Genomic DNA, 55,130 nt, shown 5'->3' on the forward strand with positions numbered 1-55,130 from the left:
CCTCGGCGGTCCCGGCGGTCCCGGTGCGGGCAGCCCCACCGGCTCCGGCGGTCCCGGTGCGTCCGGCGGCGACGAGGGTCGCTCGCGTCCCGACCTGCCCTACTTCTCGGACGCCCCGCAGTCCGGCGGCGCTCCGGGCGGTCCCGGCCGCAGCGCGCTCGACGCCTACGGAGCCGAGCCCTCCGGCCCCGGCGGAGGCCCGCGTTCCACCCCCGGCCCCGGGGTGCGTACGCCCGGTCCGTCCGGCCCCACCACGGGACCGGTCACCGGCACCTCCTCGCTTACCCCGAACCTCGACGGCGTCCCGGGCCTCGGCGGCCCCGGCCCGATGGTCCCGGGCGTCCCCGGCGGCGTACCGCCCCGGATGTCCGACGACACCGCGATCCTCACGCCGCAGGCCCCGGCGCCCGAGCCCGGCCCCGGCGGCCATGTCTCGGGCGACACGCTGACCAGCGGCATCCCCGTGGTGCCCAGCGAGCCCCGCACCCCGTTCCCGGGCGGTCCGGGCACCCCCGGCGGCCCGGTGACGGGCGGGCCCGGTGGCCCCGGCGGTCCGGGCGGACCCGGTGTTCCCACGCCCGGTCCCGCCGCCACGCGTCCGGCCCAGCAGTCCGCGGCGGCCCCGGCCCCCGCGAAGAAGGGCCGCTCCAAGCTGGTCCTGCTCGGGGTGGCCGCGGTCGTGCTGCTCGGCATCGCGTACGGAGCGGGCCTCCTGCTGAACCACGCCGAGGTCCCCAAGGGCACCACGGTGCTCGGCGTCGACATCGGCGGCGGCACGAAGGAGGAGGCGGTCGCCAAGCTCGACGCCGCCCTCGGCGAGCGGGCCAAGAAGCCGCTCCAGCTGTCGGTGGACGGCAAGGAGGAGCAGCTCGACCCGGCAAAGGCCGGTCTCACCCTGGACAGCCAGGAGACCGTGCGCGGCGCGGCGGGCAGCGACTACAACCCCGTCTCGGTGATCGGCTCGCTGTTCGGCGGGGAGCGCCCCGCCGACCCGGTGATCCCGGTCGACGAGGAGAAGCTCGGCGTGGCGCTGACCGACCTGGCGGGCGCCTCCGGCTCCGCCAGCGACGGCACGATCCGCTTCGAGCCGAACAAGGCCGTGGCGGTGCCGGGCAAGCCGGGCAAGACGCTGGACGCCGGCCAGTCCCTGATCTCGGTCCGGGACGCCTACCGCGCCCAGGTGCAGACCGGGCAGGACCGGCTGGTCGAACTCCCCGTCACCACCAGCGAACCCACCATCACCAAGGCCGAACTGGACCGGGCGATGAGGGAGTTCGCCGAGCCCGCGATGTCCGGTCTGATCACCATCAAGGCCGGACCCAAGCAGATCCAGTTCGGCCCGGCCCGGTCGCTGCCGCAGATCCTCTCCATGAAGGCCGTGGACGGCCGGCTGGTCGACGTCTACGACAAGAAGGCGATCGACACGCTCCTGGACGGCGTCTTCGACGGCATCATGGCCGTCAAGGGCGACGGCAAGAAGCACCAGGTCGGCCCGGACGACGTGGCCCAGGCGATGAAGACCGCCCTGGCCGGGAAGACCCCGGCCGAGCGCACGGTCACCATCGACCTGACCGGCCAGGGCTGACGCCCCGGCACGGACACCCGCGCTTCACCCGCTCCACCCCTCCGCCCCCGCCCGGGAACGTCTCCGGCCGGGGGCGGAGTCGTCGGCGGCCGGCCGGGATCCGGGCCGGCCTCCCCGACTTCCCCACCTCGTAAGAACTTTCAGAAACAATCTGGAAACCGTTGCATGCACCTTGACGTGTCCATCGCCGGACGGGCAGGCTCCGAACTCCCCCCACGGCAGCCAGGCGCGTGGCTGCCCACGCCGGGTCCGGGCGAACGCCCCGTACCCGCGACCGAAGGAGCCGCAATTGAGTTCCCGCGCCGCACGCGCAACCCTGGCGGGCCTGCTCGCCGCCGGTGGCCTCGCGGTCCTCGCCCCCTGGTCCTCCCAGGCGACCCCACCGGGCGAGAAGACCGTCACCGCCACCCTCTTCGAGTGGAAGTACGACGCGGTCGCCGCCGCCTGCACCGACACCCTGGGCCCGGCCGGCTACGGCTATGTCGAGGTCTCGCCCGCCACCGAGCACATCCAGGGCGATCAGTGGTGGACCTCGTACCAGCCCGTCAGCTACAAGATCGCCGGACGCCTCGGTGACCGGGACTCCTTCGCCGCGATGGTGGAGAGCTGTCACACCGCCGGGGTCAAGGTGGTCGCGGACGCCGTGATCAACCACATGGCCGCCGGGTCCGGCACCGGGACGGGCGGCACGTCGTACACCAAGTACGACTACCCCGGCACCTTCCAGGACCAGGACTTCCACGGCTGCCGCAAGGACATCGCGAACTACGGCGACCGCGACGACGTCCAGAACTGCGAACTGGTCGGCCTCGCCGACCTGGACACCGGCAGCGACGCCGTACGCACGACGATCGCCGGCTATCTCTCCGACCTCCGCTCGCTGGGCGTCGACGGCTTCCGCGTCGACGCCGCCAAGCACATGTCCGCCGACGACGTCGCCGCGATCAAGGGCAAGATGGACGACCCCGGCTTCTGGGTCACCGAGGTCATCCACGGCGGGGGAGAGGCGGTCCAGCCGGAGGAGTACACCTCGATCGGCGACGTCGACGAGTTCCGTTACGGCGGCCACCTCAAGTCCGCCTTCCAGGGCGGCGGCCTGTCCGGCCTGAAGTCGATCGCCGACGGCAAACTGCCCGGAGCCTCGGCCCGTACGTTCGTCGACAACTGGGACACCGAGCGCAACGGCTCCACCCTCACCTACAAGGACGGCGCGGCCTACACCCTGGCCAACGTCTTCATGCTCGCCTCGCCCTACGGATCGCCGAACGTCTTCTCCGGCTACACCTGGTCCGACAAGGACGCGGGCCCGCCGAACGGCGGTGCTGCGGACTGCGGTTCCGACGCCTGGACCTGCGTCCACGCCCAGCAGGAGGTCACCGGCATGGTCGGCTTCCACAACGCCACGGCGGGCGCGGAGCTGACCGACTGGTGGGACGACGGCTCCTCCGCCCTCGCCTTCGCCCGTGCGGGCAAGGGCTTCGTCGCCATCAACAACGGCGACGCGGAACTGACCCGCACCTTCACGACGACGCTGCCGGCGGGCACGTACTGCAACGTGGTCGCCGCCGCCCCGGACGCCTGCGACGGCAACGAGGTCACGGTCGCCGACGACGGCACGGCGACGGCCACGGTCCCGGCGCGCGGGGCGGTGGCGCTGCACGGCTAGCCGGCGAACGCGCGGGCCCGGGCCGTCGGCAGGCGGTCCGGGCCCGCGCGTTCCATCATGGAAGGAGGGGCGGAGGCAGACGGGGACCGTCGACAGCTGGGCTGGGCCGGATCATGGCCGTGTGGCATGTGCGGGACTTCGTGCCGGAGGACCTCGAAGCCGTCGTGCGGCTCGACGGGGAGAGCGGGACCACCGGGCAGCCCGCCGTGTTCCGGCTGTCGGAGGTCGTCGCCGCGCTCCAGGGCCAGAACCCCGGGGTGGTGGCCGTGGCGGACGGGCATCTCGTCGGGGCCGCCGTGGGGCGGGTCGACGGCGAGCGGGCGTGGGTGCTGCGGATCGCCCTGCATCCCGCCTGGCGGAATCTGGGGCTGGGCACCGCGTTGCTGTCCGCGCTGGAGCACCGGTTGCAGGGGGCCGGGGCGGTGCTCGTGGCCGCGGTGCTGCCCGAGGACGAGACCGGCGCCACCGCGCTCGGGAACTCCGGGTTCCGGGTGCACCGGGGGCTCACGTACTTCGAGAAGGTCCAGTCGGTGACGGCCGAGGGGTCCGCGGTGCTGGCCTCGCTCGGCGCGACCGTACCGCCCGCCGGGCTCTGGGAGCGGCTCGCCGGGATGGCGGAGGAGAAGGGGCTCGTCGAGCGGCGGATCGTGCTGCCGCTGGCCCATCCCGAGATCGCCGACGAGCACGGGGTGGAGCCGCCGCAGGCCGTCGTGCTGTTCGGCCCGCCCGGCACCGGCAAGAGCACCTTCGCGCAGGCCGTCGCCAGCCGGCTCGGCTGGCCGTTCGTCGAGCTGTTCCCCTCCCGGCTCGCCCTGGAGGACGGCCTGGCCAACGGGCTCGGCCGCCGCTTCGAGGAGATCGCCCAGCTCGACCATGTCCTGGTGTTCATCGACGAGGTCGAGGAGGTCGCGGGGGCGCGCAATCTCGCCGATCCGGTGTCCGTGGGCGTGGTCAACGAGCTGCTCAAGTCCATCGTGCGGTTCCGTGACCGCGACGGGCGGCTGCTGATCTGCGCCACCAACACCGTCGCCGCGCTGGACCCCGCGTTCCTGCGCCACGGCCGGTTCGACTACGTCCTGCCCGTCGGGCCGCCCGACCACGAGGCCCGCACCGCGCTCTGGGCCAGCTATCTCGCCCGTACCGGCGCGGAGGCGGACACCGCCCTGCTCGCCGACGCCAGCGAGGGGTTCACGCCCGCCGACATCAAGCAGGCCGCCCGGACCGTCGCCCAGGCCGTCTTCGAGCGCACCCTGGACACGGGCACCCGCGTGTACCCCACGACCGAGGACTTCCTGCGCACCATCAGCCGCACCCGGCCCACGGTCACCACCGAGATGGCGCTGGAGTTCGCCGACCACACCATCCGGTACGGGCGCACCTGAGGGCCCGCCGCCGGACAGCGGAGCGGGGCCCGGCGCTCACCAGCAGCCGGGCCCCGCTCCCGTACCTCTCCCGTACGTCTCCGGGTCCGGGACTACGGGAAGTTCACGACCTGCGAGGGGATCGTGTCCGGGCCGGATGTGGGGGATCCGACGTCGTTGATCACGTGCTCGTACTGGCCGTTGCCGCCGAGCGAGACGACGATCAGGCTGTGGAACTTCACGCCGGGCTTCACCGGGGCCTTGAAGCCATGGCCCTGGATGATCGTCGGGTCGACGTTGTAGTAGCAGTAGCTGCCCATGCCCCAGCCCTCGTGCTGTTCCACCGAGTCGTCGACGCGGTAGGCGGCATAGCCCTTGGTGTCGCCGTTCTGGATCGCCTCCTGGTTCGGGGCGTCGTAGGCCTTCTCGTTCTGGAAGAAGATCGTCCGGCCGCGCTCGCCGTACCACTCCACGTCGTACTTGTTGAAGTGCTCCACGAACAGCCCGGTCGCCAGGACGTCGTCGCCGTTGACGCGGACGCCGTAATCGGCCCGGTTGGTCTCCCAGCCCCAGCCCTCACCGTGGTCCGCACGCCACACCCAGGTGTGGTCGATGATCGTGTCGTCGCTGTTCACCACGATGCTCGTGGTCGCCTTGCCGGGGCCCGCGCCGCCGATCCGCACGAACACGTCCTGCAGCGACGTCGGGTTCGCCGAGTGGTCCGCCGAGGCGTTCTCCGGGCCGACCTCGATCAGCGTCTCGGAGTTCACCGGGCCCGCGTCGACCAGGAGGCCCGCGAGCTTCACGCCGTCCACGTCACCGACCTTGATCGCGGTCACCCCGTTGTCCGGGATGATCGTGGCCAGGCCGAGGCCGAGGGCCACGGTGTCCGCGCGGTTGATGTTGATCGTCTCGTCGACGTGGTAGACGCCGGGCGTGAAGAGCAGATGCAGGCCCTGCTCCACGGCCGCGTTGATGGTGGCCGCGTCAGCGCCCTCCTTCACGACGTAGAACTGGTCCAGCGGGATCGACTCGCCGGCCGGTGTGCCGTCGGCCCACGAGACGCCGCGCGCGTTCTCACGCTTCTCCGGCACGAAGACCTTGTAGTCGTCGCCGTCGAGGTAGAGGAACGGCTTCTCGCGCGAGATCGGGGTGGTGTCGAGGGTGGTGTACGGAGGCTCCGGGAAGCTGTTGGCCGGTGCGCCCTCGACGCCCGAGAACGTCATGTTCCAGACGCCGTTGCCCCAGCCGCCCACGGAGCTGTCGCGGGTGTACCACTGCTGCTGCGAGTACGGTCCGACCTCGCCGTCGATCTTGCTGTCGGCGATGTAGCCGCCGCTGGCCCAGCCGTATCCGTCGGGCGCGAGGTTGAGCCCGCCCTTGACGTGCATCCGGCGGAACGGAGCCGCCTGCGAGACCGCCCAGCGGTTGGTGCCGGAGACCGGGTTCAGCGTCAGGTTCTCCGCCGAACGCCAGAAGTTCTGCGTGGCGTTGCCGTCGAACCAGCCCGCGTCCACGGTGACATCACCGTTGAACGTGGTGTCGTTCGGGTTGAGCCCGAGACCGGCGATCTGCGTGTAGAAACCGATCTGCGCGTTGATGTTGTCGTACGTGCCCGGCTTGAACATCAGCGCGTAGCGGTCGCTGCCGAACTGCGCCGACTCCTGCTTCTTGAAGATCTCGTCGACCTTGCCCTGGATGTCGGGCGTGGACGGGTCGAAGACATGGACGTTGGGGCCGAGGTCGCCGCCGCCCGGCACCGCCTGGGCCTCCTCGCCGAAGGCGGTCTGCGCGGTGGGTACGGACATGAGCATCGCCACGGCGAGCGCGGCGAATCCGAGGGCCCGGGTGCGGCGGCGGGTGCGTGGTGCGGTGGGGGGAGCATGCATGGGGAACGTCTCCTGGGTCGTGGTACGTGTGCACGACGAACGGACGAGAGAGCCTTGGGGGGAGGCGCTGGGAGAGCGCTCTCTCGTTACGGTGATGTTTCCCCGGTAGGCCTGTACGCGTCAAGAGGTGTGCATCAGGAGCCTCAGAAGATGCCGCTGGATCCAACAACTGGCGTTGTGTGTCGGCAAATTGACCGTTCCGGCGCGGCGGCTGCGCCCCTTGGCTTCAGAAGCTGATGTCGTGCCTGGTCGTCGTGGTGCGCGTCGCGGTGATCGTCGTCGTGGACAGGCGGGCGCGCCGCACGCGGGGGACCATGGGGCCATGAGTTCCCCCGCCGGTCCGCAGCGCCCTCCTCGCGAAGCCGAGCAGATCAAGGTCTGGTTCCGCTGCGTCCCGCGCGAGGGCCGGCCGCCGTACGACACCGAGGGGTTGTGGGCGACGCGGCTCGGCCCGGACACCGCGCGGGTGGACAATGTGCCCTTCCTCCAGGACGGGGTCGCCGAGGGCGAGACCGTACGGTTCCGGACGGACGACGACGGGGTGCACTGGGCCGCCGGCCGGGTGGCGGAGTCGGGCAACTGCACGGTGCGGGTGCTGCCGGTGCCGGACGGCCCGCTCGGGCGCGACGCACGGGCCGTGCACGAGCGGCTCGCCGCCTTCGGGCTCACGGGCGAGGTGTTCAGCGCCGAGTTCCCGCTGGTCGCCCTGACCGTGCCCGGCGGTGCGGATCTGCGCGGGCTCAAGGCGCTGCTGGCCCGCGGCCGGGACGAGGGCTGGTGGCACTTCGAGGTCTCGTGCGTCACGGACGCCTGGCGGGCGGCGTGACGCACGAGGGGTCACGGGTGTGCGGAGCGCCGAGGGGTCACGCCTCCGGCTCGCCGATCTTCCGGATCACCCGGGCCGGGTTGCCGACCGCCACCACGTTCGCGGGCAGGTCCTTCGTCACGACCGCCCCCGCGCCGACCACCGTGTTCTCGCCGATGGTCACCCCGGGGCAGACGATCACACCGCCGCCCAGCCACACGTTGTCGCCGATGGTGATCGGCTGCGCGGCCTCCCACTTGGCGCGGCGCGGCTCCGGGTCGACGGGGTGGGTCGGGGTGAGCAGCTGGACGTTCGGGCCCATCTGGACGTCCGCGCCGATGGTGATGCGGGCGACGTCCAGGAGGACCGCGCCGAAGTTGATGAACGTCCGGGGGCCGATGGTGGTCTGGTAGCCGTAGTCGACCCGCAGCGGCGGCCGTACCTCCACGCCCTCGCCCACCTCGCCGAGGAGTTCGGCCAGGACGGCGCGCCGGGCCTCGGGGTCGGCGGCCGAGGTGGCGTTGTAGCGCTCGCTCAGTACGGCCGCGTGCAGTGCCTCCGCCGCCAGCTCGGGGTCGTCGGCGATGTACAGCTCGCCGGAGAGCATGGCTTCCTTCTGGCTGGGCCTGGCGTTGTCGCTCATGTGGTCTCTTCCGGTGCGGGGTGTGCGGTGCGGGGTGTACGGGAAGCTCGCGGTGATCCGTTCGCTCCGAGCAGTCTGCCCCCGTCGGCGTCGGTACGATCACGCAGCCCCGGGGCCAGCGCCAGCGTCACCGCCACCGAGAGCCCCGCGACCGCCGCCATGCCCGTCGCGGGGGAGGTCAGCTGGGCGATGCCGCCCGCCACGGCCGCCCCCACCCCCTGCATCGCGAGCATGCCCGAGCTGCTCAGCCCGAGCGCCTGGCCGCTGAGCTCCTGTGGGGTGAGGGCCATCAGCCGTTCCTGGAGCAGCAGACTCGCGGCGAAGCCCACGCTCGCCAGGACCACCACCGCCAGCGCGAGGGGCAGCCCCGGCCGCAGCGCGAAGAGGAGGTAGGGCGCGGCCAGCAGCAGCCTGAGCGGAGCCCCCAGCCGGGCCCGCCATCGTGCCGCGACGAACCGCCCGACCAGCGTGTCCCCGGCCAGCATCCCCAGGGCCCCGCCGGCGAAGAGGAGCCCGGCGTGCCCGGGCGCGTACGCCACGTACAGCGACTCGCAGCCGACGACGAGCCCGTTGGGCACCCACAGCGCCAGGAACACGTACCGGCGCGGTGTGGACGACCAGAGCAACGCGTTCGTCCGGTGGGTCTCCCGGATCGAGGGGTGGCCGGTGGCCCGGGGCGGCCGGGCGGTCAGCCCGAACCGGGTCACGGCCGCCGCGACCGCGTACAGGGCCGCCCCGATCAGCAGGGTGCCGCGCGCCGAGAACACCGCCACCAGCAGCCCGCCCACCGCGAACCCGCAGATCTGCATCGCGCCGCCCGTCATGTTGAGCACGGAGCGGCCGAGCAGGAATCCCTCGCGCGGAACGATCTCGTTGAGCAGCCCGTACCGTACGCCGCCGCCCGGTGACGCGACCGCGCCCACCACCAGCAGGACGGCGAACGCGGCCCACAACGGCAGTCCGGGCGCGGCCTGGACGCAGGTGGCCACCGCGGAGAGCAGGGCCAGCGCGGTCAGCGCGGCGCGCGGCGGCAGCCGGTCCGCCGCCGACAGCAGGGTGAGCGCCCCGGCGACGTGGGCCAGCGACGGGCCGAACATCGCCAGCGCCGACAGCAGCGGCGAGCCGGTCCGCGCGTAGACGAGGGTGCCCAGCGCCAGGCCGGTCGCGGTCTGGGCGGCCGTCTGCACGGAGACGGCCGCGAAGAAGGGGGTGAACTCCGGGGTCCGGAACAGTTCGCGGTAGGTGCGCATGATGCGGAGTCTCCGGAGGCCGCCGCCGGGACCGTTACTGTTTCGCGCGGACGCGAAAGCGCGGGGCGGGCGGCAGGCGGCGAACGACGGGGCGGTGGGGCGTGTGGGCTGGTGGCAGGTGGGTGCGGACACGCTCGCGAACAGCCGGTTCGTCGTCTCGCCGCTCGCGGAGACCGTCGCGAGCCTGATGGTCCTGGAGCGGGCCACCGCCGCGCACCCGGGGGAGCGCGCCTGGCTGGAGACCCATCTGCCCGCGTACCGGCGGCGGACAGCCGAAGAGCCGGTCTCCGCGCTGGTGATCCGCTCCGCCCTCGCGCCCCGCTGGACCGCCGACTTCCTCGTCCCCGCGCCCGTCCCCGCCCCGCCCGGCCAGGCCCCGCCCTCCTTCGCCGAGGAGGTCGCGCGGATCCGGGCCACCCCGCCCGACCGGGCCCGCGCCGAGCTGGCCGAGGCGCTGCGCGGGCCGCTGCCCGCCGCGCTGGACCGGAACGACCTGGCCGAGCGCGCCGCCGACGTCGTGGAGTGGGTCTGGACGCACACCGTGCTGCCCGACTGGCCGAGGCGGCGGCGGATCCTGGAGGCCGATGTGATCGCCCGCGCCGCACAGTTGGGGAGCGGCGGGTGGGCCGAGGCGTTGAACGGCATGCGGCCCGGCGTCCGTTGGCTGGGCGACAGTCGGCTCCAGATCAACACCTACGACAACCCGCCCCGTGAACTGGGCCGCGCACAACTGCTGTTCATCCCCGTCACCCCCTACCAGTGCTGGGTCTGCTGGGACATTCCGTACCGGTACGGGCTGGTGTACCCGTGCTCCGGCGCGCTCGCCGAGACCGGGCGCGTTCCCGCGCCCGCGGCCCTGGGCGCGCTGATCGGCCCGGCGCGGGCGGCCGTCCTGGTGCTGCTGGCCTCCCCGCTCAGCACGACGCAGCTCGTCGCGCTGACCGGCCAGGGGCTGGGCTCGGTCGGCCGCCATCTGCGGATCCTGCTGGACGCCGGGCTGGTGCGCCGCCGCCGGGCGGGCCGCTCCGTGCTCTATTTCCGTACGGAGTCGGGGGACGTGCTGGTGCACGGAGCGGGCTGAGGGCGAGGCGGGAGCGCCCCGCGCGCGCCCTCGTACGCCCCCGGCCCGTACCCGTCCACAGCTGGGCGGCCGGCCAAAGCGCATCGGTACACGGTGCGCTCCGCATGCCCGGTGCGCATGTGTGCGCATGTACGAGTCGTGACAACCGTGACTATGGGCACCCCTCGTCGTTGTGACAATTTCTCTCTCGCCGCGAAAGAACCGAGCGAGGGGACCGTGCGTGAATCCGGAGTACGCCGCGTACTGCCAGGCGGACCGCCGCTTCTACGACGCGCCCCACCGCTCCCTCGGACCGGACGGAGCCGTCGACGAGGAGAGCTCGTTCTACGCGGCCGTCCGTGGCTCCGCACCCCGGGGGTGGACCCGCTCCCGGCGCGGCGACTGGCTCTCGTACAGCCCCGACGGGCTGCGCCTGCCGCCCCAGGGCTGGAAGATCCATGTCTCGGCCGCCCTCGACAACGCGGCCTGTGTGCTCGACCGGGTCCTCGCTCACTGCCTGGAACACCGGCTGGCCTTCAAGTGCATACCGAACCCGGGGCTGTTGGCCCTGCGGAACGCCAAGTACGCGGACCGGGCGGGCAGCGGGAAGTTCATCACCGTCTACCCGCCGTCCGACGAGGCGTTCCCCGAGGTGTGCACCGCCCTGATGGGGCTCCTCGACGGCGAGCACGGCCCGTACATCCTGAGCGACCTGCGGTGCGGGAACGGTCCCGTGCACACCCGGTACGGAGCGTTCGCCGCCCGCTTCTGCTCCGGTCCGGACGGGCGGCCCGTGCCCGCCGTCGCCGATCCGCGGGGCCGGCTCGTCCCCGACGACCGGGGCCCGGCCTTCCGTGTGCCCTCCTGGGTGACCCCGCCCGGCTTCCTCATGCCGCACCTGGAGGCCCGCGCCGCCGTGGGCCTCGCGGACCTCCCGTACACCGTCGAGAAGGCGCTGCACTTCTCCAACGGCGGCGGGGTCTACCTCGGCCGCGACACCCGTACCGGCGAGCAGGTCGTCCTCAAGGAGGCCCGGCCGTACGCCGGTCTGGCCGCCGACGGGGCGGACGCCGTGGCCCGGCTGGAGCGGGAGAGGGCCGCGCTGGAGCAACTGGCCGGGCTGGACTGCGTACCGGCCGTCCGGGACGTGTTCGAGGTCGGCGACCATCACTTCCTGGTCCTCCAGTACATCCCCGGCACCACCCTCAACACCGTCTTCGCCCGCCGCTTCCCGCTCGCCCGGCAGCACCCGTCGGCCGAACTGCTCGCCGAACACGCCGCCTGGGCCGAGGAGTTGTACGGGCAGGTCGAGCGCGCCGTCGAGGCCGTGCACGCCCGGGGCATCGTCATCAGCGATCTGCACATGAGCAATGTCATGGTCGACGAGGAGGCCTCGCGGATCGTCCTCCTCGACTTCGAGGCCGCCTCCCCGGCCGCCGAACGCCGCCGCCAGATCGTCGCCAACCCGGCCTTCGTCGCCCCGCCCGACCGGCGCGGCGCCGACATCGACCGCTACGCACTCGCCTGTCTGCGGCTCGCCCTGTACCTGCCGCTCACCACGCTGTTCGGCATCGACCGCACAAAGGCCGCCGGGCTCGCGCGGGACATCGCCCGCGTCTTCCCGGTCACCGAGGAGGCGCTGCGGCCGGCGGTCGCGGAGATCCTGCGCGACATGGGGGCGGGTCGTGACCCGGGGGCTGGCCGTGGCGCAGGGGAGCCCGCCGCCCGGGCTTCGGTTCGCGCTTCCGCCCCCGCATCCGCTTCCGAACCTGCACCTGCACCTGGTCCTGTACGTGCTCCCGGCCCCGGCCCCGTCTCCGCTTCCGTTCCCGACCTCGGTGACTGGCCGCGCAGCCGTGACGCGATGGTCCGGGCCATCGCCGCCTCCTGCACACCGGAGCGCGAGGACCGATGTTTCCCCGGGGACATCGCCCAGTTCGCCACGGCCACCGGCGGCCAGTCCTTCGCGTACGGCGCGGCCGGCGTGCTCTACGCCCTCCACGAGACGGGCGCCCCGCCGTGCGGACCGGCCGAGGACTGGCTCCTGCGGCACGCCAAGGACCCGGCGTCCGGCAGCCCGCTCGGCTTCTACGACGGACTCACCGGCATCGCCTGGACCCTGCACCGGATCGGCCGCACCGACGAGGCCGCCGACCTCCTCCGGATCATCCTCGACCAGCCCCTGGAGGGCCTCGCGCCCGGCCTCCACAACGGGTACGCGGGCATCGGCCTCGCCCTCGACGACCTGGCCCGCTCCGCCCGCGCCGCCGACGCCCCGGCACTGTCCGCCGCCGCGGCCCGCTGCACCGCCCTCGCCGTCCGCGCGCTCGTCGACGGTCCGCCGTCACCGCGCACCGGACTGCTGCACGGCGCGAGCGGCATCGCCCTGCTGCTGATACGGCGGTACGCGACCACCGGCGACGCCGCCCTGCTCGGCCTGGCGGCCACCGCCCTGCGCCGCGACGTGGAGCGGTGCCGGGCCGGGGACGAGGGCGAACTCCTCGTCGTCGAGGGCAAGCGGCTGATGCCGTACCTCGGTTCGGGCAGCGCCGGCATCGCGGCCGTCATCGACGCCTACCTCGCCCACCGCCCGGACCCCGCGCTCGAAGCGGCGGGCCGCGCCCTCCTGCCGGCCGCCCGCTCCGCCTTCTACGTCCAGCCCGGACTGCTCCGCGGCTCGGCCGGACTCCTGCTGCACCTCGCGGCCACCCCGCTGTGCGACGCGCCCGACCGGGAGCGCGCGGTCGCCCGCCACACCGAGCTGCTGGGCAGCCACGCCGTGGCGTACGGAGACGGAATCGCGTTCCCCGGCGAGCAGTTGATGCGCCTGTCGATGGACCTGGCCACCGGGACCGCAGGCGCGCTCCTCGCCCTGGGCGCCGCGTCCGGGCGGTCCACCGGACTGCCCTTCCTGCCCGCCGGACTTCCTGTCCCGCCCGCCGCTCCGGCGGCGCACCCCGGCCGCGCGAGCGGCCCCAAGAACCGGCCCCTCCAGGGGTCGTCGGACCGGCCCCACCCGGGGTCGTTCTAGCACCACCGCCCAAGCACCACCAAACGTCCCCGAAAGGACACATCATGGCGCTTCTCGACCTTCAGGCGATGGACACCCCGGCCGAGGACTCCTTCGGCGAGCTCGCCACGGGCAGCCAGGTCTCGCTGCTGGTCTGTGAGTACAGCTCGCTCAGCGTGGTCCTCTGCACCCCGTGACCCGCACCGGCCGGCCCGTCGGTGATCCTCACCGGCGGGCCGGCCGGCCACGTGCCCGCAGGAACAGGAAAGGCGACCACGTGCGTCTGCACCCACGCCCGGGCACGGCGTCCGCCGCCGGCGCCCGGCGGCTCTCACGGCTCCACCCGGCCGCCCTCCTCGGGCTCCTCCTCTGCTCCACCGGCGGGGCGCTCGCCGCCCTCGCCCTGCCCGCCGCCCTCGGCCACACCGTCGACCGGCTCGTCTCCGGCGGCCCCGTGCCCTGGTCCTGGCTGCTGCTCTGCGCCGCCCTGACCCTCGCCGAGACGGGGTTCGACGCGGCGGCCGCCGTGACCGGCACGACCACCACCGCCCGGCTCACCGCATCGCTGCGCACCCGCACCGCCGCCCGGCTCCTGGCCGCCGAACCCCGCCGCGCCCTCGCGCTGCCCACCGGCGACCTCACCGCCCGGCTCACCGCCCGCACCGCCGACGCCGCCTCCGCGCCCGTCACCGCCGCCGGAGCCGTCGCGGGCGTCCTGCTCCCGCTCGGCGCGATCGTCGGCCTCCTCCTCATCGACGTGTGGACGGCCGCCGCGCTCCTCCTGGGCGCACCCCTCCTCGTCGCGCTGCTGCGCACCTTCACCCGCCGGACCGCCGACGCCGGGGCCGACTACCAGCGCGCCCAGTCGCTCATCGCCCACCAGCTCACCGAGGCCCTGGACGGAGCCGACACCATCCGCGCCGCCCGCACCGGCGCCCGCGAACACCGCCGCGTCCTGGAACCCCTGACCGCCCTCGCCGAACACGGCAGACGTACCTGGGCGGTGTACGGGCGGGCCGTCGGCCGCAGCGGACTCCTGCTGCCCCTGCTCATGCTGCTGGTCCTCGCGGTCGCCGGACTCCGGCTCGACGCGGGCGCGATCGGCGTCGGCGACCTGGTCGCCGCCTCCCGCTACGCGAGCCTCGCCGTCGGCATCGGCGCCCTCACCGGCGCGCTCGGCTCCCTGGCCCGCAGCCGCGCCGCCGCCCGGAGCCTCGACCCCCTCCTCACCCTCGCCCCGCTGCCGCACCGCGGCCTGGGCCCGGCGCCCGACGCCCCCGGACACCTCGAACTCCGGGACGTCGGCGTCGAACAGGACGGCGGCCCGCTGCTGACCGGCGTCCACCTCACCGTCCCCGGCGGCACGTCCCTGGCCGTCGTCGGGCGCTCCGGCTCCGGCAAGTCGGTGCTCGCCGCGGTCGCCGGACGGCTGCTCGACCCGGACACCGGCAGCGTGCTGCTGGACGGCGTGCCGATGGACGCCATGGAACCGGCCCGGCTGCGCCGCGAGGTGGCGTACGCCTTCGCCCGCCCCGCCCTTCCCGGGGTCACCGTCGAGGACACGATCGCCTACGGGCCGTGGACCGCGTCGCCCGAAGCCGTACGCGAAGCCGCCCGCGCGGCCCGCGCCGACGGGTTCCTCGCGCTGCTCCCGTACGGCTACGCGACCCCGGTCGCCGACGCCCCGCTCTCCGGCGGCGAACGCCAACGCCTCGGCCTGGCCCGCGCGTTCGCCCACCCGGGCCGCCTGATGATCCTCGACGACGCACTGTCCAGCCTCGACACCGTGACCGAGCACCACGTCCGGCGCGCCCTGGACGCCCGGGCCGGCCGCTGCACCCGGATCATCGTCGCCCACCGGCTCTCCTCGGCCGCGCGGGCGGACCGGGTCGCCTGGCTGGAGGGCGGCCGGCTCCGCGCGACGGGCCACCACGACGAGCTGTGGGCCGACCCGGAGTACCGCGCGGTCTTCAGCAGCGCCCCACCGGGCGAGCAGCTGGAGCGGGCCGGAGCGGAGACCCGATGACGGACGACGAAGCACGCTCCCGACCTGACGCGTCGCGCGAGGCAGGCCCTGAACGCGACGCACGCCCTCAGCACGACGCCCCGCGCGAGGCGCGCCCTCCACGAGACACCCCACGCGACTCCCAATGCGACTCCCAGCACGACGCCCCGCTCCGCCGGGTCGCCCGCGAGGCGCGCCCCTTCCTGCGGGCGCGTACCGGCGTGGTCCTGCGGCTGGCCGGCTGGTCCCTGCTGGAGTTCGCGCAGACCTTCCTCAGCGGATACGGCGTCGCCCGCGCGCTCGACGACGGGTTCCTCGCCGCCCGCCCGCTGACCGGTCTCCTCTGGCTGGCCGTCGCCGCCGTCGCCGTGCTGCCCGCCGTGCTCGCCGCGCGCGGTGTGTTCGGGCGGCTCGCGGACCTGGTGGAGCCGCTGCGCGACGGACTGGTCCGGCGCGCCGTGTCACGGGCGATGACCGGCGCGCTCGCCCACCCGGCCGGCGACGTCAGCACCCGGTCCCTGTCGCAGGTCACCCATCAGAGTGAGATCGCCCGCGACGGCTGGGCCGGACTCGTCCTGACGCTGCGCTCGTTCGTGTTCACGGCCGCCGGGGCCGTCACCGGCCTGCTGGCCCTCTCGCCCGCCCTCCTCCTGATCGTGCTGCCCCCACTGGCCCTGGGAGCCGCCCTGTTCCTCGGCACCCTGCGGCCGATGGCCGCCCGCCAGCGCGACTACCTCGCCGCCGACGAGGCGTACGCCGCCCACGCGGGCCGGCTCGCCGCCTCCGTACGCGACATCGCCGCCGCCGGGACCGCCGGGCGGACGGTGGCCGAGTCCCGGACCCTCGCCGGGGCCCAGCTCGCCGCCTCCCGTTCGCTGGCCCGCTGGTCGGCCGTAAGGGTGCTGGCACTCGCCGTCTGCGGCCGGTTCCCCCCGCTCCTGCTGCTCCTGGCGGCGCCCTGGCTGCTGCGGAACGGGCTCACCCCGGGCGCGCTGGTCGGCGCGCTGACCTACCTCACCCAGGCCCTCGCCCCCGCCGTCCAGGCGCTGATGACCATGCTGGGCACGGTCGGGGGCCGGCTCGTCGTGGTCCTGGACCGGTTCACGGACGCCCCGCCCCCGCCCGCCGACGACCCGCCCCCGCCCGCCCGGGCCGCCGCACCGCCACCGCGCGGAACCCCGGTCGCCGAGCTCCACGAGGTCACCTTCGCGTACGGGCCCGGCGCCCACCCCGTCCTGGACCGGCTCTCCCTGACGATCGGGGCGGGCGAGCACCTCGCGGTCGTCGGCCCGAGCGGCAGCGGCAAGTCGACCCTGGCCGCCGTCCTCGCCGGGACCGAGCGGCCCACCGGGGGAGCGGTGCGGTGGCGGGGGCGGCCGGTGCGCCCGGCCGACGCCACCTCCGTACGCGTCCTGCTGCCCCAGCACGCCTATGTGTTCAGCGGCTCGCTGCGGGACAACCTCCGCTATCTCCGGCCCGACGCCCGCGACCGGGAGATCGCGGCCATGGCCGACGCGCTCGGCCTGGACGCGCTGCTCTCCCGGCTCGGCTCCCTGGACGCGGTGCTCGAACCGGACCGGCTCTCCCAGGGCGAACGGCAGCTCGTCGCCCTGGGCCGGGCCTACCTCGCCGCCCCGCCGCTGCTGATCCTCGACGAGGCCACCAGCCGGCTCGACCCGGCCGCCGAGACCCGCGCCGAGCTGGCGTTCGCCGCCCTGCCGGGAGCGCTGGTCGTCGTCGCCCACCGGCTCAGCTCGGCCCACCGCGCCGAACGGACCCTGGTGATGGACGGCCCGCGCACCCGGTGCGGCACCCCCGCCGAACTCCTGCGCTGCAGCGCCCTCTACCGGGACCTGGCCGGTCTCTGGGACCGGGAGGAGCCGGCAGCGCCGACAGCACCCGAAGGGCTGAAAACAGGGCACGGCAAGGAGCGTGGCATGGACCAGGGCAAGGAGCGCGGCATCAGATCCACCCCGCCTCCTTCGCCCGTCTGATCGCGTCGAGCCGATTGCGCGCCCCGGACTTCCGTATGGCGGCGGCCAGATAATTGCGGACCGTCCCCTGCGTCAGGTGCAGTCGAGCGGCGATGCCGGCCACGGTCTCACCCCCTTCGGCCATCGAGAGCACACTCAATTCCCGCGGCGATAACGGCATGTCGGCCACCTGAAGCAGGCTGAAGGCGAGCGACTCGTCGATATGCCGTCCGCCGTCGGCCAGTTTGTGCATCACCTCGGACAGGTCGTCCACCGGGCGGTACTTGTCGATGTAGCCGAGCGCCCCCGCCTCGTACGCCCGCCGCAGCCCGCGCGGCCGGTCGCTGCGGGTGAGCACGGCGAGCGGAAAACAGGGTCCGCCGTGCGGTGCGGTCATCGTCCGCACCTCGTCCAGGACGTCGAGTGCGCCCGGACAGTCGAGGTCGGTGAGGAGCACGTCGGGCCCGGGCCCGCTCAGCGCGGCGCGTATCGCCCCGTGTTCGGCGGTGCGGACCTCTATGCCCCGCCCCGTGCCGAGGAGCGAGGCCAGCGATGCGCGCCACAACGGCACGGTGTGGACCAACAGCACGGTTGTCATCGATCTGCCCTCAGGTTTCTCTTCCGGCCCGCCGGACGCGGAATGCGACGGGCTGTACGCATCCGGTGACGGGTTTCCAGTTGAGCGCATGGGCATTCGCGTACGCGGACGAACGGGCCGAAAAGCGCGTCCGTTGGGCGCGGAAGGGGGCGTTCGGATGTAAAACGGGAGCGCACATCGCCCACGGACCCATCCGTCTCGCCACCACAAGGGCGTTCGGACGGCCGGTGCGGGACGGATTTCGCGGATTGCCCGCCGGAGGGCCGGTTCAGTTCAGCAGGGCGCGTGCGGCGTGGGCCTTGCGCCGGATGTTCTCGGCCGTCGTCGGCTCGATTCCGTCGAGGACTTCCGCATATTCCTCCATCTCCGCCGCCCCGCGCAGGAATTCACCGCGCTGGACGAGGAGCTGGGCGTGTTCGTAGCGGAGCCTCGCCGGATGCGAGGGCAGCAGCAGCGACAGCTCCACCGCCCACAGGGCCACGTCCGTGCGCTCGGGCCGGGCCGCCGCCCACGCCCGTACGTTGTTCAGGATCCGCAGCACGATCTCCAGCGGCCGCGCGGGCGCCATCATCGACGGCTCCAGTGCCGCCCCGGTCGCCCCCGTGACCAGCAACTCCGCGTCCTGCCCGGTCAGCGGCGCGCCCCCGGCGAACGGATCGGCCAGCACCGAGCGCTCCGGATCGCCGAAGCCGACGACGAAATGGCCGGGCAGCGCCACCCCGTACACCGGAGCGCCCGCCCGCCTGGCGACCTCGATCCAGACGACCGACAGCAGGATCGGCAGACCCCGGCGGCGGCGCAGCACCTGCTGGAGCAGCGAGGAGTCCAGCCGCTGGTAGTCCACCGACGAGCCGCCGAACCCGCAGCGTTCGCCGAGCAGTTCGGCCAGCGCCGAGGCCCAGCCGGCGGGGGAGCGGGAACCGTAGGGCAGCAGCCCCGCCAGCCGGTCCAGCTCGATCTGCGCGGCGTCGATGCCGTACGGGTCGGGATCGGCCTCCCCCGGAACCACCGGGCGGACCTCGGCCGGGCCCACCGGTCCGGCCTCCGCGCCCAGCAGCAGACAGAGCAGGGCGAGGTCAGGCCGCTCGGACCGGGCCTCCTCGGCGAACTGCCGCCGCCGCTCGGCCGTCCCGGAATCCAGCGCGCTCATATGCGACCCATGCCCTTGTTCCTCCGACCCGGGGCGTCCCCGTGACCCACGGCGTCCTTCCGATCCACGTCCCGGCGGCCCACCGCGTGGCGCCTCACGCCGAGCGGTAGTGGTGGTAGCGGTGGTGGGCCGCGAAGCCCATGCCGTCGTACAGCGCCCGCGCCCCTTCATTGCCCTCCTCCACCTGGAGCCAGGCCGCCGAGGCGCCCTCGTCCAGCGCCCGGCGGGCCAGCGCGGTCATCACGGTGGTGGCCAGCCCGCGCCGCCGCTGCTCCGGGTCGACCTCGACGGCCATGAAGCCGGCCCACCGCCCGTCCACGACGCACCGCCCGATCGCGGCCGGCGCGGCGGAGTCCCCGGGGACCGTGGCGAACCAGACCGAAGGGCCGCTGCCCAGCACCCGCAGCACATGCGGACCCGGCGTCGAGAAGCGCTGGTAGCGGGCGAGCCAGGCCTCGTCCGGCGTACGGCTCAGCCGGACCGCCGCGATGTCCGTGTCCACGTCACCGACCGGCGCCAGCGCGGCGATCCGCACCTCCGCCGAGACCTCGCGCCGCCAGCCGTGCCGCTCCAGCTCCGCGCACAGGATCTCCTGCGCGCCCTCGGCCCCGGTCGCCGTCTGGACGTACGCGGGCAGACCCCGCTCCTCGTACCAGTCGCGGACCCGCCCGAGCGCCTCGCCGAGCGGCAGACCCGGATCGCCGAGCGGCAGCGCGGAGTTGGCGCGCCGGGTGAAGCCCCCGGCGGCGCGCAGCCGCCAGTCGCCCAGCGGCTCGCTCTCCACCGGCTGCCAGGCGCGCGCGGTGACCGCGGCCAGCTCCTCGAAGGAGGCGGCGGGGCCCCGCCGACGGGCCGGCGCGGCGGGCACGACCTTGCCCGCGACCAGCGCGGATTCCACGATGTGGACGGACTCCCCGCTCTTTCGTGTGATCGAGAGCACACCGTGGTCCCATGATGTGAGCACCCCGACCGTGTCGGTGAACTCCACGCCCGTGCCGCCGCCGTCCGCCCGGCGCCGCACGGACACGCGTTTGCCCACGTCAGCGGGGGTGATACGGACTTCCAGCCGTCCGCCGATGGTGAATTCCACAGCTCTCTCCGCCCCTCCTGTTCGGATCGTGCCCGAGAACGGAGATACTAGGGGCGGGCATCGACGACGCCGCGCTCCCGCGCGAGAGCCAACGCCCTACCGAGGAGGAACGACAGCGTGACCTACGTCATCGCGCAGCCTTGTGTCGACGTGAAGGACAAGGCCTGCATCGAAGAGTGCCCCGTCGACTGCATCTACGAGGGCCAGCGGTCCTTGTACATCCACCCGGACGAATGCGTCGACTGCGGAGCCTGTGAGCCGGTCTGCCCGGTCGAGGCCATCTTCTACGAGGACGACACTCCGGAGGAGTGGAAGGACTACTACAAGGCGAACGTCGAGTTCTTCGACGACCTCGGCTCCCCGGGTGGTGCGTCCAAGCTCGGCCTCATCGAGCGCGACCACGCGTTCGTCGCCGCACTGCCGCCGCAGAACCAGTAAGCGGCAGCGGCACCACGTGCGCAGCCCGGTCCCGTACGGCTTGTCACCGTGCGGGACCGAGGCGTTTCCCCGTACGGCCGGGAACGGCCTGAGCAACCTGAGAAAGCAGAGTCCCGTGTCCGCAGTCTCCTCCCGCCTCCCGGTCTTCCCCTGGGACAGGCTCGCGCCCTACAAGTCGACGGCCCAGGCCCACCCGGACGGCATCGTGGACCTCTCCGTCGGCACCCCGGTCGACCCGGTCCCCGAGCTGATCCAGCGGGCGCTGGTCGACGCGGCGGACAGCCCCGGCTATCCCACGGTGTGGGGGACCGAGGCCCTGCGGGACGCGCTCACCGGCTGGGTGGAGCGCCGCCTGGGCGCGGTCGGCGTGACCCACGCCAACGTGCTGCCGGTCGTCGGCTCCAAGGAGCTGGTGGCCTGGCTGCCGACGCAGCTCGGGCTCGGCACCGGCGACAAGGTGGCCTACCCCCGGCTCGCCTACCCGACGTACGAGGTCGGCGCCCGGCTCTGCGGTGCGGAGCCCGTCGCCTACGACGACCCGACCGAGCTGGACCCGGCGGGGCTGAAGCTGCTCTGGCTCAACTCCCCGTCCAACCCGACCGGGAAGGTGCTGTCCAAGGACGAGCTGACCCGGATCGTCGCCTGGGCGCGCGAGCACGACGTCCTGATCTTCAGCGACGAGTGCTACCTGGAGCTGGGCTGGGACGCCGAGCCGGTCTCGGTGCTCCACCCGGACGTCTGCGGCGGGCACTACGACGGCGTCGTCGCCGTCCACTCGCTCTCCAAGCGCTCCAACCTGGCCGGCTACCGGGCCGCCTTCATCGCGGGCGACGCGGCCGTCCTCGGCGAGCTGCTGCTGATCCGCAAGCACGGCGGAATGATGACGGCCGCCCCCGTCCAGGCGGCCACGGTCGCCGCCCTCGGCGACGACGTACACGTGTCCGAGCAGCGTGCCCGTTACGCGGACCGGCGCCTCGCCCTGCGCGCGGCCCTGGAGGCCCACGGCTTCCGGATCGAGCACAGCGAGGCGAGCCTCTACCTCTGGGCGACCCGCGACGAGCCGTGCTGGGACACCGTGGCGTACCTCGCGGAGCGGGGCATCCTGGTAGCGCCCGGCGACTTCTACGGCCCGGCGGGCGCGAGCTTCGTCCGGGTGGCGTTCACCGCGACCGACGAGCGGGTGGCGGCGGCGGTCAAGCGCCTGTCCTGACCGGGTCGCCGCCGTGCGGCGGCACAACGCGCCGAGGGGCCTCGGGAGTGCGCACTCCCGAGGCCCCTCGGCGCGTTCCTGGTGCGGCGGCGGATCAGCCGCCGATCGGCAGACCACCCAGCGGCAGGCCGCCCTGGGTGAGGGAGTCGGTGGGCAGACCGCCACCGATGGCGTCCGTGGGCAGACCGCCGCCGAGCGCGTCGGTGGGCAGACCGCCACCGGCGGCGTCGGCCACGCCGCCCACGGCCTGGCCCGCGTTGCCCGCGGTCTGGCCGGCGGTCTCCTGAGCGGCCGGGACGGCCACCGCGGCGGACTTGCCGACGGTCTGGCCCGCGGCCGGGAGCGCCGTGCCGACGAGCCGGCCACCGGTCTCGCCGGCCGCCTGGGTGCCCTGCTGGGCGGCGCTGTCCACGGTGTTGCCGAGCCCGGCGCCGTCCAGCGCAGTCAGGCCGCCCAGGTCCGGGGTCGCCGGGAGATCTGCGGCGCTCGCGGCGCCGGCCGCACCGACCACGGGGGCTGCGCCTGCGGCGATCAGCAGCGCGGCACGAGCGATCCGACGGGTCAGGGGGAGGGACATGATGCTCCTTCAGCGGGTTGTGCACGAATCCGTCTGTCCGGTGATCGGACGCACTGATCAACCGCTTCGGGGGAGGGGAAGGTTGCGGTGGGCAAAGGTAAAGGCTGAGTAATGCGTCCGATAATCCGCAGCGGAAGAACCCGGGCAAACAATCCATACCGCCGGAGTCCGATGAACCGTCACTTCCCTTGCACGGCAAGGGAATCGGAGCAGGCCGGCGAGGCCGTGAGAAGTGGTGCGAAAGGGGCCCCGGACCGAGGCCCGCAAGGTCCGAACGGGTGACGGATCGTACTACTGAACGACCCTGATCTTGACCGCGGACGTGCCCGTTTTCATGCCCTTCGCGCGTTCCGTCCGCCAGCCCGTACCGGCGTCCCAGACCCGGTTCGCGTAGCTCACGCGCTCGATCCGCAGCGCCTCGGACTGCGCCACCGCCCAGTGCGCCAGCTCCCAGCCGCGCCGCGGCGACGCCTTGTCCTCGGAGCGTGTCGCGGTCGCCCGGACGGGCACCGAGACGGTCGACGCGGCGGCGGAGCCGGCGGCCACCGTGCCGGGCAGCACGTCCTTGCCGAAGGCGCGCACCAGCTCGGCCCGCACCTGCCCGGCGTCCCCCGGACCGTCCGCCGTGGCCGTCGACGGGGTGCAGTTCAGCGAGGCCGGCTTGCGCCCGGTCAGCGCGGCGGCCAGCAGCGCGGCGTCCGGCTCGTGCTTCGCGTACGCCTGCGGGAAACCGCTGCGCTGCACGCGCTGCGCGGCCACGGTCAGCGGCAGCCGCGAGTAGCCCGGAACCTCGGCGAGATGGTCGTAGAACTCACCGGCGGAGTAGACCGGGTCCATGAGCTGCTCGGGCGTGCCCCAGCCCTGCGACGGGCGCTGCTGGAACAGCCCCAGCGAGTCCCGGTCCCCGTAGTCGATGTTGCGGAGCGTGGACTCCTGGAGCGCGGTGGCCAGCGCGATCGTCACCGCCCGCTCGGGCATGCCCCGGGTGGTGCCGACCGCGGAGATCGTCGCCGCGTTCACCGCCTGGGCCAGGCTCATCTCGTACGTGTGCGACACCGCGCCGTCCTCGTCGGTGGCCTCCACGACGCAGCGCGGCGGGTTCTTCGACCCGGAGGAGGAGTACTGCACGGCCACATAACCGCCCAGCGCCGCGAGCACGGCGAAGGCGGCCGCGAATCGGAAGAGGCGGCTGCGACGGGCGGGGCTGGCTGTCCGGGGCACGGGCCCACCGTACTGGAGGGCCCGGCCGGGGCCGATACCCCTGTCGCTTAGGGTCGGGTCCATGGCCGACAGCACCCTTGACCCCGCCCTTGACCTCACTCTGGACGGACCGGCGCTCACCGCCCGGCTCGTCGACTTCCCCTCGGTCAGCGGGGAGGAGAAGGCCCTCGCCGACGCGATCGAATCGGCCCTGCGCGCCCTGCCCCACCTCACCGTCGACCGTCACGGCAACAACGTCGTCGCCCGCACGGACCTGGGCCGCGCCGAGCGCGTCGTCCTCGCCGGGCACATCGACACCGTGCCGATCGCCGACAACGTCCCCTCCCGCCTCGACGCGAACGGGATCCTCTGGGGCTGCGGGACCTCCGACATGAAGTCCGGCGTCGCCGTCCAGCTCCGGATCGCCGCGACGGTGCCCGAGCCCAACCGCGACCTGACCTTCATCTTCTACGACAACGAAGAGGTCGCCGCGCACCTCAACGGCCTCGGCCACATCGCCGACGCCCACCCCGAGTGGCTCGCCGGAGACTTCGCCGTCCTCCTGGAGCCCTCCGACGGCGAGGTCGAGGGCGGCTGCCAGGGCACGCTCCGGGTCCACCTGCGGACGACGGGCGAGCGGGCCCACTCCGCGCGCAGCTGGATGGGCTCCAACGCCGTCCACGCCGCGGCCCCGATCCTGGCCGCCCTCGCCGCGTACGAGCCGCGCCGCCCGGTCATCGACGGCCTTGAATACCACGAGGGCCTCAACGCGGTGGGCATCGAGGGCGGCGTCGCCACCAACGTCATCCCGGACGCCTGCACGGTCGTCGTCAACTACCGCTACGCCCCCGACCGCACCGAGGACGAGGCGATCGCCCACGTCCGCGAGGTCTTCGCCGACTGCGGGGTCGCCGAGTTCGTCGTCGACGACCACTCCGGCGCGGCCATGCCCGGCCTCTCCCACCCCGCGGCGAAGGCCTTCATGGCGGCGGTGGGCGGCACCGCCCGGCCCAAGTTCGGCTGGACGGACGTCTCCCGCTTCGGCGGCCTCGGCGTCCCCGCGGTGAACTACGGCCCCGGCGACCCGATGTACGCCCACAAGCGCGACGAGCACGTGGCGGTAGAGAAGATCACCCACTGCGAGACGCGACTGCGCTCCTGGCTGACCGGCTGACCGGCTGACCGGCTGACCGGCTGGCCGGCCGAGGAGCCGACCGGCTGACCGGTGGACGCCCGGCATTCCCCCGTACGTAACCTCCGCCGATCTACGCTGGCCGTACGCAGTACGACACGACCCAGCACGACGCGGGTCGGTGGAGGGAGCGGAACATGGGCAACGCCGAGGACGCACGGATCCCTGAGGGTGCGGAGATTCCCGAGGGCGCGGTCAGCCCCGAGGAACAGTGGCTGGGCCCGGTCCTGCGCCGCAGGGAGCAGGTCCAGCCCGGCACGACCGACCAGCGGCTGCTGGACTCCGAGGGCGACTCCGAGTGGGTGCACACCGACCCCTGGCGGGTGATGCGGATCCAGTCGGAGTTCGTCGAGGGCTTCGGCGCGCTCGCCGAACTGCCGAGCGCGATCAGCGTCTTCGGCTCGGCCCGCACCCCGGCCGGATCGCCGGAGTACGAGGCCGGCGTGGCGATCGGCAAGGCGCTGGTCGACGCCGGATTCGCGGTGATCACCGGCGGCGGCCCTGGCGCGATGGAGGCCGCCAACAAGGGCGCCCGGGAGGCGAAGGGCGTCTCGGTCGGCCTGGGCATCGAGCTGCCCTTCGAGTCGGGTCTCAACCCGCACGTCGACATCGGGGTCAACTTCCGCTACTTCTTCGTCCGCAAGACGATGTTCGTGAAGTACGCCCAGGGCTTCGTGGTCCTGCCCGGCGGCCTGGGCACCCTGGACGAACTCTTCGAGGCCCTGACCCTCGTCCAGACGGGCAAGGTCACCCGCTTCCCGATCGTCCTGTTCGGCACCGCCTACTGGGGCGGCCTGATCGACTGGCTCCGCGACACGGTGGTGGCCGGCGGCAAGGCCTCGGAGAAGGACCTGCTGCTCTTCCACGTGACGGACGACGTGGAGGAAGCGGTGATGCTGGTGACGAAGGAGGTCGGGCGGTAACGGTTTTCAGCCCGCCCGGCTACTTCGAGCCCGCCGGGCCACTTCGAGCCCGTCCGGCCACCTCAAGCCCGCCCGGCGATTGAGGGCATCTTTTCACCCGGCACCTCCCGGACGGGCCCGCCAAAATCAAGCCCGTCCGGCGATTGAGGACATCTTTTCAGCCCCTCCGGCGCTTGAGGAGCGGGGCCTGGGGCAGCGCCCCGGACCCCGCCCGCCGGGCAGGCGGGGTCCGGACTACGCCAGCCCCCGCCGGGCAACGGCCGGCGCCCGATGCCCGGCGATGGACGCCACCATGTCCAAGACCTGCCGCGTCTCCGCCACCTCATGCACCCGATACACCCGCGCCCCCAGCCACGCCGAAACCGCCGTCGTCGCCAACGTGCCGACGACACGTTCCTTCACCGGCCGGTCCAGCGTCTCGCCCACGAAGTCCTTGTTGGACAGCGACACCAGCACCGGCCACCCGGTCTGGTTCATCTCCCCGAGCCGCCGCGTCGCCTCCAGCGAGTGCCGGGTGTTCTTCCCGAAGTCATGACCCGGATCGATCATGATCCCGTCCGCCCGCACCCCGAGCTCCACCGCCCGCTCGGCCAGCCCCACGGTCACCCGCAGGATGTCCGCCATCACGTCCTCGTACGCGATCCGGTGCGGCCGCGTCCGCGGCTCCGCGCCGCCCGCGTGCGTGCACACAAGTCCCGCCCCGTACCGCGCGGCGACCTCCGCCAGCTTCGGGTCCACCCCGCCCCACGCGTCGTTCAGCAGGTCCGCCCCGGCCTCGCAGACCGCCTCGCCCACGTCGTGCCGCCAGGTGTCGACGCTGATCACCACGTCCGGGTGGCGGCGGCGGACCTCGGCGACGAACCCGACCGTGCGGCGCGCCTCCTCCTCGGGGCTCACCTCCTCGCCGGGGCCGGCCTTCACCCCGCCGATGTCGATGATCGCGGCGCCCTCGGCCACCGCCCGCTCGACCCGGGCGAGCGCCGGCTCGTCCCCGAAGGTCGCGCCCTGGTCGTAGAAGGAGTCAGGGGTCCGGTTCACGATCGCCATGATCACCGGCTCGTGCGGCCCGAATTCCCGCCGCCCCAGCCTGAGTGCACCGCTTCGCATCCCGTGTTTCCTCCTCAGATAGTCCGCCTGCGACCCTAAGGCCTTCCGAGGTCGGCCCCGACTGTCCGTGCCGCATGGCACGATCGGAGCCGGACGAGGTTTCCGCCCCCGGGGAGATGCGCGTGTTCTGGTTCTTGCTGCTCACGATGGTCGTGGTCGTCACCGCGGTCACCCTCGCGGTGGTCGGCGGCGGTGGGAGCGCGGTGCTCCAGGACGTCCCGCCCGAGCGGTTCACCGACCCCCTGCCCGCGAGCCGCCCGGTCGGCCGGGCGGACATCGAGGCGCTGCGCCTGCCCATGGCCGCCCGCGGCTATCGGATGGCGGACGTCGACGAGGCCCTGTCCCGGCTCGGCGCCGAGCTGGCCGAGCGCGACGCCCGGATCGCGGAGCTGGAATCCACCCTGGCCGGGGCACAGGCGGCCGCGGTGACGAGCGGCACGGACCTGTTCAAGCAGCCCGGCGACCGGCCCGCGGAGCCGGGCGACCGGGGCGAGAGCCCGGACCGCGCCGAGGAGGACGGCCGATGAGCGCCGCCCTGCCCGCCCCCGACGGCGGGCTCCGCTGCCCGTGGGGCCTGTCCACCGAGGACTACCTCGCCTACCACGACACCGAGTGGGGCCGGCCGGTCCACGGGGACGACGCCCTCTTCGAACGGCTCTGTCTGGAGGCCTTCCAGTCCGGGCTCTCCTGGCTCACGATCCTGCGCCGCCGCGAGACCTTCCGTACCGCGTTCGAGGGATTCCGGATCGGGGCGGTCGCGAAGTTCACCGACGCCGACCGGGAGCGGCTCCTGGCCGACCCGGGGATCATCCGCAACAAGGCCAAGGTCGACGCGACCCTCGCCAACGCGAAGGTGCTCGCCGAGTGGCCGGCCGGGGAGCTGGACGAGCTGATCTGGTCCTACGCCCCCGACCCGGCCGGCCGCCCCGCTCCGCGCGCGCTGTCGGACGTCCCGGCGGTGACACCGGAGTCCACCGCACTCGCCAAGGCCCTGAAGAAGCGCTCGATCCGCTTCGTCGGCCCCACCACCGCCTACGCGCTGATGCAGGCCTGCGGACTGGTCGACGACCACCTCGTGGACTGCGTGGCGCGCGGCGGCGGCAGCGCACCGGGCTGAGCCGCGGCTACTTCCCGAGGTAGACCGGCTTCTCCTTGGCGAGGAACGCCTCCACCGCGATGGTGTGGTCCTGCGACGCGCCCGCCCGGGTCTGGAGTTCGTCCTCCTTCTCCAGGGTCTCCGCGAGCGTGTGCCCCGCCCCGTACGCCATCGACTCCTTCAGCGCCGCGTACGCCACCGTGGGGCCGTCCGCGAGCGTGCGGGCCACCGCCGCCGCCTGCTCGGCCAGCTCGGCCGCCGGGACGACCTGGTTGACGAGGCCCAGCTCCAGCGCGTCCTGCGCGGAGATCGAACGCGGGAAGAACAGCAGATCGGCGGCGCGGCTCGGCCCGATCAGCCGGGGCAGGGTCCAGGACACGCCCGAGTCCGCGGTGAGTGCGACGCCCGCGAACGAGGTGTTGAAGGAAGCGGTGTCCGCGGCCACCCGGTAGTCGGCCGCCAGCGCGAAACCGAACCCGGCCCCGGCCGCGACGCCGTTCACCCCGGCGACCACCGGCTTGGCCATCTCCGTGATCGCCCGCACGATCGGGTTGTAGTGCTCCCGCACCGTGCTCAGCGCGTTCCCGCCGCCCGCCTCGCGGGTGGCCGTGAGCGTGGCGACGTGCTCCTTGAGGTCCTGGCCGACGCAGAAGGCGCGCCCGGTGGCCGTGAGCAGCACCGCCCGCACGCCCGTGTCCGCCGACGCCGCCCGCAGCGCGTCGCGCAGCGCGACCTTCGCCGCGGTGTTCATCGCGTTCATCGCGTCGGGCCGGTTGATCGTGATCGTCGCGAGACCCTCGCTCACGTCGTACAGGACGGTGTTCGCCGGCTCGTCGGCCATTTAGGTATCCCCTCGCTGCTCGGGCATCGTTGCCACTGCAGGCAAGCATGGCCGATGAGAGGCGGGGCAGAGATGTGACCTGCGTCTAACAATTGGCTCTCACCTGGGGGTCCGGGGCGGCGCAGTATCGCAGCCGGATCGCCGAATTGAGTGGTTTTGCGAGAGCGCGTTGCGCAAGCGATGCAGACCGATGTTGGTCATCGGGGTCCTTGATGCGGGATAATGGCGAAGAAGCAATGTGTTCGATGCCGGTGAGGCAGCGCCTGTCATGGGGCCGCCGGTTGCGATGAGCTGGTTTCAGGAAGGGGAACGAGCATGGCGGCCATGAAGCCGCGGACGGGCGACGGCCCGCTCGAGGTGACAAAGGAGGGGCGGGGCATCGTCATGCGCGTTCCGCTCGAAGGCGGCGGTCGGCTTGTTGTCGAGCTGACTCCGGACGAGGCCGATGCCCTCGGCGACGCGCTGAAGAAGGTCGTCGGCTGACGCGGAACGCCCATCACCTTCACCACTGCCCGGTACGGATTCCGTACCGGGCAGTGGTGCGTCCGGCGCGAGGTTCTACGGGTGCTCAGCCGCGCCGGACCGCGCAGAGCAGGCCGTCGCCGACCGGCAGCAGGGTCGACATCAGCTCCTGGCTCTCGCGCACCGCCCGCAGCAGCTCCCGCAGCCGCAGCACCTCGGCCGGCTGGGCCGCGGAGTCGACGGTGCGGCCGTCCGCGAAGACGCCCTCGAAGCAGACCAGGCCACCGGGTCGCAGCAGGCGCAACGATTCAGCGAGCACATCGAGGCTCTCCAGCCGGTCGCCATCGCAGAAGACGAGGTCGTAACCGCCGTCCGCGAGCCGGGGCAGGACGTCCAGGGCGCGGCCGGGGATGAACCGGGCCCGGTTGGTGGCGAAGCCCGCCTCGCGGAACGCCTCCCGGGCGAACTGCTGACGTTCGGGCTCGGGGTCCACCGTGGTCAGGACCCCGTCCGGCCGCATTCCGTGCAGGAGATAGATGCCGGACACGCCCGTGCCCGTGCCGATCTCCGCCACCGCTTTGGCGTCCGCGGCGGCTGCCAGCAGGCGCAGCGCAGCGCCGGTGCCCGGTGACACCGAGCGAAGCCCCAGCTCGCGAGCCCGCTCCCGGGCCACGTGCAGTGCTTCGTCCTCGGCGACAAAGGCGTCGGCGAACGCCCAGCTCGTCTGCCGGTTGGCGGTAATGACCCTCTCCTGTCCCCGTAGTTGGCGCAACGGTGACTGTATCCGCTGGACCCGGGAACCCGCAGATGGGACCGGGCGTTGTGCAAGGAGTGGGGAAAGCGCAGCGACCGGGTCCGCGGATCGGACCGGCGAGCCGCGGTGAAGTCCCGGGTGATGCCCGGCCCCATCAGGGAAAAAGGCTTATCCGGAGCTAACGGGCGAGGTGGCTATGGTAGGGGCTCCACTGGACACCACCAGAGCCGATAGGGGAGGTGCGGCTGCGCCTGTGGACCGGGGAGGGGTGCTGAGGCGCCTGCTCAGGTCGGCCGGTGAGCCGAAATCCGTGACCAACATTGCTGACCGTTCTTCCGAAGACTCCGCACCGACCGCGACCTTCGCCTCTGATGCGGATTCTCAGGCGTGGACCCCGCCCTCATGGGAAGAGATCGTCAGCACGCACAGCGGTCGCGTGTACCGCCTTGCCTACCGGCTGACGGGAAACCAGCACGACGCCGAGGACCTGACCCAGGAGGTCTTCGTCCGGGTGTTCCGCTCGCTGTCGACCTACACTCCCGGCACCTTCGAGGGCTGGCTGCACCGCATCACGACCAATCTCTTCCTGGACATGGTCCGGCGCAAGCAGCGCATCCGTTTCGACTCGCTCGGCGACGACGCGGCCGAGCGGCTGCCCAGCCGTGAGCCGTCCCCGCAGCAGGTCTTCAACGACACCCACTTCGACGCCGACGTGCAGCAGGCGCTGGACACCCTCGCGCCCGAATTCCGTGCGGCCGTGGTCCTCTGCGACATCGAGGGCCTCAGCTACGAGGAGATCGCCGCGACCCTCGGGGTGAAGCTCGGCACCGTCCGCAGCCGTATCCACCGCGGTCGCTCGCACCTGCGCAAGGCGCTCAAGCACCGTTCGCCCGAGGCCCGCGCCGAGCAGCGCTCTCTGGCGGACGCGGTCCTGGCGGGGGAGGGCGGAACGGCGTGAGCGGCACAGGACCCACCCCCGCGGAAGCGCACCTGGGGGACCGCCTCGCCGCGCTGGTCGACGGTGAGCTGAAACACGACGCCCGCGAGCGGGTCCTGGCCCACCTGGCGACCTGCGCCAAGTGCAAGGCCGAGGCCGATGCCCAGCGCCGCCTCAAGAGCGCCTTCGCCACGTCCGCCTCGCCCTCGCCCTCCGAGGGGTTCCTGGCCCGCCTGCAGGGCCTTCCCGGGGGTCCTGGCGACGACGACACCGGCCCCGGCGGACCGTTCGGCGGCCGAGGGCCCTTCGCCGATGAGTTCTTCCCCGGGCTGCGGCCCTCCGGCGGCAGCACCCGCGCCGACACCGCGCCCTCCCCGCTGGACGGCTTCGGCTACCTCCCCGCCACCCACGGCTCCACCGCCGTGCTGCGCGGCGGCGCCGCCTCCGGTTCGGCCTTCCGCATACACGAGGTGGCCCGCGACGCGGACCGCTCGCCCTGGCGGGGGCGGCGCTTCGCGTTCGCCGCGGCCAGTGCCGTGTCCCTCGCGGCCATCGCGCTCGGCGGCACGCTGCCGCTGGACTCCGGCCCCGAATCGCCCCTGCGCGCCGAGGGCACCGGGAACACCGTCACCCCGCTCGACGCCGAGACCCGCGCCGAGAACGGCACCAAGGCGGTCAGCCACCGCGGCGGCGGCGCGCTCGCGGTGACCGGCGACGGCCCGGCGGCCGAGCGGCCCGTGTCCGGCGCGGCCCCGGCCGGGACGAACGGGATGCCTCCGTCGCTCACCGGGACGACCCCGGTGGTTCCGGCCGTCACCCCGCCGGTGAACCGGCAGGCGCCGCCGGCCGTTCCGCCGCTGTTCGGCGGCGCGGCCTCGGGCGTACACCCGTTCACGCTCCCGGTGCTGAATGTGTCCGTGCCGCCGTTGATACGCCCGACGACGTCCGGCGCCCCGCTGCTGGCGGCCGCGCTCGGCGGCGGTGCGGCACCGAAGACCACCCCCTCCCCGGTCACCTCGGGGCCGCCCCCGGGCTCGCCCACCAACGATCTGGCGAGCCCGCTTTCCCCCCGGCCCTGACCGGACCCTGCGCGAGGATTCGCAAACCTGGTTGAATTCCGGTGAGGGACGCCTCTGTGGGGCGTACAGAGGCCAGTTGCGGGGAGAGCATGGACGACGGGAAGCCCACCGGGCCGCAGGCGAAGTGGTGGAGCCGCCCCGCGGCGGACGGCACGGGCCGGGCGCCCGGCGTCACGGCCCCGGCGGACGACGCCCACCCGGCGACGCCCGCACCGGCCCCGTCGGACGGCCCGGTCGCGTCGGACGGTCCGGTCGGCGAGAACCACGAGCCGACCGCCGCGGACCGTGAGCCGACCGCCCAGAGCCCGGCCCCGGTCCCGGCTCCGGCTCCGGCTCAGCCTTCCGACAGCTCCGGCCGGCCGGACGGGCACGGCCAGGAGGTCCCGGGCCCCCGTCCGTCCGGGCAGCCGTTGCATGAGCCCGACGAGTACCGCACCCCGCCCTACGGCGGGCCCGGCCCCTGGGCGCCCGCCCCGCCGGTGCAGCGGCCGACCCCGGCCCACGGCACCGTCGTACCGCCGGGCGCCGGCGGACCGCCCCCGCAGTACGCCGCGACGAACGCCGCTGGCCCCCCGGCCCCCGCACCGGCAGCAGCCCCGCCCCCACAGCCCGCACCCGCCCCCGCCGACGGCTTCACGCCCCCGCACGCCCGGCCCGCCGACACCTTCGCACCCACGCCCCCGCACCCGGGGCCGGGGGCACCCACGCAGCAGCACACGCAGTGGCTCCAGTACGACCCGTGGGGCGCTCCGGGGCAGCCGCTGACCCGGCCGGGGCCTCCCGAGGGCATCGAGCCCGGCGGCAGGAAGAAGCGCCGGGGCGGGGCGTTCATGGGGGCGCTCCTGCTGACCCTGGTCGCCGGCGGCATCGGCGGCGGGGTCGGCGCGTACATCGAGCGCAACGGCGGACTCACCACCGTCGAGCTGCCGCAGGCGACCCGCGACAGCGGCGACCGGGCCCCCGAGAGCGTCGCGGGCATCGCCGCCAGCGCCCTGCCCAGCGTGGTCACCCTGCATGTCAGCGGCACCGCCGAGTCCGGCACGGGCACCGGCTTCGTCCTCGACGGCCAGGGCCACATCCTCACCAACAACCACGTCGTCGCCCCGGCCGGTTCCAGCGGCGACATCACCGTCACGTTCAGCACCGGCGAGACGGCCTCCGCCGAGCTGGTCGGCAAGGACAGCGGCTACGACCTCGCGGTCGTCCGGGTCCGCGGCGTCTCCGGCCTCAAGCCCTTGCCGCTCGGCAACTCCGACAACGTCCAGGTCGGCGACCCCGTGGTGGCCATCGGCGCCCCCTTCGACCTGTCCAACACGGTGACCTCGGGCATCATCAGCGCCAAGCAGCGGCCGATCACCGCGGGCGGCGAGAAGGGCGACGGCAGCGACATCAGTTACGTCGACGCCCTCCAGACCGACGCCCCGATCAACCCGGGCAACTCCGGCGGACCGCTGGTCGACACCCAGGCCCATGTCATCGGCATCAACAGCGCCATCCGTGCCGCCGACAGCGGCCGGGGCCCCGAGGCGGGCGGCCAGTCCGGCTCCATCGGCCTCGGCTTCGCTATACCCATCAACCAGGGCAAGCGCGTCGCCGAGGAGCTGATCAGCACCGGCAAGGCCACCCACCCGGTCATCGGCGTCACGCTGGACATGAAGTACACCGGCGACGGGGCCAAGGTCGGCGCCAAGGGAGCCGACGGCGCTCCCGCCGTCGCGAAGGACGGCCCCGCCGACAAGGCGGGCATCAAGTCCGGCGACGTCATCACCCAGGTCGAGGGCCAGCGCGTGCACAGCGGCGAGGAGCTGATCGTGAAGATCCGGGCCCACCGTCCGGGCGACGACCTCGACCTCAAGCTGACCCGCGACGGCAAGGAGCGGACCGTGACCCTGAAGCTCGGCTCGGCGAGCGGCAGCTAGTGCCGGTCCCCCAGCCGCCCGTACCCGTGGTCGCCCGACCGTCCGTCCGGCGGCACCGCGAGGTACCGCCCGGACACCTTCGACAGGTACCTTTGAGCGGTCCGGGCAGCTGGGAGCCCCGGGCCGCGATCGCACGGAGAACACGCGGAGAACACGAGGAGCAGCAAGGTGTTCAATGACATAGGCGCACTGGAGCTGTTGACGCTCGGGGTGCTGGCCGTGCTGGTCTTCGGCCCCGACAAGCTGCCCAAGCTGATCCAGGACGTCACGCGCACCATCCGTAAGATCCGCGAGTTCTCGGACAGCGCGAAGGAAGACATCCGCTCCGAGCTGGGCCCGCAGTTCAAGGACTTCGAGTTCGAGGACCTCAACCCCAAGACGTTCGTCCGCAAGCAGCTCATGGACGGCAACGACGACCTGGGGCTGAAGGAGATCCGCGAGAGCTTCGACCTGCGCAAGGAGATGGCCGACGTCACCGACGCGGTCAACGGGCGTACCCCGGCCGCATCCGATACCGCCAACAGTGCGGCGAACGGCTCGGCGGGCGCGTCGGCGGACGGCGCTGCCACGAGCCTCACCAAGACCGGCGACACCGCTCCTGACCTGCTGAAGAAGACTCCGCCGCAGCCGCAGCCCGAGCGCCCGCCGTTCGACGCGGACGCCACCTGACGCGCCACCTGACCCCGGTCAATCCCGACTCGCCCGGACGGTATGGCTATTCTCCATCTGTCCGGTTGCGAGGACGCCCAAGCCCGCGGGGGGCGGGCCGCTCCGGATCATGACTGATCGAGGAGGCGGCCGCGCAGATGGAGACGACGAGTCGGATTGATACGGACGGTGTACCGGGCACGGCCACGGCGGAGGAGGTGCCGGCGGCTCGGCGTACCGTCGACGGCTACCTGAAAGCGCCCTTTTCCTGGTACGGGCTGGACGAGGCCTTCACCGGCCCGCGCTGGCTGATGCAGGTCGGCACCGCGGCGGACGGCACGGTGCAGCACGGGGCGGTCGGGCACGGCGACGAGCCTTCCGTGAAGACGGACGGCTCCGCCGACAAGGAGCGGTTCGCCGCGGTGATCACGGTGGCCGCGAGCCCGGTGAGACGCAGCGGCGACGGCACGGGCGTGCTGGACGCCACCACCGTGTCCTCGGCGGCCTGGCTCGCGGGCTCGGGGCTGCTGGCGTACACCTGGCCGCCGCAGATGGACCACTCCCTGCGCGACGACTGGCTGGACCAGCAGACCGAGACGGCGTTCACCCTCGCCGACGACCTCGGCAACGCGCCCTGGTCGACGCTCTCCCTGCCGGTGGACGGGGTGCCGGTGGAGTTCCACTACCGCGAGTCCGAATTCGGCTGGGTGCTCGCCGGGTCCGCCCACGAGGGTGTGCACATCGGGGCGTACGGGCGGGGGATGAGCGCGTACGGTCTGGGCTTCGCGGTGATCAAGGACATCGCGACGTACGCGTAGGGCCGGGGGCGGCCGGCGGGCCGCTTCGTCCTCAAGCGCCGGACGGGCTGGGTGGTGCTCGGCCTCGTCCGGCGCCGCGCGGGAAAGATGTCCTCAAGCGCCGGACGGGCTGATTGTGCTCGGGTTGAGTGGGTGGGTCAGAACTTGTTGCGTGGGGTGATTCCCAGCGACATGCCCGACAGGCCGCGCTGACGGCCGCCCAGCTTCTGCGCGATCGAGCGCAGCGCGCTGCCGGCCGGGGAGTCGGGGTCGGACAGGACGACCGGCTTGCCCTCGTCGCCGCCCTCGCGCAGCCGTACATCGATCGGGATCGAGCCGAGCACCGGCACCTCGGCGCCGACCGTCCGCGTCAGCCCCTCGGCGACCCGTGCGCCGCCGCCCGAGCCGAACACGTCGACCATCTCGTCGCAGTGCGGGCACGGCATGCCCGACATGTTCTCCACCACGCCGACGATCTTCTGGTGGGTCTGCACGGCGATCGAGCCGGCCCGCTCCGCCACCTCGGCCGCCGCCTGCTGCGGGGTCGTGACGACCAGGATCTCGGCGCCCGGCACGAGCTGCGCCACCGAGATCGCGATGTCGCCGGTGCCCGGCGGCAGGTCGAGCAGCAGGATGTCCAGGTCGCCCCAGTACACATCGGCGAGGAACTGCTGGAGCGCCCGGTGCAGCATCGGACCGCGCCAGACCACGGGCGCGTTGCCCGGGGTGAACATGCCGATGGAGATGACCTTCACGCCGTGTGCGGACGGTGGCATGATCATGTTCTCGACCTGGGTGGGCTTGCCGTCCGCGCCGAGCATCCGGGGCACGCTGTGCCCGTAGATGTCCGCGTCCACGACGCCGACCTTCAGCCCGTCGGCCGCCATCGCCGCGGCGAGGTTCACCGTCACCGAGGACTTGCCGACGCCTCCCTTGCCGGAGGCGACCGCGTACACCCGGGTCAGCGAGCCGGGCTGGGCGAAGGGCACCTCACGCTCGGCGGTGCCGCCGCGCAGCGAGCTGGCCAGGTCCTTGCGCTGTTCGTCGCTCATGACGTCGAGGGTCACCTCGACCCGCGAGACGCCCTCGACCCGGGCGACCGCCTCGGTCACGTTCCTGGTGATCGTCTCGCGCATCGGACAGCCGGAGACCGTGAGATACACCGTGACAGCGACTACACCGTCAGGATCGATCTCGACCGATTTCACCATGCCCAGCTCGGTGATCGGGCGGTGGATCTCCGGGTCGTTCACTGTCGACAGTGCCTCAAGCACCGCGTCTTCCGTAGCCATACCGACGATGTTACGGCGCTGGGCCCTACGGGCGGGTAGCGCGTCAGCGGTCGCCTTCGTCACTCTCGGATGTGAGGAGGATCTGCCGGTCCTCCATGTCTCTCACCATGTCCTGGAGTTCCGAGCGGATCCAGTCGCGGGTGGCGACCTCGCCGAGGCCCATCCGCAGCGCCGCGATCTCCCGGCTGAGGTACTCGGTGTCGGCGATGGAGCGCTCGTTCTGCTTGCGGTCCTGCTCGTGGGTGACCCGGTCGCGGTCGTCCTGCCGGTTCTGCGCGAGCAGGATCAGCGGGGCCGCGTAGGAGGCCTGGAGCGAGAGCATCAGGGTCAGGAAGATGAACGGGTACTCGTCCCAGCGCAGATCCTTGGGCGCCCAGATGTTCCACGCCACCCAGACGATGATGATCAGCGTCATCCAGACGATGAACCGTCCGGTCCCCAGGAACCGCGCGATCCGCTCCGAGAACCGGCCGAACGCCTCCGGGTCGTACTCCGGCAGCAGCCGGCGCCGCGGCGACTTCGGCTGGTCGAGCCGGGTCCGCGGCGGGCGCATCAGCCCGGAGGCGCCCGTGGAGGCGGCCTTCGACCGCTCCTCCCGGTCAGCGGCCATGGCGGATGCCCTCCTCGCCGTGGAAGTCGGTCTCGCGCCAGTCCTCGGGCAGCAGGTGGTCCAGGACGTCGTCCACGGTCACCGCGCCCAGCAGCGAACCGCTTTCGTCCACGACGGGCGCCGAGACCAGGTTGTACGCGGCCAGATAGCTGGTCACCGTCGGCAGCGGGGTGTCCGGGGGCAGCGGCACCAGGTCGCTGTCGACGATCGAGCTGACCAGGGTGAACGGCGGGTCGCGCAGCAGCCGCTGGAAGTGCACGGTGCCCAGGTACTTGCCGGTCGGCGTCTCGTCGGGCGAGCGGCAGACGTACACCTGGGCGGCGAGGGCCGGTGACAGGTCCGCCTGCCGGACCCGGGCGAGCGCGTCGGCCACCGTGGCGTCCGGGCGCAGCACGATCGGCTCCGTCGTCATCAGACCGCCCGCCGTGCGCTCCTCGTACGCCATCAGCCGGCGCACATCGGCGGCGTCGTCCGGCCGCATCAGGGTCAGCAGCCGCTCCTTGTCCTCCTCGGGCAGCTCCGAGAGGAGGTCGGCCGCGTCGTCCGGGTCCATCGCCTCCAGGACGTCGGCGGCCCGCTCCTCCTTGAGCTTGCCGAGGATCTCCACCTGGTCGTCCTCGGGCAGCTCCTCCAGGACGTCGGCGAGCCGGTCGTCGTCCAGCGCGGCGGCCACCTCGACCCGGCGCTTGGGGGAGAGGTGGTGCAGGGCGTTGGCCACATCTGCGGGGCGCAGCCGCTCGAACGTGGCGACCAGGTTCTCGGCGCCCTGCCCGTGCTCCTCCAGCGAGAAGCCGCTGACCGCCGACCACTCCACCGTCAGCGTCTCGCCCTTGCGGCGCAGCGCCCCGCCGCGCCCCTTGCGGACGAAGTACTTGTCGATCTCCCAGTCCCGGCGGGCGGGCAGCTGCTGGATGGCCACGTCCAGGACGGTGACCTCCTCACCTTCCTGGCCATGGCCGTCCACCAGCCGGACCCGCCGGTCGAGGAACTCGCCGAGGACGAGCCGTTCGGTGGGCCGCTGCTCGAAGCGGCGCATGTTGACCACGCCGGTGGTGATGACCTGGCCGGACTCGACGCCGGTCACCCGGGTCATCGGCAGGAAGATCCGCCGCCGGCTGACCACCTCGACGACCAGACCCAGGATGCGCGGCGGCCGTCCGCCGACCCGCAACATCGCCACCAGGTCCCGGACCCGGCCGACCTGGTCCCCGTTCGGATCGAACACGGGCACTCCGGAGAGATGCGAGACGAAGACCCTGGGGGCTCCTGCCGCCATGCGCCGCCTCCTAGCTCCGTGCTTCTTCGCGCTTCTCTGTGACCGCCTCCGCGACCAGCGCGTTTCACCGTACGCGGACAGCCGTACGCCGGGATCAGGCTAGCCCGTGCCGCCGCACCGCGCCCCGGCGGACCCGTCCGTACGGCTGGCCGCCGGAGGGCGAGCTCCTCCCGGGTACGCTGCCGTCTGCCACCCCCGATCGCAGTTGAGAGGCAGTGCGCCCGTGACCTCTTTCGCCCCGGCCGTGCGGAACCATCGCCGGACCGCCCTCGCTCTCGTGCTGTGCGGAGGGCTCACCGTGGCCCTGGCCGCCTGCGGCACGGAGGAGGACCCGGACAAGGGGACCAACGGCGTCGCCAAACTCACCGCCGCCGAGATCGACAAGAAGGCCAGAGCGGCGGCCGACGCGGCCAGCGCCGTACGGCTGTCGGGCACGCTCGTCAGCAAGGGCGGCACCTACCGGCTGGAGATGAAGCTCAACGCGAAGGGCGGCATGGGCTCGGTGACCTCGAAGAAGCAGAGCTTCGCGCTGCTGCGGGTCGAGGACGAACTCTTCCTCAAGGCCCCCGCCGAGTTCTGGACCCACGAGGGCAGCTCCGACGCGGGCGGGGCCGCCGACGTGGCGGCTGCCGACAAGCTGGGCGGCAAGTACGTGAAGGTCCCCGAGGGCGACCCCAGCTACCGCCAGCTGCGCGGCTTCACCGACAAGAAGGTCCTGCTCGACGGAGTGCTCGCGCTGCACGGAAAGATCAACAAGGGCGGCCGGGACACGGTCGCCGGGCAGCGCACCATCCAGATCCTGGGCGGCAAGGGCGAGGGCGGGGCGTTCGACGTCTCGCTGGAGGGCCGGCCGTATCCGGTACGGGTGGCCCGGGGCGGCGGCGGGGGCACGGTCACCCTGGCCGACTGGGGACAGGCCTTCCCGCTGGAGGCCCCGCAGGAGGACGACACCGTCGACTACGGCGGCCAGCTCCCCAAGTCCTCCGGCTGATCCGAAGCCTTGGTTCCGAAGCCCTGGTTCCGAAGCGCTCGTTCCGAAGCCCCGTCCCGAAGCCTCTTCCGAAGGCCGGTCCCGGACCGCCGGCTCAGCGCTTGCCGCGCCGCTTCAGCAGCAGCCGGGGGAGCGCGGCCGGGGCCGACTGCCGGGTGGTGGCCCCGGTCGGCAGCGGCACGGCCGCCAGCGAGGTGTCCGGCAGCGCGGTGCTGACGGTGTCGGGCGTCAGCCGCACCACGGTGCACCCGCTCGCCCATCGCTCGGTCAGCGACTCGGCGTCCGGCGCGTTCAGCCGCTTGCCCTTCAGCTCGGCGACCGCCGCCTCCCACTCCTCGGAGCGCGGCGGGAGGAGACGTACGGCCGCGGTCCAGGCGACGATCCGGCCGCCCTTGTCCTTGCTCCGTACGGTCACCTCGGCGCGGCCGCCGTCGGCCAGCCCCTCGGGCAGCGGCTGCTCGCCGGGGCCGCCGACCAGCAGCGCCGCGCCCTCGTGCCAGATGTGCCACACGGCACGGGCCGGCCCGGTGCCCCGCACCCAGACGAGCCCGGACTTCTTCGTGGCCTCCTCGACGAGGGCCCTCTCCAGCAGGTCGGCGGCATCAGTCATGGGCGCGAGCTTACTCAGCGACCCGGCGCGAGGACTCAGAGCCAGCCGTTGCGCTTGAGGATGCGGTGGATGGAGAAGCAGACCGCGCCGATGACGCCCAGCACGATCGGATAGCCGTACTTCCACTCCAGCTCGGGCATGTAGTCGAAGTTCATGCCGTAGACGCCGCAGATCATCGTCGGCACGGCGATGATCGCCGCCCAGGAGGTGATCTTGCGCATGTCCTCGTTCTGGGTGACGGTCGCCTGCGCCAGGTTGGCCTGGAGGATCGAGTTCAGCAGTTCGTCGAAGCCGAGGACCTCCTCCTGGACCCGGGCGAGGTGGTCGGCGACATCGCGGAAGTACTTCTGGATGTCGGGGTCGATCAGCCGCATCGGGCGCTCGCTCAGCAGCTGCATGGGCCGCAGCAGCGGCGATACGGCCCGCTTGAACTCCAGCACCTCCCGCTTGAGCTGGTAGATCCGGCCCGCGTCCGAACCGCGCGGGCTGCCCTTGGCCGGAGTGGAGAAGACATCGATCTCCACCTCGTCGATGTCGTCCTGCACCGCCTCGGCCACCGCGATGTACCCGTCGACCACATGGTCGGCGATGGCGTGCAGGACGGCGGAGGGGCCCTTGGCGAGCAGCTCCGGGTCGTCCTGGAGGCGGTGGCGCAGGGCGCGCAGGGAGCCCTGGCCGCCGTGCCGGACGGTGATGACGAAGTCCCGGCCGGTGAAGCACATCACCTCGCCGGTCTCCACGACCTCGCTGGTCGCGGTCAGTTCGGCGTGCTCCACGTAGTGGATCGTCTTGAAGACGGTGAACAGCGTGTCGTCGTAGCGCTCCAGCTTGGGCCGCTGGTGGGCGTGGACGGCGTCCTCGACGGCCAGCGGGTGCAGCCCGAACTCCCGGGCGATACCGGCGAATTCGGCCTCGGTCGGCTCGTGCAGGCCGATCCAGGCGAAGCCGCCCTCCTCCCGCACCTGGAGCATCGCCTCGTGCGGCGTCGGGGTCGCGGGCGTCACCAGCCGGCGGCCGTCGCGGTAGACGGCGCAGTCGACGACGGCGGAGGAGGCGGACGGGTCGCGGGTGGTGTCGTACGCGCTGTAGGGGGCGCTGTTCTTACGGAGGGACGGGCGCAGGGACGGGCGCACGGCGGCGCGCAGGTCACGGATCATCGACATGGCTGGCTCCTTCACGGAGGGCCGTCGGCGAGGGCGTGGAACAGCCCGGAATGGGGACGTGTGCTCACGTCCGCAAAGCGGGCGGCACCGCGCGGGCGCGATGACGGCGTTCGCTACAGACAGGCAAAATTCGCTACAGACAAGCAAAGACGAAGGGCTCTTCCGCCGCGCGAACCGCTGTCGGGGAGTCGTCCGGATACGACGGCGATGTCGGCCCGGAACGACCGACGAGGCGTCGGATCAACGGGAAGTGCGAGGCACGGAAGAGCGGTTGGTACTGCACGGTCGACTTGGATCCATGGCAGTCCCCACCTCCTCCGGCCGGTCCCCCGTGGGGGACGACGTGTCGTCGGGACGAAGAAGAGCAACGCTTCTGCGTGCTGTCCCGACCGGCGGCCAGGCTATCAGCCGCCCAAGGGCCAATCCCGTACTTTGCCCATTCCCTACGCGATCTATGCTCGCGCCATGGCAGAAATTCTCGCTCTGGTCGAGGCACGGCTCATCTCCGCCCTCGGGGAACCGGACGCCCGCGCCGATGTGACGTTCCTCGGCACGGACCGCATCGAGGTGCTGCGCTTCCTCGACGGCGACGTGGTGCGCTACGCGACGCTCGGCATGTCCGGGCAGCCGATGGCCGACCCCACCTCCCCGCTCGCCGACCCGGTGAAGGGCCCCCGCGCCGAACTGATCCTGTCCGTACGCGGCGGACTCGCCGACACCGACCAGGTGCTGCGCCCGCTCGCCGTGCTGGCCGCGTCCCCGCAGGTCGAGGGGTTGATCGTGGCCGCCGGAGCCTCGCTGGACCTGGGCGAGCCGCTGTGGACCGGGGCGCCGTTCACCTCGGTGCTGGTCGCGGAGTCCGGTGGTCTGGTGGAGGACCTGGAGCTGGACGAGCCGATGGACCCGGTGCGCTTCCTGCCGCTGCTGCCGATGACCCGCAACGAGGCCGCCTGGAAGCGGGTGCGTGGGGCGCAGGAGCTCCAGGAGCGGTGGCTGACGCACGGTACGGACCTGCGCGACCCGCTGCGCACGTCCGTACCGCTGGACTGACCGGCCCTTCCGGGGGACGGTCAGTCGGCGAACACCGCCACGCCGTCCTCCCGCGCGTGGACCGGCTCCAGCTCCTCGGCCTCGCGGGTCAGCGCCGTACGCCGTACGCCCACGACGGCCGCTCCGACGAGGGCGGCGAGCGCGGCCACCACGAACGGGATGTGGATGTCGGTCCACTCCTCGATCTTCGGGGCGAGGAAGGGGGCGGCCGCCGCGGCGAACCAGCGGACGAAGTTGTATCCGGCGCTCGCCACCGGGCGCGGCGCGTCCGAGACCCCGAGGGCCAGCTCGGTGAAGACGGTGTTGTTCATGCCGATGAACGCGCCGGAGACGATGGTGGCGACGATCGCCGTGCTGTGGCTGCCGTACCCGAGGACCAGCAGGTCCGCGGCGAGCAGCACCAGCGAGGCCCCGAGCACCTTGAGCGAGCCGAAGCGGCGCTGGAGGCGCGGTGCGACGAGCACCGAGAAGACGGCCAGCAGCAGGCCCCAGGCGAAGAAGACCGCGCCGGAGCGGTACGGGGTCATGTTCAGCACGAACGGCGTGAAGGCCAGGATCGTGAAGAACGCGTAGTTGTAGAAGAACGCCGAGGCCGCGACCGAGGCCAGTCCGCCGTGTCCGAGCGCCTTGACCGGGTCGAGCAGTGAGGTCTTGACGGCGGGCTTCGGCTGCTCCTTGAGGAACGCGGCGATGCAGAGGAAGCCGATCGCCATCAGCGCCGCCGTGCCGAAGAACGGGTAGCGCCAGCTGGCGTCCCCGAGCAGTGCGCCGAGCAGCGGCCCGCACGCCATGCCGAGGCCGAGCGCCGACTCGTACAGCAGGATCGCCACCGCGCTGCCGCCCGCCGCCGCTCCGACGATCACCGCGAGGGCGGTGGAGACGAAGAGGGCGTTGCCCAGGCCCCAGCCGGCCCGGAAGCCGACCAGTTCGGCGACGGAGGACGAGGTGCCGGAGAGCGCGGCGAAGACGACGACGAGCGCGAGGCCGGCCAGCAGGGTCTTGCGGCCGCCGATACGGCTGGAGACGAAGCCGGTGACCAGCATCGCGAAGGCGGTGATCAGGAAGTACGAGGTGAACAGCAGCGACACCTGGCTCGCCGAGGCGTCAAGCCCCTGGGCGATCGACGGCAGGATCGGGTCCACCAGGCCGATCCCCATGAAGGCCACCACCGAGGCGCCCGCCGTGGCCCAGACGGCCTTCGGCTGGCGCAGGATTCCGGCCCCTGTCGCCCCTTCGTCGAACGGGTCCTCTCCGTGCATGGACTCTCTCCTCCTCAACTTCCGCCGACCCTGACTTCCTCCGGATCGATGCGCTATGCACAGAATAAGTTAGGCAATCTAATAAATGCAAGCTACATCTATTATCCCCGGTCAGGGCCACGCTCCGGACGGGTGATCGTCCTTGACGCGAGGACCGGCGGGGAGGACGGTTGGTCCTTATGAGGGGCGAACCCAGTTGCCCGAAGTGCGGTGGCCGGGTCAGGGCGCCCGGTCTCTTCGCCGACGCTTGGCAGTGCTCCGTGCACGGTCAGGTCCACCCGATGCAGCCGGTCATCCCGCCGAGCGTCGAAGGGCTCGGCGTCGTGGTGCACCGCACGCAGGTCCCCGTCTGGATGCCCTGGCCGCTTCCCGTGGGCTGGCTGTTCACCGGCGTCGCCAGCGCGGGCGACGACCGCAGCGGCGGACGCGCGAGCGCCGTGGCCTGCTCCGGGCCCGGCCCGCTGGGCGGGATGGGCGAACTGCTGCTCGTCGCCGAGGAGCTCGGCGTCGGACTCGGCGCCCGGTACGCCGGAATCGAGGGCCCGGACCCCGGCCACCACCTGAACGTCGACTCCGCCCCCGACGCCAAGGTCCACGCCGCAGGCCGCCCCACCCCGCTCTGGCACGTCAAGAACGCCCCGGAGGACCGCGCCGTCTTCGCGGGCGAGGCACGGGGGCTGTGGCTCTGGGTGATCCTGTGGCCCGAGCAGTCGGGGCTGCTGATGTACGACGAGCTGGTGCTGACCGATCTGCGGGACGCCGGGGGAGAAGTGGACCTCGTGCCCTGCGGAGCCCTCACCCCACGCCTGCTCACCGTCCCGGACGCGCCTCCCCGGCAGGGATCGGGCGAGCGCTAGATCACGTGGGACCGGCGGCTTCCACGGCCCGGGGCCTGGCGTGCGGCGGTTATCCTTGAGCGGTCCCCCGTCCGCCCGCGAGCCCCGGAGTCACGCGTCGTGCGCATCGACCTGCACACCCACTCCACCGCCTCGGACGGCACGGACACCCCCGCCGAGCTGGTCGCGAACGCCGCCGCCGCGGGCCTGGACGTCGTCGCGCTCACCGACCACGACACCGTGGGCGGCCACAAGCAGGCCATCGACGCGCTGCCCGAGGGGCTCACCCTCGTCACCGGCGCCGAACTCTCCTGTCGCGTCGACGGCGTGGGCATGCACATGCTGGCGTACCTCTTCGACCCGGCCGACACCGAGCTGGAGCGCGCCCGGGAGCTCGTCCGCGACGACCGGGTGCCGCGCGCCCAGGAGATGGTCCGCAAGCTGCGCGCCCTCGACGTCCCCATCACCTGGGAGCAGGTCGCCCGCATCGCCGGGGACGGCTCGGTCGGCCGCCCGCACGTCGCCGCCGCCCTCGTCGAACTCGGCGTCGTACCCACCGTCTCGGACGCCTTCACGCCCGACTGGCTGGGCGACGGCGGCCGGGCGTACGCCGAGAAGCACGAGTTCGACCCCTTCGAGGCCGTCCGCCTGGTGAAGGCGGCCGGCGGGGTCACCGTCTTCGCCCACCCGGCCGCCGTGAAACGCGGCGCGGTGGTCCCCGAGTCCACGATCGCCGCGCTCGCCGAGGCCGGCCTCGACGGCATCGAGGTCGACCACATGGACCACGACGAGCCCACCCGGGCCCGGCTGCGCGGTCTCGCCCGCGACCTGGGGCTGCTCACGACCGGCTCCAGCGACTACCACGGCAGCCGGAAGACCGTCGAACTCGGCGAGTGCACCACCGACCCCGAGATCTACGGTGAGATCACCCGGCGCGCCACGGGAGCCTTCCCGGTGCCGGGCGCCGGTGGAGCCGGCCGCCGCTAGCGCTTCCCCTCCTCCGCACCACGTCCCACTCCCCGCGCGCCCCTGTGCGTACCGCCGTGCGTCCAGCACGCCGACGGCCGCTGCCCGGACCCGCGCGCCCCCTCCGTACCGCCCGCTCTTCTCTCGCAAGGCTCACTGTGTTCGACGTCGCCGTCTTCGGATCCCTTTTTCTCACCCTATTTGTGATCATGGACCCGCCCGGGATCACGCCGATCTTCCTCGCCCTCACCGCGGGACGCCCCGCCAAGGTGCAGCGCAAGATGGCGCTCCAGGCCGTCACGGTCGCGTTCGGCGTGATCGCCGTCTTCGGGCTGCTCGGTCAGCAGATCCTCGACTACCTGCATGTCTCCGTGCCCGCGCTGATGATCGCGGGCGGACTCCTGCTGCTGCTCATCGCCCTCGACCTGCTGACCGGCAAGACGGACGAGCCGACGCAGACCAAGGACGTCAACGTGGCGCTCGTACCGCTGGGCATGCCGCTGCTGGCCGGGCCCGGCGCGATCGTCTCGGTCATCCTCGCCGTGCAGCACGCCGACGGCGTGGGCGGTCAGCTCTCGGTCTGGTCCGCGATCGTGGCCATGCACGTGGTGCTCTGGCTGACCATGCGCTACTCGCTGGTCATCATCCGCGTGATCAAGGACGGCGGCGTGGTCCTGGTGACCCGGCTCGCGGGCATGATGCTCTCCGCCATCGCCGTGCAGCAGATCATCAACGGCGTCACCCAGGTCATCCAGAACTCCTGAGGCCCGCAGATTCCTGAAGCCCCCACCGGCTCCTGAGGCCCTCGCGCACCACAGCGCCCCCGCACGGACGTTCCGTGCGGGGGCGCTTCGTCTTCACAACGTCAGGTGTTACGAGGCCGAGCTGTCGGCCGGCCGGATGTAGATGCGCTGGCCCATCGCCGCGGCCTGCTGCACGATCCGGTTGACGGAGGCGGCGTCCACGACGGTGCTGTCCACGGCGGTACCGTCGACGTCGTCGAGTCGCATGATCTCGAAGCGCATAGGGCTTCCCTTCGTCTGATCCTCCTGCTGGAGAACTGCTGGAGAACTACTGGCGCCGGTGGGGCGTCCCACCGGCAAGACTAGGAACGCGAGGCTTCCCTCGCGTTCCACGTGGGTTACAACGGCTTGCCCCCTGCAAACATTCCCTACGCTAAGGAAATTTTTTGGATGTCTAAGTACCCGTCGGTAGCCACATCACCACAGACCATGAGGTTCGCATGAACGAGGCGGACCCGCAGTTCATCGGCGGAGCCGACCTCGGCGCCCGCCTGGACCGCACCAACGAGCTGCTCCAGCGCATGCTCATCGAGGTTTCCAAGACTCCGTCGACGCACGCCATCTTCGTGGACGCCGGCTATGTGTACGCGGCGGCCGGGCTGCTCGTCACCGGCACCGAGGACCGGCGCTCCTTCGACCTCGACGCCGAAGGGCTGATCGAGGCCTTCATCGACAAGGCCCGCACGATCTTCGCGGACAGCAGGCTGCTGCGCGTCTACTGGTACGACGGCGCCCGGCGCCGCATCCACACCACCGAGCAGCAGGCCATCGCCGAACTCCCCGACGTCAAGGTGCGGCTCGGCAACCTCAACGCCAACAACCAGCAGAAGGGCGTCGACTCGCTCATCCGCACCGACCTCGAATCCCTCGCCCGGCACCGCGCCATCAGCGACGCGGCGCTCGTCGGCGGCGACGAGGACCTGGTCTCGGCGGTCGAGGCCGCCCAGGGCTACGGGGCGCGCGTGCACCTCTGGGGCATCGAGGCCGCCGAAGGACGCAACCAGGCCGAACCGCTGCTGTGGGAGGTCGACAGCCAGCGCACCTTCGAACTCGACTTCTGCCGCCCCTACGTCACCCGGCGGCCCGTCACCACGTACGAGGACGACACCCCGGCCCCCTCCCGGGAGGACGTCCGGTTCGTCGGCGCGCAGATCGCCGCCGCCTGGCTCGCCGCCCGGGGCCGGGAATCCCTGGCCGACCTGCTGCCCGGCCACCCCTATCTGCCGGGCTCCGTCGACCAGGACCTCCTGGTGGAGGCGGAACGCCTGCTCCAGCACTCGCTGCGCGGCCACGCGCATCTGCGGCGGGCGCTCCGCGACGGCTTCTGGCAGCACCTGCAGTCGCAGTACTGACGGGCCCGGGCGACGGAGGGATCGACGGGCCGCCCCGAAGGTGCGTCAGACGGTCGGCAGGCCGTCCCAGAACGCCGCCAGCGCCTTCGCGGTCTCCTGCGGGCGGGCGGTGTTGGGGGAGTGCTCGGCGCCGGCGATCGTGGTGCGGCGGGCGCCGAGACGCCGGGCCATGGAGTCGAACCGCTCCACCGGCCACACGTCGTCGCGCTCCCCGGACAGGACGTGGACGGGCAGCCCGACGGCGGCTAGCTCGTCCACCCGGTCCGGCTCGGCCGCCAACTGGGCCCCGGTGGCGATCAACTGGGCCGGATTGTGGGCGAGCCAGCGGCGGCGCAGGTCCGCGCCGTCACCGGTGTCCGCGTCCTGCGGCGGATCCAGTGCCTGCATCGCCTGCCACACCTCGTCCATGGACAGCACGGACAGCGCGTCGCTCAGCATCTTCACCTTGTCCCGCTGGGCCGCGACGACCTCCGCCGGGCCCGAGGACATCAGCGTCAGCGAGCGGAACGGGGTGGCGTCCAGCAGGACGGCGGCGCGGGCGATCTGTCCGCCGAGCGAGTGCCCGAGCAGGTGCAGCTTCCCGTCACCGACGTCCAGAGCCGCCGCCTGGGCCAGCACATCGCGCGCCAACTCGCCCTGGGCGTAACTCTCCTGACGGTCCGTCCCCTGTGATTCGTGCTGCCCCCGGCCGTCCACGGCGACCACGCGGTAGCCCGCCGCGCACAGCGGTTCCAGCAGCGCGATGAAGTCCTCCTTGCTGCCGGTGTATCCGGGCAGCAGCAGGGCGGTGGCCCGTGCCGGGGTACGCGGTACGGCGTCCAGGACGGCGAAGTCGCCGCGCTCGGTGCGCAGGACTCGGGAGGTGGCACAGGGCGGCGGGGTGAAGGTGGGCGGGCGGCTCATACGGCGAGGCTATCCCCGCCGCCCCTTTCCCGATGTCACCGGGCGGCTCTCCCGACATGTCACCGCGCGGCGAAACGGCCCCGGCCCCCGCGAAGTGCGGGGGCCGGGGCCGTCGATGCTGCGATGTCGCCGGAAGCGTCAGCTCTCGGCCGTCGTCGCCGACGCCTTGCCCGCCGGGCGGGTGGCGCGGCGGCGGCGCGGCTTCGTCTCGGCGGCGGCCTCGCTCACCACGGCCTCGGCCTCGGAGACCACGGCGGCCTCCTGGGCGGTGGTCGAGGTGACGGCGCGCGTGGCACGGCGGCGACGCGGCTTGGTCTCCGCCTCGGCGGCCGGGGCCTCCACGACGGGCTGCTCGGCGGCGACCGCCTTCACGGCGACCTTCGCGGTGGACTTCTCGGTGACCTTCTCCGCGGTCTTTGCCTTTGCCCGGGACCGGGTCGCGCGGGGCGCCTTCGCCTTCGGCTCGACGGAAGCGGCCTCGGCCTTCGCCCTCGGCTCCGACTTCTTCGCCGTGGCGCGGGCCGGACGACGACGCGTCTTCACCTCGGGCTCCGGCTCGGCGGCCGGGGCGATCTGGAAGTCGACCTCGTCGGCCGGCTTCACGATCCGGGTGCGGCGACGCGGCTTGACGGCCTTCGGCTCGGCGACCGGCTCCGCGATGCCCGCGGCGACCGCCACGGTCTGGAACTCGGCCTGGGCCGGGGCGGCCGGGGCCGCGGCGACGGGCGAAGCCGTCTCCTCGGTCACCGGCTTCGCGGCGGCGCGGCTGCGACGACGACGCGGCTTGGTCTCCGCGACCGGCTCGGCCACGGGCGCGGCCTCGATCACCGGAGCAGCCTCGATCACCGGAGCGACCTCGGCCACCGGGGCGGGAACCACCGGGGCCTCGGCGACCGCCACGGCCGCCTCGACGACGGCCTCGGGGGCGCTGGCACGGGTACGGCGGCGACGACGCGGCGTACGCGGCGCCTCGGAGCCCTCGTCACCGGCCGGGGTGACCGGGGCGGCCTCCTTGGCGGGTGCGGGCACCGTCGCGGCGCCCTCCTCCGCAGCGGCTCCGCCACGGGTGCGGCGGCGCTGGCGCGGCGTACGGGTGCGCGGCTCGCGCTCCTCACGGGCGGGGGCCGGGGCGGCGGCCTTGCGGCCGCGGCCGCCGGTCTCGCCGAGGTCCTCGACCTCCTCCGCGCGCAGACCGGCACGGGTCCGCTCGGCGCGCGGCAGCACACCCTTGGTGCCCGCCGGGATGCCCAGTTCCTCGAAGAGGTGCGGCGAGGTGGAGTACGTCTCGGGCGGGTCCGGGAACTTCAGGTCCAGGGCCTTGTTGATCAGCTGCCAGCGCGGGATGTCGTCCCAGTCGACCAGCGTGATCGCGATGCCCTTGGCGCCCGCGCGGCCGGTGCGGCCGATGCGGTGGAGGTAGGTCTTCTCGTCCTCCGGCGACTGGTAGTTGATGACGTGGGTCACACCCTCGACATCGATACCGCGCGCGGCGACGTCGGTGCAGACCAGGACGTCGACCTTGCCGTTGCGGAAGGCGCGCAGCGCCTGCTCGCGGGCGCCCTGGCCGAGGTCGCCGTGGACCGCGCCGGAGGCGAAACCGCGCTTCTCCAGCTGCTCGGCGATGTCGGCGGCGGTGCGCTTGGTCCGGCAGAAGATCATCGCGAGCCCGCGGCCGTCGGCCTGGAGGATGCGGGAGAGCATCTCCGGCTTGTCCATGTTGTGGGCGCGGTAGACGTGCTGGACCGTGTTCTTGACGGTCGTGCCCTCGTCGTCGGGCGACGTGGCGTTGATGTGCGTCGGCTGCGACATGTAGCGACGGGCGAGGCTGATGACGGCACCGGGCATGGTGGCCGAGAACAGCATCGTCTGGCGCTTGGGCGGCAGCATCGTGATGATGCGCTCGACGTCGGGCAGGAAGCCCAGGTCCAGCATCTCGTCGGCCTCGTCGAGGACGAGCCCGCGGATGTGGGAGAGGTCGAGCTTGCGCTGGCCCGCCAGGTCCAGGAGACGGCCCGGGGTGCCGACGATCACGTCGACGCCCTTCTTGAGGGCCTCGACCTGGGGCTCGTACGCCCGGCCGCCGTAGATCGCGAGAACGCGGACGTTCCGGACCTTGCCGGCGGTCAGCAGGTCGTTGGTGACCTGCTGGCAGAGCTCACGGGTGGGGACGACGACGAGCGCCTGCGGCGCGTCGGTCAGCTGCTCGGGCGTGGCGCGGCCCGCCTCGACGTCGGCGGGGACGGTCACACGCTCCAGGAGCGGAAGACCGAAGCCGAGCGTCTTGCCGGTGCCGGTCTTGGCCTGGCCGATGACGTCGGAGCCGGAGAGGGCTACGGGGAGCGTCAGCTCCTGGATGGGGAAGGGGGACGTGATGCCGACCGCCTCGAGGGCTTCGGCCGTCTCGGAAAGAATACCGAGGTCGCGGAACGTAGTCAGGGTGCTGCCTCTTCTGTGAGACGCGGTCCGAGGCGAACGCTGGGGGTCGTACCGTGCCGGGGTTGGTCATCCGGCCGTGGATGGGCCGGGTGGCGCGGGACCACTGCCGTCGCTCGAGCGCTCGTGCCGCTGAGGGGGCCCCTCATCTGCAGTCGTACGTGTCGTACGCACCGCGTGGAGGGCTGTCGGGTCGGAGCCGATCGGGCCACCGACCGGGCATCCTCATTCAAAGGGCGCGCCTCTGGCACAGCACAGTGCTCAGTAGGCGCATTACCACTGTACCCCGGATTCGCGCATGTGTGTTGGACGAATTCATCGGAACGGTATGAGGTCCCCGGCTGACCAGGCCCTTCCGCCCTGTGCGGAGCGGGCTATCGTTCCGTTCATGGAGACGCCTGACCACGCCACAGAGAACCCCGCCGAAGCTTCCGGAGCCACCGGGATCGCCGCCCAGGACTGGGCCACCGCGGCCGCCGACCCGCAGTACCGCGCCGCGGTCGTGGACCTGCTCGGCGCCCTCGCCTACGGAGAGCTGGCGGCCTTCGAGCGGCTGGCCGAGGACGCGAAGCTCGCGCCGACGCTCGGCGACAAGGCGGCGCTGGCGAAGATGGCCGCCGCGGAGTTCCATCACTTCGAGCAGCTGAACCAGCGGCTCACCGCGGTGGACGAGGACCCGACCGCCGCCATGGAGCCGTTCGCCAAGGCGCTCGACGACTTCCACCGCCAGACGGCGCCCTCCGACTGGCTGGAGGGCCTGGTCAAGGCGTACGTCGGCGACTCGATCGCGAGCGACTTCTACCGCGAGGTCGCGGCCCGGCTGGACACCGACACCCGGTCCCTGGTGCTGTCCGTGCTCGACGACACGGGCCACGGGAACTTCGCCGTGGAGAAGGTGCGCGCCGCGATCGAGGCCGACCCCCGGCTCGGCGGGCGGCTCGCGCTGTGGGCGCGCCGGCTGATGGGCGAGGCGCTGTCGCAGGCCCAGCGCGTGGTCGCCGACCGCGACGCCCTGTCGACGATGCTGGTGGGCGGCGTCGCGGACGGCTTCGACCTGGCCGAGGTGGGCCGGATGTTCTCCCGGATCACCGAGGCCCACACCAAGCGGATGGCCGCGCTGGGGCTGGCCGCGTAACAGCGCGCTGCCGCGTGGCACCGCGCTGTCCCGTGACACCGCGCTACTGGGCCGCCGCCGACCGGCCGAGGCGGCGGCCGCGTGGTCGGATCAGGAGCGACAGCGTCACCGCCCCGACGGACACGGCACCGATCAGCGTCGCCAGGACATGGCCGGGACCCAGCGCGGCATGCGTCAGATACGCGCCGAACAGGGCGCCCAGCGCACCGGTGAGATAAACCGCACGGCCGGACGGCAGTCGGTCGGAGAGTGATCGCAGGGCCGCCCAGGACAGGGCGAGCCCGAGCAGGGCGGCGGCGAAGGATTCCCAGATCACAGACGATCACCTCGCGGGGGTGTGCGGGGCGGGCAAATCGGTCGTAGGCGGTACTACCCCCCGCCTGCGGAGAACAACCCTCCAGCGGCCCGTTCCGACCCGTACGGGATCGGGGTCCCGCACGAAACGCGGGAAACGCGAGAGAGCGCGAGCAACGCAAGGAGCGGCCCGGCGGGGAAAACCCCGCCGGGCCGCTCCTGCGATCAACGCGCCCGGTGGACTACAGCGCCCCGAACCCCACCCGCCGGGTGGTCGGCTCACCGATCTCCACATACGCGATCCGGTCGGCCGGCACCAGAACCTTGCGGCCCTTGTCGTCCGTGAGGCTGAGCAGCTCCGCCTTGCCGCCCAGTGCCGCGGCGACCGCGCTCTCGACGTCCTCGGCGGAAAGCCCGCTCTCCAGAACGATCTCGCGGGGCGTGTGCTGCACCCCGATCTTGACCTCCACGGCTATGTCCCTCCGACGGTCAGTCCTTGCGCGGCGAACCGCGCCGTACGCAGCCACATTAGCCCGGCGGGAGCGGCGCTCAGGGCCCGACCGGCAACGCCCGCAGCGAACACGGCGTCACACGTCCCGTCACGGAGGGCTCAGTGCTGCTCGACGCCGTGCAGCGGGAAGCCCGCGATGCCCCGCCAGGCCAGCGAGGTGAGGAGCTGTACGGCTGTGTCGCGCGGGATCGCGGACCGGCTGGAGAGCCAGTAGCGCGCCACCACCTGGGAGACGCCACCGAGGCCCACCGCCAGCAGCATGGACTCTTCCTTGGACAGCCCGGTGTCCCCGGCGATCACGTCGGAGATGGCCTCGGCGCACTGGAGGGAGACCCGGTCGACCCGCTCGCGCACGGCGGGCTCGTTGGTCAGGTCGGACTCGAAGACCAGCCGGAAGGCGCCGCCCTCGTCCTCCACGTACGCGAAGTAGGCGTCCATCGTCGCCTCGACGCGCAGCTTGTTGTCCGTCGTCGAGGCGAGCGCCGTGCGCACGGCCTGGAGCAGCGACTCGCAGTGCTGGTCGAGAAGGGCCAGGTAGAGCTCCAGCTTTCCGGGGAAGTGCTGGTAGAGCACCGGCTTGCTGACCCCGGCCCGCTCGGCGATGTCGTCCATCGCGGCGGAGTGGTAGCCCTGCGCGACGAAGACCTCCTGTGCGGCGCCCAGCAGCTGATTGCGTCGGGCGCGGCGGGGCAGCCGTGTGCCCCGCGGGCGCGCCGCCTCTGTCTGCTCGATGGCTGTCACGCCGCCTCCCAAATATGTGTTCCAGCACAGCCGGTCCGTGCACGCTGCGCCGTACAGCCATCGTACTTTTGGGTAACCCTGGTGTGCGCGGCGCGGACGCAGAATTTCATGGACCGGACGGCTGTGGAAGCCACAGTTCTCTGTGGTCGCGAGCAAACCGGGGCGTATTAGCGGTAATCATCCTCGTCGAGGGGGATCACCCTGAGCTGCTCCGCCACATCGGCCTCATTGGCGGTGGCCGGGTCGATGCTTTCCGCCCGTTCGTCGTCCTCGGGCCGGATGTCCGCCCGCTGCTCGGCGGCGTCCGCCTCGGGGGCCTCGGGCCCCGTCTCTTCCGGTTCGGCGTTCTCGAAGGTGTCCGGGTCGCTCGGGTCGACCGTCATGTGCAGCTCCCTTCCTTCCCATGAAGCCTAGGAGCTACCCGTCTACCCCGCGATGCGGCCTGTGATGGCGAACACATGAATGAGGGCGTGATCGTCTCGTAACATTGCCGCATGTCTTCGACCGAGCTGCCGGGTGTCCAGGCCGCCGCTGCCGCGGTGGCCCCCACGGTCAGTGCCGTCCGGGTCGCCGACGGCGAACGGCTGCGCTCCGTGTCCCTGCCGGGGATCGGTCTGAACGTCCGCTGCCGGCCGGGCGACCGGACCGGACTGCCTCCCGCGCTGTACGTGCACGGGCTCGGCGGATCGTCGCAGAACTGGTCCGCGCTGATGCCGCTGCTGTCCGACCTGGTCGACGGCGAGGCGGTCGACCTGCCTGGATTCGGGGACTCGCCGCCGCCGGACGACGGCAATTACTCGGTGACCGGACACGCCCGTGCGGTGATCCGGCTGCTGGACGCGGAGGGGCGGGGCCCCGTTCATCTGTTCGGCAATTCGCTGGGCGGCGCGGTCGCCACCCGGGTCGCCGCCGTCCGCCCCGACCTGGTGCGCACCCTCACCCTGATCTCGCCCGCCCTGCCGGAGTGGCGGGTGCAGCGACCCGCCGTACCGACCGGTCTGCTGGCCGTGCCGGGAGTCGCTTCCCTGTTCGCCCGGCTAACGAAGGACTGGACGGCGGAGCAGCGGACGCGTGGAGTCATGGCACTCTGTTACGGCGATCCGGCACGGGTCTCCGACGAAGCCTTCCGCCATGCGGTGGCCGAGATGGAGCGCCGGCTGGAGCTGCCGTACTTCTGGGACGCGATGACGCGTTCGGCCCGGGGCATCGTGGACGCGTACACCCTGGGCGGCCAGCACGGACTGTGGCGCCAGGCCGAGCGGGTGCTCGCACCGACTCAGCTCGTGTACGGCGGACGGGACCAGCTCGTCTCGTACCGGATGGCACGCAGGGCGTCCGCGGCCTTCCGCGACGCCCGGCTGCTGACCCTGCCCGACGCGGGGCACGTGGCGATGATGGAGTACCCGGAGGCGGTCGCCCAGGCGTTCCGGGAACTGCTGGACGATAGCGGCGGGAGCTGATCCGGGGCGTGGGACGACACAGTCGAAAGGGCTCCGGGGCGATCCGCCCGGACGCTGCGGAACCGGGCGGCGAGCGCGCCGCCGCGAGGCCCGCGTCCGGCGGCGGCCGACGCAGGCGGACCGGGCTCCCGCCGACCGGTGACGGGCGCGGCCCGTTCTCCGCGGACGCCCCGCAGGTGC

Annotated in this window: 53 protein-coding genes; 29 read left to right on the plus strand and 24 right to left on the minus strand. The window is 72.7% G+C overall.

The features are described from left to right. The 3 genes from G3I54_RS17700 to G3I54_RS17710 all read left to right on the plus strand — a co-directional run. Nucleotides 1–1,585 (plus strand): hypothetical protein (locus G3I54_RS17700; RefSeq protein WP_203686574.1); only part of this gene is annotated, 1,585 nt, incomplete at its 5' end. A gap of 289 nt (nucleotides 1,586–1,874) precedes the next feature. Then, a complete protein-coding gene (locus G3I54_RS17705) occupies nucleotides 1,875–3,251 on the plus strand; it encodes an alpha-amylase family protein (protein ID WP_164615829.1) in 1,377 nt (458 codons plus the stop codon). 113 nt (nucleotides 3,252–3,364) lie between these two features. Beyond that, a complete protein-coding gene (locus G3I54_RS17710) occupies nucleotides 3,365–4,633 on the plus strand; it encodes a GNAT family N-acetyltransferase (protein ID WP_164615830.1) in 1,269 nt (422 codons plus the stop codon). Between the two features lie 92 nt (nucleotides 4,634–4,725). Here G3I54_RS17710 and G3I54_RS17715 read toward each other — a convergent pair whose 3' ends face one another. After that, nucleotides 4,726–6,501 carry a coagulation factor 5/8 type domain-containing protein gene (locus tag G3I54_RS17715; RefSeq protein ID WP_164615831.1) on the minus strand — a complete coding sequence of 592 codons (1,776 nt, stop codon included), beginning with the start codon at nucleotides 6,499–6,501 and terminating at the stop codon, nucleotides 4,726–4,728. A 322-nt stretch (nucleotides 6,502–6,823) separates the two neighbouring features. Here G3I54_RS17715 and G3I54_RS17720 point away from each other — a divergent pair, with 322 nt between their 5' ends. Next, nucleotides 6,824–7,327, plus strand: a complete 504-nt coding sequence (locus tag G3I54_RS17720; protein ID WP_164615832.1) for a DUF4265 domain-containing protein — start codon at nucleotides 6,824–6,826, stop codon at nucleotides 7,325–7,327. Between the two features lie 37 nt (nucleotides 7,328–7,364). Here the strand turns inward: G3I54_RS17720 and G3I54_RS17725 are convergent, their stop codons facing one another. Next, nucleotides 7,365–7,949 (minus strand): sugar O-acetyltransferase, encoded by a 585-nt coding sequence (locus G3I54_RS17725; RefSeq protein ID WP_164615833.1) that lies wholly within the window; start codon nucleotides 7,947–7,949, stop codon nucleotides 7,365–7,367. Beyond that, entirely contained in the window at nucleotides 7,946–9,199 is a 1,254-nt protein-coding gene (locus G3I54_RS17730; protein ID WP_164615834.1) for an MFS transporter, read from the minus strand. Before G3I54_RS17730 ends, G3I54_RS17725 begins: the two co-directional genes overlap by 4 nt. A 103-nt stretch (nucleotides 9,200–9,302) precedes the next feature. Here G3I54_RS17730 and G3I54_RS17735 point away from each other — a divergent pair, with 103 nt between their 5' ends. The 5 genes from G3I54_RS17735 (at nucleotide 9,303) to G3I54_RS17755 (ending at nucleotide 17,268) form a co-directional block, all read left to right on the plus strand. Then, the gene (locus tag G3I54_RS17735; protein ID WP_164615835.1) at nucleotides 9,303–10,280 is read left to right on the plus strand and encodes a winged helix-turn-helix domain-containing protein; all 978 of its coding nucleotides are present in this window, start codon (nucleotides 9,303–9,305) and stop codon (nucleotides 10,278–10,280) included. Between the two features lie 220 nt (nucleotides 10,281–10,500). Continuing rightward, on the plus strand, nucleotides 10,501–13,290 hold the full coding sequence (lanKC, locus tag G3I54_RS17740) for a class III lanthionine synthetase LanKC (RefSeq protein ID WP_164615836.1): 2,790 nt from the start codon (nucleotides 10,501–10,503) through the stop codon (nucleotides 13,288–13,290). A 44-nt stretch (nucleotides 13,291–13,334) separates the two neighbouring features. Next, entirely contained in the window at nucleotides 13,335–13,466 is a 132-nt protein-coding gene (locus tag G3I54_RS17745; RefSeq protein WP_003966507.1) for a SapB/AmfS family lanthipeptide, read from the plus strand. A gap of 80 nt (nucleotides 13,467–13,546) precedes the next feature. Then, the gene (locus tag G3I54_RS17750) at nucleotides 13,547–15,295 is read left to right on the plus strand and encodes an ABC transporter ATP-binding protein (RefSeq protein ID WP_164615837.1); all 1,749 of its coding nucleotides are present in this window, start codon (nucleotides 13,547–13,549) and stop codon (nucleotides 15,293–15,295) included. Then, a complete protein-coding gene (locus G3I54_RS17755) occupies nucleotides 15,292–17,268 on the plus strand; it encodes an ABC transporter ATP-binding protein (RefSeq protein WP_164615838.1) in 1,977 nt (658 codons plus the stop codon). Before G3I54_RS17750 ends, G3I54_RS17755 begins: the two co-directional genes overlap by 4 nt. On the opposite strand, the gene G3I54_RS17760 is transcribed toward G3I54_RS17755, so the two are convergent. The 3 genes from G3I54_RS17760 to G3I54_RS17770 form a co-directional block, all read right to left on the minus strand. After that, nucleotides 17,237–17,845 (minus strand): response regulator transcription factor, encoded by a 609-nt coding sequence (locus G3I54_RS17760; protein ID WP_164615839.1) that lies wholly within the window; start codon nucleotides 17,843–17,845, stop codon nucleotides 17,237–17,239. The two genes, G3I54_RS17755 and G3I54_RS17760, sit on opposite strands and share 32 nt — an antisense overlap. A gap of 268 nt (nucleotides 17,846–18,113) precedes the next feature. Then, nucleotides 18,114–18,995, minus strand: a complete 882-nt coding sequence (locus tag G3I54_RS17765) for a transglutaminase-like domain-containing protein (RefSeq protein WP_164615840.1) — start codon at nucleotides 18,993–18,995, stop codon at nucleotides 18,114–18,116. Nucleotides 18,996–19,089: 94 nt separating this feature from the next. Then, nucleotides 19,090–20,085, minus strand: a complete 996-nt coding sequence (locus G3I54_RS17770; RefSeq protein WP_164615841.1) for a GNAT family N-acetyltransferase — start codon at nucleotides 20,083–20,085, stop codon at nucleotides 19,090–19,092. A 117-nt stretch (nucleotides 20,086–20,202) separates the two neighbouring features. On the opposite strand from G3I54_RS17770, the gene fdxA reads away from it, so the two are divergent. After that, nucleotides 20,203–20,523, plus strand: coding sequence for a ferredoxin (fdxA, locus tag G3I54_RS17775; protein ID WP_065490770.1), 321 nt, complete (start codon nucleotides 20,203–20,205; stop codon nucleotides 20,521–20,523). A gap of 115 nt (nucleotides 20,524–20,638) precedes the next feature. Then, a complete protein-coding gene (dapC, locus tag G3I54_RS17780; RefSeq protein WP_164615842.1) occupies nucleotides 20,639–21,733 on the plus strand; it encodes a succinyldiaminopimelate transaminase in 1,095 nt (364 codons plus the stop codon). Nucleotides 21,734–21,827: 94 nt separating this feature from the next. Here dapC and G3I54_RS17785 read toward each other — a convergent pair whose 3' ends face one another. Together G3I54_RS17785 and G3I54_RS17790 are read right to left on the minus strand one after the other, a co-directional pair. Next, on the minus strand, nucleotides 21,828–22,310 hold the full coding sequence (locus G3I54_RS17785) for an ATP-binding protein (RefSeq protein ID WP_164615843.1): 483 nt from the start codon (nucleotides 22,308–22,310) through the stop codon (nucleotides 21,828–21,830). A 291-nt stretch (nucleotides 22,311–22,601) separates the two neighbouring features. After that, complete coding sequence (locus G3I54_RS17790) at nucleotides 22,602–23,531, minus strand: hypothetical protein (protein ID WP_343240355.1); 930 nt, start codon at nucleotides 23,529–23,531, stop codon at nucleotides 22,602–22,604. A gap of 61 nt (nucleotides 23,532–23,592) precedes the next feature. Between G3I54_RS17790 and dapE the strand changes: the two genes are divergently transcribed. Together dapE and G3I54_RS17800 are read left to right on the plus strand one after the other, a co-directional pair. Beyond that, complete coding sequence (gene dapE, locus G3I54_RS17795; protein WP_164615844.1) at nucleotides 23,593–24,684, plus strand: succinyl-diaminopimelate desuccinylase; 1,092 nt, start codon at nucleotides 23,593–23,595, stop codon at nucleotides 24,682–24,684. A gap of 155 nt (nucleotides 24,685–24,839) precedes the next feature. Continuing rightward, the gene (locus G3I54_RS17800) at nucleotides 24,840–25,625 is read left to right on the plus strand and encodes a TIGR00730 family Rossman fold protein (protein WP_164615845.1); all 786 of its coding nucleotides are present in this window, start codon (nucleotides 24,840–24,842) and stop codon (nucleotides 25,623–25,625) included. Between the two features lie 234 nt (nucleotides 25,626–25,859). Here the strand turns inward: G3I54_RS17800 and folP are convergent, their stop codons facing one another. Further along, entirely contained in the window at nucleotides 25,860–26,732 is an 873-nt protein-coding gene (gene folP / locus G3I54_RS17805; RefSeq protein WP_164615846.1) for a dihydropteroate synthase, read from the minus strand. 116 nt (nucleotides 26,733–26,848) lie between these two features. On the opposite strand from folP, the gene G3I54_RS17810 reads away from it, so the two are divergent. Both G3I54_RS17810 and G3I54_RS17815 read left to right on the plus strand, forming a co-directional pair. Further along, nucleotides 26,849–27,259 (plus strand): cell division protein DivIVA, encoded by a 411-nt coding sequence (locus G3I54_RS17810; RefSeq protein WP_239144418.1) that lies wholly within the window; start codon nucleotides 26,849–26,851, stop codon nucleotides 27,257–27,259. After that, nucleotides 27,256–27,849: a DNA-3-methyladenine glycosylase I gene (locus G3I54_RS17815; RefSeq protein ID WP_164615848.1), complete on the plus strand. Its 594-nt coding sequence runs from the start codon at nucleotides 27,256–27,258 to the stop codon at nucleotides 27,847–27,849. Before G3I54_RS17810 ends, G3I54_RS17815 begins: the two co-directional genes overlap by 4 nt. Before the next feature lie 7 nt (nucleotides 27,850–27,856). On the opposite strand, the gene G3I54_RS17820 is transcribed toward G3I54_RS17815, so the two are convergent. Beyond that, nucleotides 27,857–28,669: an enoyl-CoA hydratase-related protein gene (locus tag G3I54_RS17820; RefSeq protein WP_164615849.1), complete on the minus strand. Its 813-nt coding sequence runs from the start codon at nucleotides 28,667–28,669 to the stop codon at nucleotides 27,857–27,859. Nucleotides 28,670–28,984: 315 nt separating this feature from the next. Here G3I54_RS17820 and G3I54_RS17825 point away from each other — a divergent pair, with 315 nt between their 5' ends. Beyond that, complete coding sequence (locus G3I54_RS17825; RefSeq protein ID WP_003966491.1) at nucleotides 28,985–29,152, plus strand: DUF3117 domain-containing protein; 168 nt, start codon at nucleotides 28,985–28,987, stop codon at nucleotides 29,150–29,152. An 85-nt stretch (nucleotides 29,153–29,237) separates the two neighbouring features. Here G3I54_RS17825 and G3I54_RS17830 read toward each other — a convergent pair whose 3' ends face one another. After that, the gene (locus G3I54_RS17830) at nucleotides 29,238–29,903 is read right to left on the minus strand and encodes an O-methyltransferase (protein ID WP_164615850.1); all 666 of its coding nucleotides are present in this window, start codon (nucleotides 29,901–29,903) and stop codon (nucleotides 29,238–29,240) included. 178 nt (nucleotides 29,904–30,081) lie between these two features. On the opposite strand from G3I54_RS17830, the gene sigE reads away from it, so the two are divergent. The 5 genes from sigE (at nucleotide 30,082) to G3I54_RS17855 (ending at nucleotide 35,286) form a co-directional block, all read left to right on the plus strand. Next, the gene (gene sigE, locus G3I54_RS17835) at nucleotides 30,082–30,843 is read left to right on the plus strand and encodes an RNA polymerase sigma factor SigE (RefSeq protein ID WP_179500089.1); all 762 of its coding nucleotides are present in this window, start codon (nucleotides 30,082–30,084) and stop codon (nucleotides 30,841–30,843) included. Then, nucleotides 30,840–31,901: a zf-HC2 domain-containing protein gene (locus G3I54_RS17840; RefSeq protein WP_164615851.1), complete on the plus strand. Its 1,062-nt coding sequence runs from the start codon at nucleotides 30,840–30,842 to the stop codon at nucleotides 31,899–31,901. The genes sigE and G3I54_RS17840 overlap by 4 nt, the downstream gene beginning before the upstream one ends. Before the next feature lie 89 nt (nucleotides 31,902–31,990). Then, nucleotides 31,991–33,820 (plus strand): trypsin-like peptidase domain-containing protein, encoded by a 1,830-nt coding sequence (locus G3I54_RS17845; RefSeq protein ID WP_164615852.1) that lies wholly within the window; start codon nucleotides 31,991–31,993, stop codon nucleotides 33,818–33,820. A gap of 168 nt (nucleotides 33,821–33,988) precedes the next feature. Next, nucleotides 33,989–34,489, plus strand: a complete 501-nt coding sequence (locus G3I54_RS17850; RefSeq protein ID WP_164615853.1) for a sec-independent translocase — start codon at nucleotides 33,989–33,991, stop codon at nucleotides 34,487–34,489. A 137-nt stretch (nucleotides 34,490–34,626) separates the two neighbouring features. After that, entirely contained in the window at nucleotides 34,627–35,286 is a 660-nt protein-coding gene (locus G3I54_RS17855) for a hypothetical protein (RefSeq protein WP_164615854.1), read from the plus strand. Between the two features lie 137 nt (nucleotides 35,287–35,423). Here G3I54_RS17855 and G3I54_RS17860 read toward each other — a convergent pair whose 3' ends face one another. Genes G3I54_RS17860 through G3I54_RS17870 form a run of 3 tightly spaced genes read right to left on the minus strand, consistent with a single transcriptional unit; the run spans nucleotide 35,424 to nucleotide 38,443 of the window. Then, on the minus strand, nucleotides 35,424–36,557 hold the full coding sequence (locus G3I54_RS17860; protein WP_164615855.1) for an Mrp/NBP35 family ATP-binding protein: 1,134 nt from the start codon (nucleotides 36,555–36,557) through the stop codon (nucleotides 35,424–35,426). Between the two features lie 43 nt (nucleotides 36,558–36,600). Beyond that, nucleotides 36,601–37,167, minus strand: a complete 567-nt coding sequence (locus G3I54_RS17865) for a DUF1003 domain-containing protein (protein ID WP_164615856.1) — start codon at nucleotides 37,165–37,167, stop codon at nucleotides 36,601–36,603. After that, a complete protein-coding gene (locus G3I54_RS17870; protein WP_164615857.1) occupies nucleotides 37,157–38,443 on the minus strand; it encodes a CBS domain-containing protein in 1,287 nt (428 codons plus the stop codon). Before G3I54_RS17870 ends, G3I54_RS17865 begins: the two co-directional genes overlap by 11 nt. Before the next feature lie 223 nt (nucleotides 38,444–38,666). Here G3I54_RS17870 and G3I54_RS17875 point away from each other — a divergent pair, with 223 nt between their 5' ends. Continuing rightward, nucleotides 38,667–39,434, plus strand: a complete 768-nt coding sequence (locus tag G3I54_RS17875) for a hypothetical protein (protein ID WP_164615858.1) — start codon at nucleotides 38,667–38,669, stop codon at nucleotides 39,432–39,434. 94 nt (nucleotides 39,435–39,528) lie between these two features. Here the strand turns inward: G3I54_RS17875 and G3I54_RS17880 are convergent, their stop codons facing one another. Both G3I54_RS17880 and G3I54_RS17885 read right to left on the minus strand, forming a co-directional pair. Beyond that, entirely contained in the window at nucleotides 39,529–40,044 is a 516-nt protein-coding gene (locus G3I54_RS17880; protein ID WP_164615859.1) for a hypothetical protein, read from the minus strand. Between the two features lie 35 nt (nucleotides 40,045–40,079). Next, a complete protein-coding gene (locus tag G3I54_RS17885) occupies nucleotides 40,080–41,207 on the minus strand; it encodes a magnesium and cobalt transport protein CorA (protein WP_164615860.1) in 1,128 nt (375 codons plus the stop codon). A 465-nt stretch (nucleotides 41,208–41,672) separates the two neighbouring features. On the opposite strand from G3I54_RS17885, the gene G3I54_RS17890 reads away from it, so the two are divergent. Continuing rightward, entirely contained in the window at nucleotides 41,673–42,257 is a 585-nt protein-coding gene (locus G3I54_RS17890) for a suppressor of fused domain protein (RefSeq protein ID WP_164615861.1), read from the plus strand. Between the two features lie 20 nt (nucleotides 42,258–42,277). On the opposite strand, the gene G3I54_RS17895 is transcribed toward G3I54_RS17890, so the two are convergent. After that, complete coding sequence (locus tag G3I54_RS17895) at nucleotides 42,278–43,516, minus strand: MFS transporter (protein WP_164615862.1); 1,239 nt, start codon at nucleotides 43,514–43,516, stop codon at nucleotides 42,278–42,280. 179 nt (nucleotides 43,517–43,695) lie between these two features. Here G3I54_RS17895 and G3I54_RS17900 point away from each other — a divergent pair, with 179 nt between their 5' ends. From G3I54_RS17900 to G3I54_RS17910, 3 genes are all read left to right on the plus strand, one after another. Next, on the plus strand, nucleotides 43,696–44,373 hold the full coding sequence (locus G3I54_RS17900) for a DUF6758 family protein (RefSeq protein WP_164615863.1): 678 nt from the start codon (nucleotides 43,696–43,698) through the stop codon (nucleotides 44,371–44,373). A gap of 99 nt (nucleotides 44,374–44,472) precedes the next feature. After that, a complete protein-coding gene (locus G3I54_RS17905) occupies nucleotides 44,473–45,339 on the plus strand; it encodes a PHP domain-containing protein (RefSeq protein ID WP_164615864.1) in 867 nt (288 codons plus the stop codon). A 137-nt stretch (nucleotides 45,340–45,476) separates the two neighbouring features. Further along, complete coding sequence (locus G3I54_RS17910) at nucleotides 45,477–46,082, plus strand: MarC family protein (RefSeq protein WP_010061609.1); 606 nt, start codon at nucleotides 45,477–45,479, stop codon at nucleotides 46,080–46,082. A gap of 108 nt (nucleotides 46,083–46,190) precedes the next feature. On the opposite strand, the gene G3I54_RS39010 is transcribed toward G3I54_RS17910, so the two are convergent. Then, entirely contained in the window at nucleotides 46,191–46,343 is a 153-nt protein-coding gene (locus G3I54_RS39010; RefSeq protein WP_007446805.1) for a hypothetical protein, read from the minus strand. 218 nt (nucleotides 46,344–46,561) lie between these two features. On the opposite strand from G3I54_RS39010, the gene G3I54_RS17915 reads away from it, so the two are divergent. After that, nucleotides 46,562–47,473 carry an NYN domain-containing protein gene (locus G3I54_RS17915; protein ID WP_164615865.1) on the plus strand — a complete coding sequence of 304 codons (912 nt, stop codon included), beginning with the start codon at nucleotides 46,562–46,564 and terminating at the stop codon, nucleotides 47,471–47,473. 45 nt (nucleotides 47,474–47,518) lie between these two features. Here the strand turns inward: G3I54_RS17915 and G3I54_RS17920 are convergent, their stop codons facing one another. Then, the gene (locus G3I54_RS17920; RefSeq protein WP_164615866.1) at nucleotides 47,519–48,376 is read right to left on the minus strand and encodes an alpha/beta hydrolase; all 858 of its coding nucleotides are present in this window, start codon (nucleotides 48,374–48,376) and stop codon (nucleotides 47,519–47,521) included. A gap of 138 nt (nucleotides 48,377–48,514) precedes the next feature. Beyond that, on the minus strand, nucleotides 48,515–50,722 hold the full coding sequence (locus G3I54_RS17925) for a DEAD/DEAH box helicase (RefSeq protein ID WP_164615874.1): 2,208 nt from the start codon (nucleotides 50,720–50,722) through the stop codon (nucleotides 48,515–48,517). Nucleotides 50,723–51,197: 475 nt separating this feature from the next. Between G3I54_RS17925 and G3I54_RS17930 the strand changes: the two genes are divergently transcribed. Next, the gene (locus tag G3I54_RS17930) at nucleotides 51,198–51,944 is read left to right on the plus strand and encodes a ferritin-like fold-containing protein (protein ID WP_164615867.1); all 747 of its coding nucleotides are present in this window, start codon (nucleotides 51,198–51,200) and stop codon (nucleotides 51,942–51,944) included. Between the two features lie 43 nt (nucleotides 51,945–51,987). On the opposite strand, the gene G3I54_RS17935 is transcribed toward G3I54_RS17930, so the two are convergent. The 4 genes from G3I54_RS17935 to G3I54_RS17950 form a co-directional block, all read right to left on the minus strand. Beyond that, nucleotides 51,988–52,260, minus strand: a complete 273-nt coding sequence (locus G3I54_RS17935; RefSeq protein WP_164615868.1) for a hypothetical protein — start codon at nucleotides 52,258–52,260, stop codon at nucleotides 51,988–51,990. Between the two features lie 220 nt (nucleotides 52,261–52,480). After that, the gene (locus tag G3I54_RS17940; protein WP_010061602.1) at nucleotides 52,481–52,708 is read right to left on the minus strand and encodes a DUF3107 family protein; all 228 of its coding nucleotides are present in this window, start codon (nucleotides 52,706–52,708) and stop codon (nucleotides 52,481–52,483) included. A 140-nt stretch (nucleotides 52,709–52,848) separates the two neighbouring features. Beyond that, the gene (locus G3I54_RS17945; protein ID WP_164615869.1) at nucleotides 52,849–53,490 is read right to left on the minus strand and encodes a TetR/AcrR family transcriptional regulator; all 642 of its coding nucleotides are present in this window, start codon (nucleotides 53,488–53,490) and stop codon (nucleotides 52,849–52,851) included. Between the two features lie 167 nt (nucleotides 53,491–53,657). Further along, nucleotides 53,658–53,873, minus strand: coding sequence for a hypothetical protein (locus G3I54_RS17950; protein ID WP_164615870.1), 216 nt, complete (start codon nucleotides 53,871–53,873; stop codon nucleotides 53,658–53,660). Between the two features lie 111 nt (nucleotides 53,874–53,984). Between G3I54_RS17950 and G3I54_RS17955 the strand changes: the two genes are divergently transcribed. Continuing rightward, nucleotides 53,985–54,950: an alpha/beta hydrolase gene (locus G3I54_RS17955; RefSeq protein WP_164615871.1), complete on the plus strand. Its 966-nt coding sequence runs from the start codon at nucleotides 53,985–53,987 to the stop codon at nucleotides 54,948–54,950. The last annotated feature ends 180 nt before the right edge of the window (nucleotides 54,951–55,130 follow it).

The organism is Streptomyces sp. SID14515 (assembly GCF_010548505.1).
Classification (GTDB): Bacteria; Actinomycetota; Actinomycetes; order Streptomycetales; family Streptomycetaceae; genus Streptomyces; species Streptomyces caviscabies.

Bases quoted from the DNA above. Each gene is read 5' to 3' on its own strand.
- G3I54_RS17710 (WP_164615830.1), top strand. From the start codon at position 3,365: ATGGCCGTGTGGCATGTGCGGGACTTCGTGCCGGAGGACCTCGAAGCC.
- G3I54_RS17715 (WP_164615831.1), bottom strand. From the start codon at position 6,501: ATGCATGCTCCCCCCACCGCACCACGCACCCGCCGCCGCACCCGGGCC.
- G3I54_RS17720 (WP_164615832.1), top strand. From the start codon at position 6,824: ATGAGTTCCCCCGCCGGTCCGCAGCGCCCTCCTCGCGAAGCCGAGCAG.
- G3I54_RS17725 (WP_164615833.1), bottom strand. From the start codon at position 7,949: ATGAGCGACAACGCCAGGCCCAGCCAGAAGGAAGCCATGCTCTCCGGC.
- G3I54_RS17730 (WP_164615834.1), bottom strand. From the start codon at position 9,199: ATGCGCACCTACCGCGAACTGTTCCGGACCCCGGAGTTCACCCCCTTC.
- G3I54_RS17745 (WP_003966507.1), top strand. From the start codon at position 13,335: ATGGCGCTTCTCGACCTTCAGGCGATGGACACCCCGGCCGAGGACTCC.
- G3I54_RS17755 (WP_164615838.1), top strand. From the start codon at position 15,292: ATGACGGACGACGAAGCACGCTCCCGACCTGACGCGTCGCGCGAGGCA.
- G3I54_RS17760 (WP_164615839.1), bottom strand. From the start codon at position 17,845: ATGACAACCGTGCTGTTGGTCCACACCGTGCCGTTGTGGCGCGCATCG.
- G3I54_RS17765 (WP_164615840.1), bottom strand. From the start codon at position 18,995: ATGAGCGCGCTGGATTCCGGGACGGCCGAGCGGCGGCGGCAGTTCGCC.
- G3I54_RS17785 (WP_164615843.1), bottom strand. From the start codon at position 22,310: ATGTCCCTCCCCCTGACCCGTCGGATCGCTCGTGCCGCGCTGCTGATC.
- dapE (WP_164615844.1), top strand. From the start codon at position 23,593: ATGGCCGACAGCACCCTTGACCCCGCCCTTGACCTCACTCTGGACGGA.
- G3I54_RS17800 (WP_164615845.1), top strand. From the start codon at position 24,840: ATGGGCAACGCCGAGGACGCACGGATCCCTGAGGGTGCGGAGATTCCC.
- folP (WP_164615846.1), bottom strand. From the start codon at position 26,732: ATGCGAAGCGGTGCACTCAGGCTGGGGCGGCGGGAATTCGGGCCGCAC.
- G3I54_RS17810 (WP_239144418.1), top strand. From the start codon at position 26,849: ATGCGCGTGTTCTGGTTCTTGCTGCTCACGATGGTCGTGGTCGTCACC.
- G3I54_RS17815 (WP_164615848.1), top strand. From the start codon at position 27,256: ATGAGCGCCGCCCTGCCCGCCCCCGACGGCGGGCTCCGCTGCCCGTGG.
- G3I54_RS17820 (WP_164615849.1), bottom strand. From the start codon at position 28,669: ATGGCCGACGAGCCGGCGAACACCGTCCTGTACGACGTGAGCGAGGGT.
- G3I54_RS17825 (WP_003966491.1), top strand. From the start codon at position 28,985: ATGGCGGCCATGAAGCCGCGGACGGGCGACGGCCCGCTCGAGGTGACA.
- sigE (WP_179500089.1), top strand. From the start codon at position 30,082: ATGGTAGGGGCTCCACTGGACACCACCAGAGCCGATAGGGGAGGTGCG.
- G3I54_RS17845 (WP_164615852.1), top strand. From the start codon at position 31,991: ATGGACGACGGGAAGCCCACCGGGCCGCAGGCGAAGTGGTGGAGCCGC.
- G3I54_RS17855 (WP_164615854.1), top strand. From the start codon at position 34,627: ATGGAGACGACGAGTCGGATTGATACGGACGGTGTACCGGGCACGGCC.
- G3I54_RS17860 (WP_164615855.1), bottom strand. From the start codon at position 36,557: ATGGCTACGGAAGACGCGGTGCTTGAGGCACTGTCGACAGTGAACGAC.
- G3I54_RS17865 (WP_164615856.1), bottom strand. From the start codon at position 37,167: ATGGCCGCTGACCGGGAGGAGCGGTCGAAGGCCGCCTCCACGGGCGCC.
- G3I54_RS17870 (WP_164615857.1), bottom strand. From the start codon at position 38,443: ATGGCGGCAGGAGCCCCCAGGGTCTTCGTCTCGCATCTCTCCGGAGTG.
- G3I54_RS17880 (WP_164615859.1), bottom strand. From the start codon at position 40,044: ATGACTGATGCCGCCGACCTGCTGGAGAGGGCCCTCGTCGAGGAGGCC.
- G3I54_RS17885 (WP_164615860.1), bottom strand. From the start codon at position 41,207: ATGTCGATGATCCGTGACCTGCGCGCCGCCGTGCGCCCGTCCCTGCGC.
- G3I54_RS17890 (WP_164615861.1), top strand. From the start codon at position 41,673: ATGGCAGAAATTCTCGCTCTGGTCGAGGCACGGCTCATCTCCGCCCTC.
- G3I54_RS17895 (WP_164615862.1), bottom strand. From the start codon at position 43,516: ATGCACGGAGAGGACCCGTTCGACGAAGGGGCGACAGGGGCCGGAATC.
- G3I54_RS17900 (WP_164615863.1), top strand. From the start codon at position 43,696: ATGAGGGGCGAACCCAGTTGCCCGAAGTGCGGTGGCCGGGTCAGGGCG.
- G3I54_RS39010 (WP_007446805.1), bottom strand. From the start codon at position 46,343: ATGCGCTTCGAGATCATGCGACTCGACGACGTCGACGGTACCGCCGTG.
- G3I54_RS17915 (WP_164615865.1), top strand. From the start codon at position 46,562: ATGAACGAGGCGGACCCGCAGTTCATCGGCGGAGCCGACCTCGGCGCC.
- G3I54_RS17920 (WP_164615866.1), bottom strand. From the start codon at position 48,376: ATGAGCCGCCCGCCCACCTTCACCCCGCCGCCCTGTGCCACCTCCCGA.
- G3I54_RS17930 (WP_164615867.1), top strand. From the start codon at position 51,198: ATGGAGACGCCTGACCACGCCACAGAGAACCCCGCCGAAGCTTCCGGA.
- G3I54_RS17950 (WP_164615870.1), bottom strand. From the start codon at position 53,873: ATGACGGTCGACCCGAGCGACCCGGACACCTTCGAGAACGCCGAACCG.
- G3I54_RS17955 (WP_164615871.1), top strand. From the start codon at position 53,985: ATGTCTTCGACCGAGCTGCCGGGTGTCCAGGCCGCCGCTGCCGCGGTG.